This window comes from uncultured Sphingomonas sp. (assembly GCF_937871615.1).
Taxonomy (GTDB): Bacteria; Pseudomonadota; Alphaproteobacteria; order Sphingomonadales; family Sphingomonadaceae; genus Sphingomonas.
The window spans coordinates 1-55,301 of sequence record NZ_CALMPA010000038.1; the positions used below are offsets into that span (position 1 = coordinate 1).

Sequence of the window (55,301 nt, forward strand, 5' to 3'; positions counted from 1 at the left end):
GTCCGTCCAATCTCCGCCAAGCATGCTCAAGCTTCACGATTTTTGCAACAGAGCCCTACACCTATCGCTACCCGCTGCGTGAATGGGGCTGGGGCCGCGACGCCTGCAACGAACGTATCCGACAAGCCGGGTTCGAGGTGCCGGCAAGCTCGTGCTTCTTTTGCACGGGCATGCAGTGCAACGAGGTTCGCGCTCTGCCCGCATGGTGCCTGAGGCTCATCATCCTCATGGAAGCCCGCGCGAAGCCGCGGCTGAAATCCTGCGAAGGACTATGGCGCTCGACCACCAAGGGCTTGCGCGGCCGTGAGGCGCGGCCTGGATCAATGACCCGGTTCATTCGCGACGAAGGGCTGCTCCCCGCTCATGAAATCGACTGGATCGCCGGCGAGGCGAACGCAGACCTCGCCGCATTTCTCAGCCGTGCCGCCGCACTTCCCCTCGAAAGGCGCCCGACCATGCGCAGCTGGATCAACGGGTTCATCGCCCATGAGGTTCGCGCTCCCGACCCCCATCCCGAAAAGCAGGAGGATCGAAGGCAATATGATGCTGAGCCGCGCCAGCCATTCCCGATCCCACCACCCTCACAAGCGCGGGCGCACAAGACAAATCCCGATTTCTCCGCCCGCCGATCCGGTCAGGAGTGGAGGGGGAGGGGAGTGTCGGGCTGCGAAGAAGCGCCCCCGACACATGGAGACTGACCAATGGCCACACAGAAGATGAACATCGGCCCCGTGCCCTACGACGAAGCCTGCGCCCAGCTTGGCTCGACCCCCGACTTCGCCGAAGTTGCCCGCGCCGAGTGCCATGCCTATCGCGCCGCGCTTATCGCCCACTACGGCTGCCCACCCGAAGGGGCTGAACTGCGCATCATCGGGTCACCTCATGACTTCGGGACATACTACGAAGTCTACGTCGTCTACGACGCCGAGATCGACACCGCACTCGATTATGCCCTCATCGTTGAACAGGGCCTCGCCCGCTGGGAGGACGCCGGTTTTCCCGCCCCATTCACTTATGGCGCGCGCGCCAGCACCGTCGAACGCCATTTCGAGAGCCTCACGCAGCTTGTTGCCGCCGTCATCGCCGGCCTCGATGCCGCAGGTGCCGAAAAAGGCGAAGGGCGCGAACGGCTCGCCCAAACATGGCCCGATGCGGCGGCTATCGCCGCCTCGCCTGTCAACACCACTGACTGAGGTTCGAACACCACCGGGGCCGCTTCTCAATTGTCGCGTCGCGGCCCCGGCTCGGCCACGCTCCCGCGGTCCCGGATAATAGCAGCCCAGCGATCGAGCAGCAGTGCCGCTCCCATGTCATGGCGCGCGATATCCAGGCCACGGGTTTCCATTTCCAGTGCAATCGCCTTGACGCAGCGCGCGCTTTCCTCGCGGACCGCACGTTCACTGATCGCCGCCATCACCCCAATCGCATGAGCAATGGCATCGCCCGGCAACGCATTATCGGCCCTTTTTTCGTCCTTGCACGGTTCCGTATCCAGCAGCGCCAGCACCGATCTCAAATGATAGGTCGCAGCTGCATCGCTCGCGATGTCGGGCATCCCTAGCGCTTCGCGCACCAACTCCCGCGCAGCCTCGCGATCCTGTCTCATGGTCACCACCGGATCCTTTGGGATGCCCAAACATGCACAGCGTTCTACTTCCTCTATCTCAGCACCATCTCGCAAACAGCCGGTAGCGACCGTCCAACTATGGACGTCGCCAGCCCGAAACCGGACATTGGAAACCTGAAAAGAAGCAATCAGGCGCGAACACCTTTGGGCCTGGGCCTTGGACATACGTGTCCGCTGCCCGGTAACCGAAGCTGCCGGCTTGCTTCTTTTGGGAAGGTTTCCACGCCTTCACCCGCGTCTCCGCGAGCGGTTTCAAACTATGGCAAAGCCGCCCGGAATACAATCGAACATTGCACCCTCCGGTCGCCTCCGGCGGCGAGACGGGAAAAGAGCTAAGGGGGAGGTGCATCGTTGAGAGCGCTCGTCCGGCTCTTTGCCGCATCAGCCTCGTCGCCCCGCACGACAGGCTACCGGCCCCCGAATCCCGTCCCGAAACACTGGTGCAGGAGACACCACCATGGTGATTACCTTTCACTTCGGCGCAGCCGGCCACCCCGTCAGCTGGATCCTCCACGGGGTCTATGGGACTGCCTATGGCGTGGCGCTCGCCGCTGCGCGCACCTGGCACGCTCGCATGCTCGAAGAACGACAAATAAAAACGCCGCCGGGCGGACAGTTCGTCATTGCCGTCAATGGGGACTCAGTCGTCCGATCCGACCTCTTGTTTGAGGCCGATTATTTTTGCCGCCATCAGGAGCCCGACGACTGCTCGTGGCTGTGCCAGTTCCAGGGATTTCCCCTCGCAATTCCCGAACAGGCCAAGCAGGTCGTAACCGATGAACTGCGGCGACGCCTCATCGACATCGGATTCCTCATCCCTCGCGCCGAATGGGAAGCCCGATACCCCCAGCAAGCCGACCTCTCGCGCCAGTTTCGCGCCCTCATGCAGCGCGATTGCACTTCACCTTCCAACGATAGGAGTAACCTGACATGAGCCGATACGAACCCAAAGCGCATGCAGATGCCGTCCGCACGCATGGGCCGCTGACTATTGGCATTGGCTGGGACGCCCCCCTCAACACCTATTTCGCCGCAGTCCATAGAGACAACGACAATGTCGACGACGAGCATCGCGAGATTCTCTGGATCGGGACCTCTTACGGTGAGATCGCAGAGCCGGAGACTGTCATCGATGCGATCACGCACTTTGCGGATGTCGATGGCGACCTGGCAGCAACCCTTCGCGCCGACCGGCTTCGGGAAGGTCACCGTCCGCGCTCGCCCTGGATTCGCTAAGACCCCTGATCACAGGGCGCGTTCGCGCCCGCTGACAGGTGAGGGGGAGACGGGGCTGCGAGCTGCGATCATGCGGCTGCGAAGGAAACCGCGATGACCCCCACCGCTCCGAGCGAGCCTGCCTCGCAGGTCACCCTGAACCCGGAACGCCCGCGCCCGCCGACGCGTGCCGAGCGCGCCAACCCCATCCTTCTGCTCCCCGCGATGCACCAGCTCCGGGCCCTCGATCCCGACGTACAAGCGTGCTTGCGCGACCTGTTGCTCGATCTTCAGTGCGATGCCCGATTGCGGGCAAGGGCCAGCTGGGACGCGCACAAACCGCCTATGGCGGCCTACTGGGCCGCGGTGGGCGTTTATTCCGGTCATATCGCCCGCGTGCTCCGTCGAAATACGCAATCCGGTCGACGGCGCCAGCCGGATTTGTTCGGGAAGGCCGAATAACATGTCGTGCGATCAACCAGGCGCCCGCGCGACAGCGGCCCCGCGTCCACCGGAATGGGATGATCCACCCGGTTACGACCGCAAGCTTGGCCGAATGCGCACGCCGAGCGACGACTTCTACGACCACCGAATGCTTGTCCTCCAGCGCATCCGCCGATCTCTCGCCACATCGAGGAAATGATCGCTTGCGTGCGTCGGCCTCACTGGCCGACCCCGGACGATCACATCATCACCGCCAGCTCGAAAGGAACACCATGGCCGAACCCTTCGCCGCCCAGAACGCCATCAGATCGGCACCCACAATCGTCCGCATCCCGCATATTTTCCTCGATTGCGATGGCGTCCTCGCTGATTTCGACACTTACGCCCGCTCCTATTTCGGTATGCATCCGCGCGAAGTGGAGGCCGAACTGGGCTCCAGACGCTTCTGGAAGATGCTCGAAGCCAAGGGCAACTTCTATCGGGATCTGCCACTGATGCACGACGCGCGAACCCTGTTCGACGCTGTCTCGCATCTCAATCCGACCATCCTGACCGGATGCCCCCGCGGCAACTGGGCCGAAGCGCAGAAGATCGCATGGGCACAGGCCTATTTTCCCGGCGTTCCCATCATCACCTGCCGCAGTGCGGACAAGCGGGATCACGCTATGCCTGGCGATGTGCTGATCGACGACTGGCCGCAATATCGTCACCGCTGGATCGAGAAGGGCGGCGTATTCATCAGCCACTATGACGCGGAATCGTCGCTGGCGACATTGTGGGCACACTATCCCGAGCTGGTCGCATGACCTTCGAAAACATGTGCCTCGACGAGCTGCTGCTCTGCATGTCGGCCAAAGCGACCCAGTTCGAAAAACTGGCGGCTGCTAGCTATACCTCGAATCTGCTCCGACGCGCGGCGGCTCTTTTGAACATGCTCGAAAGTGAACGCGGCGCACTCGCAGCGACACTGGATGCCGCATGCCTCGCGCGCGACACCGTGGGAATTCTCGGGACCCCCGCCGAAGCGATCACCATGCTGGGCGAGGAGAACGCCGGGCTCCGAGCCGAGCTCGGCACCCTTCGAGCTATGCCATCCAGGTCCACGCCATGAACCATCAGCACCAGTTGACGCAGGAACAGCGCGATTGGCTGACCGTTCGCATCCAGCAACTTCGTTCCCGAATGCGAGCAGCCGGTCCGTTCCGTCAGGCAGGTATCCATCGAACCATTGAAGGCATGAAGCAACAGCTGCGCTCAGGGATCTGGAAGCCCCACGACCTCACCGGCGATTCCGGCATGGGCACCACGCGCTCGTCTTCCGCGCCCATCTCGAATGTAGCATGGCCCGCTCCGCCGCCGTCGCCGTTCTGCAGTCCTGCCTCGAGGATCACGCCCTCGGTTGACTCGCCCGGCGACATCGCTGACCATCCCGATCCATGAACGTCGCACCCATGATCCATCCCGAAGTCCGACAGGCGGTGGCGCGATTGTTCGACCTCGCACAAAGCGACACGGGCCAGGCACGCCGGGTCGCGGATTTTCTCATGGCATGGTGGAATGCGACGGATTTCGGTGGCTTCGACATCGCCGACCTCTTCTCTCTCGACCGTGCCGTTGCCGCCGACATGGCCACCGTCTTTGCCTTCCTCGGTAGCCACCCCGGTGCGATCTACGCTGACGCCTTCGAACTCGAAGACGCGATGAAAGCCCTCATCGCGCTCTGGCGACCCCAGATGATCACACAAGAGGGTGCCGACAGTGCCTGACCGCGGCGCAGTGGCAAACGTGGCGCTTACCGCACCGGTGCTCCGCGTGACATATTGAATTACCCTCAACCCATCGGGTCATTTCGGTAACCGAGAGACCCCCGGATCGGCGTGACGGTCGCGCGACGATCGAGCGCGCAACCATACGCTGATTCAGCCCGCCATTCCGCAATCGCACCCGTGATCGTCCCGTCCGGGCGGTTCGATGCGATCCCGCCGGTCCCGAAGGGACCGGCGGCCGCAAAATTACGGCCCGGCGCACACGAAAACACGCACGCGAAATCCGGCTTCCTCGTCTCTCATCTTACCGGAAATCGCGCCCTTCCCGGAGATCCATCCATGACCGTTCGCAAAGCCGCGCGCTGGTCAGCGCGCGAACTCGCCCTGTTGCGGGCCCACTATCTGACCGAAGGGAGCGATGTCGCCGCCCGGCTGCCTGGGCGCAGTTGCCACGCGATCCACGTGATGGCGCACAAGCTGGGGCTGGAGACCACCCACCGCAGTCCTGCGCCCACCGCCCGGCTACAGGGTGCCGCGCTCGACGAGGCGATCCGGCTGCGCGAAGTCGACAAGCTTTCTTTCGCCGCAATCGGGAGGCGCTTCGGGATATGCGAAGCGAGTGCCTGCAACGCCGTAACGATCGCCCTTTGTGTGCGACGCGGCTATCGCCCCGCCGAGCGAGACGCGCGCGGCCGCCTTACGCCCGCCGGCATCGATCGGTTGCGCTACGCGCTCAAGAAAGGCCTGAAAGGGATCGATATCCAACTGCGCCTTGGCGTTTCGGCCGCATGCGTCTCCGAGCAGCGGCGGCGCTACAGCCGCGAGCTGCTGGCCCGCGGCAAAGCTCCACTCCCGCCGCCCGGCGGCGGCGACGCCTATTCGGGCGTCAAATTGACTTCAGCGCAGCGCAAGGCGGTCGAAGCGCTGTTCATGGAGGGGTTCGGGACCACCAAGGTCTCCCAGCGGAGCGGCGTTTCCAAAACCAGCTGTATCCGGATCCGTGAGCGCCTCGTGCGACGCCTGCGCCGCAAAGGCCAGTCCCTGCCCGGATGTGACGCGGCTGGCGTTCGGCATATTCACGCGGAAAGCGCACGGTTCGTCACCGATGAACAGCGGCGATTGCTGCGCGCGATGTTGCTCGACCGCATACCCGTTCGGCGTGCCGCCCTTGATCTCGCGATCGGGGGCTCCACTGCCTATCGCATCCGCGACGAACTCGCCGCTGAACTCTCCCGCGTGGGGCAGGCGCTTCCCTCGCCCAATTTTCCCGGACGAGTTCGGTCGCACGCCGCTCCTGACCCCTTCTGGCCCCCGGCAAACCCCAAAGAGATATTTGCCTTCCGCTGTCTACTCCAGACAATGGGCTTTGCAGAGGCCAAGGACCAGTGGCGGGAGACCCGGCGCGAGGCCCGAAGGGCCGAGCGCGCCGAAAATGCCCACAGGTCGCTCAGCTTCGACGAGCAGCTTGCCCGCGTCGCCGCCGGCGAAGTTGGGATTACCAGCGCCTTCGTGCGCCACCATCTCCAACCGTTGATCACCGCCTAATAATTCACGCCTGATGCCGGGCAGCGTCCGGGCACCGCGCATAGCTTCGATTCCTATGCCGAGCAGATCGACGTAATCGACATCATTTCCCTCATCGTCGGACCAGCTCATATCGGCCTCGTTCTCGCTGATCGCGAACTGGCACTTGATGTGGGTGAAGGTGCGGAATCGTTCGGGGCAGCTTCTGGGTTGGACGGAGATAGAAAAGAAAGAGAAGGAGGGGAGGGGGCGTCACCCGATCTGCGATCGGGCCGGGCTCTATTGCGCTAGGCTCCCACGGCCGCTGCGCGGCCGCGCTCACCAAGCTCCACGGAACCTCGTCCTTCGGCCGAGTTTCCGCCCCTTGCGGGGTCACGATCCCTGACGTGGCCGGCTTCGCCGCCTGACAAGACGTCCCTGGCGGGCCAGCCTCATTTGCCAGACCGGACGGTTCGAGGACGAACCGCCCGGTATCTGCCTCGCACCAGGTCGTTCATCGCACCCTGCGCCACCCCCGCCAGTGTCCCGGCGTTGCAGACCCCCCCACCGGGGTCGGCGGCAAAGGGGAATCGGCCGCAAGCGGCCGATATTTTTGTTTGTCTGGAAGCCGCCTCAACAGAAATACCGGGCCGCAAGCGGCCCTACGGTTTCCACCGCTGCGCGGCGGAGCCTCCGTCATTTCTGTTGACCCCGGCGGAGGTGCCTGCGCCTTGGGCCACAGGCGAAGGTGGCTCCGGGTGCGATGAACGACGAAGCCCCCGCTTGTGCTCGGCAGATCAGGATGGAGTTGCCCTGACGGGCAACAATTTTTTCGTGGGCCGCTGCGCGGCCGTTGCAGGCTCAGGTTCACCAGGCACGATGAAATCTGTCAAGAAAACAATGTGTTATGCGTAGTTTGAGGTCTTTGATATAAGGGAATCACCGGACGGGGACGGTCCCCGGAAGGCTCAACCACCCGGCGCGGGAACGCCGGAACGAAATGGAGTTAAGACTATGAACCTCGGTAATCTCAAGCTGAACGCCAACGGCTTTTTCGTCGGCAAGATCGCCACCGTCTCGGTCGCCATGACCATCTGCCTGCGCCCTTGGGAAGCGCGCAAGGAGAACAGCCCCCGCTTTGAAATCCTCGGCCTCACGCCCGCCCGCACCTGGGTTCGCGTCGGGTTCCTGTTCGAGCAGTCCATGAAGGACACCGGCGAGGCTTTCTTGCAGGGTTCGATTGACGACCCGTCGATGAGCAAGCCTCTCTATATCGCTTGCTTCCGCGAGGATGACGGCAGCTACAATGTGGCGTGGAGCCGCCCGCGCCGCGCGCGCAACGATCTGGCCCCGATCGGTGACGCAGCCGATGGCCCCGCCGATGAAGGCGATGGCCTTGGCGAAAGCACCGCCCCGGCTGGTGACCTTGGCTTGCCCCCGGTCGAGCCGTCGAGCCGTCGCGGCCGCCGCGCCGAACAGGCGCAGGAACAGCAGCAGGAGGAAACCGCCAGCGCATAAGAGAAGGTTGGGCCGGGGCGCGGGAACGCTCCGGCCCGATCCGCGCCAGCCAGACGAAATGGAGTTTCAACCATGACCAACACGAACAAGGGGCGGGTTAGCAGGTTCGCCGACTTTGCGGAAGCCTATGCCGCCATGACCAGCGCGCAGGACTTTCCTGCCAGCTTCACCGAAACGATTGCCGAATCCCGGCTTTCCATCATCGACGACCCCACCCGCGACCCGATGCCCGATGCGGAACTGGCGCGCGGATGCGTCGAGGATTTGACCGCGCAAATCTTCCGCTTGCTTGCCGGAACCCGCATGGAATCTTTCGGCCAGCCCATCGCTTGGGGTATCGTCAACAGCTTGCATTATGTCGCCAAGCGCATCAAGCGGCAGGAAGACGACGCCGCCGCCGAACTTGGCGAAATGGTCCGCGTGTTCGACCCGTCCGAGGTATATCAATCCCGCATGGAAGAACTGCAACAGCGTTGCCAGTCGCTTGCCGAAGCCCGCGCCGCCGTGGAAACCATGTGCAACCACGCTGCCAACGTCTATTTTGTCGAAACCGGCAAGCCGTTCAATACCATCAAGGGCAGTCGCACCGGAACCGGCCTTACCGCTTCGCAGATCGAGGGTTTCGACTATCTGAAAGCCCGCGAAGCCGAGCACAACGCGAAGCACTATCCCGCGCGTCCTGCCGTTCTCGTTTCCGGCGGCGGCGACTGGGAAGATGCAGACATGATCTTTCGTCGGCTGGACATGGTGCGCGCGCGCATCCCGCACATGATCTTGTTCACCGGCAAACGCTTCAAGGGCGCCGAGCAGATCAGCACATGCTGGGCGCATGAACGGGGCGTTCCGATTGTCGGCTTTTCCCTCAACAAGCGCGGCAGCAACGACTACCGCGCAGCCTATCGGCGCAATGAGGTATGGAACCGGCTGGACGAAATCGTCGAAGCCATGATTTTCCAGCAATCCAAGGTGCAGGAAGATCTTGCCCGCCTGTTGCGCGCCAGAAACGTGCCGCTGCACATCTTTCGCCTTGCCGAACAGAACAACGGCACCGGCCCGACCGACCTTGCCGCGCTGCGCGCAGAGGAACAGCGCCGCGCACTGGCTTGACCCGGAAAGCCCGCGCGCACCAGCGCCGGGCCTTCCCCCCCCCCATCACTCACATAAAGCGCGCCGCCGACCAGCGCCATGCGCCGCCACGCGCGCCGCGAAGGAACCCGAACCATGTATGAACTCACTCCCGAAACCGCCGAAACGCTTAAGGAGCTTCTAGGCGACGAATGCCCCCTATTGATCGAGCAGCGCGCAGGCGAAGGCTGGACAGATAGCGACTGGCTCGCCGTCTATCGCGATCAGGGATTCGACATTTGAACTATGGGCGCGCCGCCGCGCGCGCCCGTTCCACCAAGGAGCAGCCGCCATGATCGACTTTAGCCGTCTAGGCCGCGAAACCCCCGAAGAACGCGCCGCGCGTGATGCCGAACGCCGACAGACCGAGATTGACGCCGACGCAAAGCGCCGCGCCGAATGCGTCGATTCGACCATGGCTGCGCGCCTTGCCGAAGATGTCGAATTGCGCTCGACACCGAGCGGCGATACCGTCGCGACCTTGCGTTGCATCGCGCTCAATGGCGAAGCCTTCACCGCGATCTATTGGCTTCCGCCGCACCGGGCCGACGCCGCCGACCGTATCGCCGCCACGCTTCGCGCGGGGCTTGGCGTCCGCCTTGCCGGTTACTGGAAAAGCCGCAAATGGACCGACCGCGACGGCAACCCCCGGCAGGTCCGCGAATTACAGGCGCAGTATGTCGCGCCCTATCGCGAACCGACCAAGTGAGCAGTCACCAGCGCCGCCCAGGGGCGGCGCTGGACTATCGCGCCATGCCGGAAACGTCGCGCCCAGGTGCAGGGGTTGCGGATAATTTTGCGGCCCGCTTTGCGGGCCGCGTTGGTGCGCGCGGGGGGTGTCGCTTTGCTGTCCCCGCGCTGTTGAAACGCAGGGAATCGCACACCCGATAAGTGATAGCGCACAGGAGAAGGGGCGCATGGCGGCCACGCCATGCGCCCCTTTTTTCATCCAGCATGCAGCCGATCAGGCAAGCCGCTTCATGGTTTCCGCAATGCCGAGCGTTCCGATCCTTTGCGCCAGCTTCGCAAACTCCACTTTACTCAGATCGGCCAGACCAGACGACACCAACGCACTGCCGAAGTCGCTTGCAATGCGCGTCACCATCTCTTTTTCCCGCACTTCCAGCGCCGCCCTTTCGTCGGCCAGCGCGCGCAGTTGTTCCGAAGGCTTGAGGCTCTTTCTCGCCATGTCGCATATCTCCATAGTGCAAAATGGCGTTTGCTGATTTCCCCTATAGCCGACTTCCGCCAAGACCGGAACCGCCGCCGGACGGCTACCGCGTCAAAAGCCCGACGCGGGCGCAGGAGCGCCACGCTTTCCCGCTGGGGCATCATGGCCTGACGGCCCGGAATGGCCCACCGCGAAAGCCGGAGACGCTCCTGCGAATAGATCAAGCCCACACCCCCGACGACGCGAGCGACAACATGGAGCAACTAAGCACACCGAACGCACCTAAAGGTGCATGGGGGTCAAGTAATATCAAAGCCTTAGTTGAATGTGCTCCCGTATCCCATTGAAACACAAATGCACTGCAATGGGATGTAGCCCAAGAATGGCGCTGATTTCTGCCATTTTTAAGTAACGCTTATGTAATGCAATGCAATGCGTCCGCCGGGATGCAAAACCGTTGCCCCGGGCTGAAATGTCGCATAGTATAAGGCACTTTCTCAGCCCCTGCCGGCCTCTGCGCGAAGAGGCTGTCATGAACCACAACGATCCTCAGATAACCCTCCGGCTCGATCACAGCTTGTGTGATCGGATCGACCGCCTGGCTGCACGCAACGGGCTGACCCGTTCCGCCATGATCCGACATGCGCTGCGCTTGTTCGCGACCGAAGCGGAGTCCGCCGGTGCCAGCCAAAGGCGTGTGGCGCGCACCATCGAATATGCCCAGCTGGCGCTCGACGTCATCATCCGGGACCAATACCCCGATGTGCGGGACAAGCTCCTTGCTGAGACCGACAAGCGCGTGGAGCAGTATCATGCGGCGCGCTGATATCCGCTTCAGCGGCAAGCCCGTTCACCTGCGCCATCATTCCGCGCGCGGAACCGTCCAGCGCAACAGCGGCAACTTCACGCGCGGCAGCCAGCTCCTTACCCACGAGGTGCTGATGTGGACGTCGGGAGCGAAAATCCCGTTCATCGTCTGGCTGTTCTGCTTTGCCGCCGCATACTCCTTCATCCTCGTTGTCACCCTGCGCGAACACGAGATCGAGCTCATCGGCATGAAGCTCTATTCGCTATTTTGGGACTTCATGGAATTCGATCCGATGAAGCGGGTCAACGTCACTTTACCGGACGGGTCGATCCGCGCGATCGTGATGGCGCAGGTCGCCGATGTCCCGTCCGTCATCGCCGCCTGGGCGAAGGCCATGCGCGGGCTGGTGGGCGCGATCCTCCTGTCGCTTCTCGCTACTATTCCGCTTGCGCTATGGTTCGTCGACATCTCGCGCAAGCGCGGCAAGTCGATCCTTCAGGAACGCCATGAGCGCGGCGCAATGCTGGTCGAGCGCGAAGTTCTGCATGCCGAGGTGGTTGCCCACAATCTGCGCGAGTTCGAAGCGGAAGCCGCTCAGCTATTGCCTGGATCGAGCCCCGCCCAGGTGCGCGCAATGCCGTTTGTCGCACGTAAGCGGGCGGGCATTCATCACCCCTATATCCTTGCCGGCATTCCCTATCCGCACCGCCTCGAGCAGTCGCATACGATGCTTATTGGTACTACCGGGGCGGGCAAGACGACTGAGCTCCGGAGCCTGGTCGCACAGATGCGCGCGCGCCGGGATAGCGCCGTCATCTTCGATCTCACCGGCACCTATGTCGAGAATTTCTACAACCCTGAAACCGACATCATCCTCAACCCGATGGACCAGCGCTGCCCGGCCTGGTCGATCTTCAACGACTGTTCAACCCACTCGGAATTCACAGCCGCGGCCGCCGCGTTGATCCCTTCGGACGGGGGTTCGACCGAACCCTTCTGGGCGATGGCGGCGCGCACGCTGTTCATCGAAATGTGCATCAAACTCCAGGGACGCGGGCAGACTACCAACGCGGATCTCGCCGACAATCTGATGACCGCTGACCTGAAGCGCGTGCACCGTTTTCTCGCGAACACGATCGCCGATCCGCTTACCGCGCCTGAGGCAGCGCGCATGGCGGAATCGATCCGCGCCGTGTTCAACACCAACGCGCAGGCGCTGCGTTTCCTGCCCGACGAGGGCGAGCAATTCTCCATCCGCGAGTGGATCTGCCGGCCCGAGAAGCCCGGTTCGATCCTGTTCGTGACCTCGCACTATGTCGACCTTGCGATGAACCGTGCGCTGCTCACATTGTGGATGGATATCGCCATCACCCGCATCATGACACTGCCGCGGACGCGGGGGCTGAGGACTTGGTTCATGTTCGATGAGCTGGGAGCCCTGCACCGGTTGCCGGCGATCGAGAATGGCTTGCAGACGGCGCGCGCTTTCGGCGGCGCGATGGTCCTGGGACTGCACAGTTTCGAGAAGCTGATCGATGTCTACGGCGAACAGGGCGCCAAGAATCTGGCTTCGCTCGCGCGCACCAAGCTCATTCTGGCGACCGCCGATCTCGACACGGCCGAGCAATGCGCGCGCTATATCGGCAACCGCGAAGTGCGCCAGATGGATGAGGCGTACAGCTATGGATACAACCAGACGCGTGATGCTTCCACGCTGACTCCGCGCAAGCAGGTCGAGCCGCTTGTGATCGCCGATGACATCACGAACCTTCCGTCCATGCATGGTTTCATCAAATTTCCGGACGGATTCCCGGCCGCACGGATCAAGCTTGAATGGAGGGATTACCCAACAGTCGCTCCGGGCTTTCTCATCCGCGAGAACATTGCCCCGACGCGCCGACGGCGGGGGGGTGAACTGGTCGAGGAAGAAGGTGGGGAAGGGGGCGGCCGCGATGGTGCCGCCCAGGTCATAGAAGAGGTCGATCGGTCCAATGTCGCACGTGACCTCGCCGCAGCAATCCTGTCCGTTCCCCGAGAGGAGATGGGGCGGGACGATGGGCGCGAACGAGGCGATCCGGACCTCGATCGCGCGCGGCCGGGAGGGCAGGGCGTTGCCGGGCCGAACGGTACACGCGGGCGAGGGCAGGTGCCTGGAGAGCGGGAGGGGCGCGAGGAAAACGACCAGCGGCCGCGCGATCGCGCCGAGCCGGGCAGGACGCGCGGACCGGAGATCGAGGACCAGACGCTGCGCGAATTGCGCGAAGATTACGGTCCAGACAGATCCGCCGATCACGACGATATGGACATGGGGATCTAGGCGATGCTGTCGATCGCGGCGGTGCGCTCGGCTGGCGGCGCCGCCGGCTATTTCGCCAAGGACAATTACTACACGCTGGAGGAATCCTCCGAGGCGAGCAGCTGGGCGGGAGAGGGCAGTGCCGACCTTGGTCTTGCCGGCGACGTCGGCAAGGAGGGCTTCGAAAAGATCCTCAACGGAGAGCTGCCAGATGGTGAGAAGGTCGGCCAGGTAGAGAACCGCAGGCCGGGTCTCGACATGACCTTTTCGATGCCGAAGTCAGCCTCGGTCATGGCCTATATCGCCGGCGACAAGCGTATCCTTGCGGCCCATATGGAGGCGGTCAAGGCGACGATGAGCTGGGTCGAAAAGAACCTCGCCGAGGGCCGCAAAGATATCGACGGGCGCAAGGTGCCGATCCGCACCGGCAATCTCGTCTATGCTCTATTCCAGCACGACACGAGCCGCGCGCTCGACCCGCAGGGCCATATCCATGCCGTGATCGCGAACCTCACGAAGATGCCCAATGGCAAATGGCAGGCGCTCCACAACGGCGCGCTCTGGAAGAACAACAGCGTTATCGGTTCGATCTACCACGCCTTCTTTCGCGATCGGATCGAGAAGCTGGGTTATGAGGTCACTTCGACCGGGAAGCATGGCACCTTCGAGATTGCCGGCGTCGCCAAGGAGGTGCTCGAGCTGTTCAGCCAGCGGCGCACGGTCATTCTCGGCAAGGCGCTCGAACTCGGCATCAGGACCGCCGAGGGTCTGCGGGAAATCACCAAGAACACACGCGATCCCAAGCTCAGCATGGGCGATCGCGAAGTGCTGCGCCAGGAATGGATCGACAAGGCCGCGACAGTCGGATTCGACGGCAAGGATCTGATGGCGGCGGCGATCGAGCGCATAACCCGCAATCCGGACCGCGGTATCATGGCGCGGGGCTATGAAGCGGTCAGCGAGGCCATCCGTTCCGCGCGCGGGATGGTGGCCAACTTCCTCCGCCCCAACGACCCCCTTGTCGACCGCGGCCTTGCACGGCTCACACAATCACCGGTCGAGGCCCGCGCGCAGCTCGCGGTTGCTTCGGCGGTCCGGATCCTTTCGCAGCGCGAAGCGGCCTGGGAACTCAATGTGCTGGCGAAGACTGCGCTCGACCTGCGCCTCAAGGGCGTGACGATCACCCATGTCGAGAGCCGGATCGGGAATTTGCTGGAGAAGGGCACCCTGATCCCGGGCAAGTCGCATCGTCATGACGGGATCGTCACCATGGCAACGACGCCCGAAGCAATCCGTACCGAAGAAGCGATCATCTCCGAAATGGAGAAGGGCAGGGGCATGGTCTCGCCAATTATCGACGCGGCCGATGCGCCCGCGCGCCTGCAGGCAGCCTCGAAGGTGACGCTCAATGCCGGCCAGCTCGCCGCGGGTGCGATGATCGTGTCATCGCGCGATCGTATCGTCGCTGTCCAGGGTATCGCCGGGGCCGGCAAGTCGACGATGCTGCAAGCGGTGGTCGAGGTGGCACATGCTGCGGCGAATATTGCAAAGACCGAGGGGCACAATGTCCTGGGACTGGCCTTTCAGACCAAAATGGTGCGTGATCTCCAGGAGGGGATCGGCGCTCCCAGCCAGACGATCGCTTCCTTCCTCCTGCGCCACCAGCATGTTTTGCACCGGCAGGAGGGGCCACGATATGAGGCAGCGCGCGAAGCGCTCAAGAATACCGTACTGCTTGTGGATGAGAGTTCCATGGTGTCCAGCGAGCAGACGATGAAGCTGGAGCGGATCGCCAACCTACTGGGCGTGGAGAAGCTCGCCCTGATTGGCGACCGGCAGCAAATATCCTCGATTGACGCGGGCAAGGCCTTTGCACTGGTACAGGCGGCGGGCGTGACCATCGCCCGAATGGACGAGAATCTTCGCCAACAGGGGGATATTCTGCCTGTTGTCGCAGCGCTCGCCGATCGCGGCCAATCGGGTGAGGCCATCAGGGTCCTTGGCGAAAATGTGATCGAGGATAAGGACCATATCGAGCGTGCAGCCGATATGTGGCTGGAGTTGGCGCCCGAAGAACGTGAAAGAACGGCGCTCTTTGCATCCGGCCGCGAGGCGCGAGAGCATATCAACATGCGAATCCAGGAAGGGCTGACCGCAGAGGGGACGCTTGGCAAGGACAGTCTTGCGCTCACGATATTCGAGCGCGTGAACCTCACCCGCGAAGAGCTGCGCTACAGTCAAAACTGGCGGGCGGGCCTCAAGCTCGACGTTATGTTCCGGACCGACGAACTCGGGCTCGGCAAGGGCCTTTATGACGTCGTGAAGGTTCAAAAGAACGGGAAGATCGAGCTATCCGACGGAAAACGTCGGTTCCGGATCGACCCGCAAAAGCTCTCGCCGCATGCCAGCGAGGACCGGCTCGGCCTCTCGGAACCAAAATCGATCGCGATCCATGAAGGCGAGACAATCCGCTGGACCGCGAACGACAAGGCGCGCGGGCTCGACAACAGCGCACTGGCGAAGATTATCGGAATCGGCGCGGCGGGCGTGACCATCGAGACGACGTCGCGCGAGCAGCTCACGCTGCCGCACGGCGATCCGATGCTCTCTCGCCTCGATCTTGCCTACGCGCTGAACATGCACATGGCCCAGGGCATCACCGTCGACAAGGCGATCGCGGTCATGTCGTCCTTCGAGCGGTTCCTCTCGAACCAGCGGCTGTTCAACGTCACAGTGACGCGTGTGCGCGAGGCGCTGATGCTTGTCGTCGATGACAAGGATCGTCTCATAGCTCAGATCGAGCGCACGCCGGGGAACAAGACGTCGGCCCTCGAGACGACCGGGAAGATCGATGTCGACGGGCGAAGCGAGCAATCGGCGGAGATGTTGGCGGGTATGCTGGGCGAGACGGTGGATTTCGACCCAGGCGAAATCCCGCTAGACGATCTCGCGGCGCCGATTGAGGGCTGGTCGCCAGATAATCCCAAGGGTGACAAGCCGGCGACCGAAGGGCAGGGGAAAGAGGCGAAGCCGGGGAGCGACCTTCGGGCACCCGATCCTGACCCCATCGATCTCGACAGTCTGCCGCCGCTACCCGAGCGCACCTTGGGGCTAGACCTGTGAGCGGGCGTGAGCGATCAGGCGCCAGGCGTGGCATGCATCTCCTCGGGCGCGTAAAGTGCCATATGCGACTCTCCAGACGCGCGGGAGGGGCGCTGGTCCTTGGTTTGCTACTTGGGTCCGCCATGCTCTCTGGATGCAACAATGATGCGGATGCGCAGGGAGCGAGGGGCACGCCTTGCTCACGCCCTTACGTCTATGACGGAGATTACATTCGGTGCGACGAGTTCGGGCGTTCACGGCTATACGGCATAGATGCGCCCGAAATGCCGGGGGCCTGCCGGCCCGGCCGGAACTGCGTGCCGGGCGACCCCTACGACAGCCGCGACAATCTGCGCGCGCTGGTTGCGAAGGGGAACATCATGTGCCGTCAGCTTGACACCGACCGCTACGGGCGGCCGGTCCTGCAGTGCTGGAACGAGGACGGCGATCTCGCCTGCCAACAGGTGGCGGCGGGGCAAGCTGTCCCGCGTTATGGTCGTTTGGAGTGCCCGCCGAGCTATCAATCAAGCTCGCCGGAGTAGCAGCGATGCCAGGTCGCACGTCGCAGGGCATGTATCGCTTTGCTTAAAGCTCTCCCACCCAAGCGCGTTCGGATGCCGCAAGCCATTCGACGGCCAGCTCAAAAGTTTCGGGAAGATCGTCAAGCGGTTCGGGCCACTTTATGCGTTCGCCATTGCGGTAAAGCCCGCTATGCGCTTCGCGCAAGTCCAGCAGGGCCTTGCAGACAACCTTCGTCCATTCACTATCGCGAGCAAGCTGACCTTGAGGCAGGAGCCTCAGGCGCTCCTCTAAATTCTGCACCGCTTCGGTAAAGGATCCCCCCGTCACGACAGGGAGCCAATTTGCGGAGAAGACGTAATCCATCGCTGGAAAGAGGATTTGATCCTCGCTGTCCCACGAAAGGTCGCGCACAATATCAACATGGTCCTGCCAAAATCCGAGCGCGGCCCAGACACCCTTTCCATAGTGGTCCTGCCAGCTCTGGAAGGCATAGCCTTCTTCCGTTACGAGTTTGTCGATAAGTTCAAAGGTCATAGCGCCCCCTCTTGGTGATTGACCATATCGCCGATGACGAGGCTGTCATATCCCATATTCAAGTCTATCATGCCGAGTTTCAGCGGTTTTCTTTCCGGAATGTCCTTCCGTAGATGATCGCATCATATGTTCAATTGCGCTATAGTTCGGTCCATGACCGAACTCGATCCTCATACGCTTCGCGTCGCCGCCTCGCTCGTGCGCTCGCGCATCGACAGCCTCAAGCGTGATCCGCGTATGGACGGTCTTCAGCGCCTCGGAGCGCACCGAACGCTTACCCAGCTTGCGGTCGATCTCGAGGTGTCTGCCGAACATGTCGGACCGCGCCGCCGCCGCACGACATGACGCCGACCCGCCTTTTCGGGGTGATTTCCGCGTTTAGCCTGCGTCGGCGTCGTTTGGCGGCGCAAAGGCTGGTGTGAGAACAGAGCGCTTTGCGCGAGGCGCCCGGGCTGGGCCGCGTTCCTGCGTGGGACTGCCGGCCGCTGGCCCCTTTTTCGTCCTGGCTGCAGGAGCGGACGCTACCTTCGGCTTGCGGCCGAGACCAATCTTCTTGGCGAGCGCGCGGCGCTTTTCGGCATAGTTGGGCGCTACCATCGGGTAGTCGGAGGGCAGGTTCCACTTGGTGCGATATTCGGCTGGCGTGAGCTGATAGTGCGTCATCAGGTGCCGCTTCAGCATCTTGAGCTTCTTGCCATCCTCGAGGCAGACGATGTGGTCGGGCTTCACCGAAGCCCGGATCGACACTGCAGGTTCCTGTTTCGCTTCCGGCACTGTATCGGCCTTGCCGAGACGTTTTAGCGCATCGTGCACATTCTGGATCAGCGACGGCAGATCACTCACGGCAACACTATTGTTGGTGACATGCGCGGCCACGATGTCGGCGGTCAACGTGATGAGTGTGCTGTCGCGTTCGGTTGCTTCGGTCATGCTTTGCTGGCTTTCCAGGCTAGGCAGAGAGGATCGGTGAAGCCGTGTGGCTAGCGGGAAGTGGCGTGCTTCGCAATAAGCGTCGCAACGTCCCGCTTCATGGAGAATTCTGCCTGAAGCGCCCACTTTTTGAGGCAGCAACAAATGACATCTATGTCACTTTACCACCAAAGCCCTGAGCTAAAGTGACATAGGTGGCAAAGGCGGTTCGCCGGTCTGCATGAGCAATTGGGGGATTCACAAGAGTCCCGCTTTGTGCTTGATTCGTTCCATGTTCCAGCAGGATCTCTTCGCATCGCCGGCCTCCCAGCCAACGACAAGCATGCCGGACATAGTCCGCACGATCGCGGAGCATTCCGCGCGGCCGCGCTACACCTTCATGGTGCTGGACCTTATTGCACGTGTCGCCCGGCCGAACGGGCAGGCGGGCCCTCTCGTTCGAGAAGGCGAGGCGTTGGTGCCGATCCGGGAGTGGCTGGCTGCGGCAATCGCGCCGAGCGGCGCGCGCTATCATCATCGCCGCATGACCGCGGACAAGGTACGGGCGGCGCTCGAGGCCAAAGGGGAATTGCCGGATGACCGGGACGAGGCCGAGCGTCTCGTTGACGCACAGATCGGTGAGCGCATCCGGGAAACCGGCATGACGGCGATCAGCCGCGCGGTATCGGAGCTGGTGCGGGCAGGGCTCATCAAGCGCCATTACCAGGGCTGTTGGGTCGACCACGAGAACCGCGGCGCTCAGCGTCATGCGGTCTATACGGTGACGGACCCCGTCCGCGCCGCGCTCCAACCGAGCATCGCCACCAGCGAAAATCAGCGCAAACCCTATGTGCGCGGTGCGCACGGTCAACCTCGAACGGCGGCGGCGCGGTAGGTTCTTAAATGCCCTTAGCCTTTGGGTTCGCCGGTCTCGCTGGGGCGAACGCGCCGTGAGGTCTTCGCCTTGAGAAGCTTCACCGTTCTGGAATCTCGTGTTCCGCCGAACCAGCGGTCGAGTGCTGCCGCGATCAGGGGATGAGTGCTGGCGGCTTCAAATAATGTCAGCGACGAGTGAAGCTTCATCGCGTCGACCGTGCCGAACACGGCAATCGGATCATTGGTTGCCAGGTCCTGTAAGGCTGTGACGCATTCGATATACCGTGGCCCCAGGACCGGATGATTGAAATAGGCTTGTGCCTCATCCAACGATTGAAGCGCGAACTGCCGTGAAGTCGAGCTTTGCCCCAGGCCCGAGAGCTGCGGGAAAATCCACCACATCCAATGGGTGACCTTCTTGCCACGGCGGATTTCGGAAAGTGCCGGCGCATAAGTGAGCGTCTGCATCTCGACGAAACGTTCGGACACGTGATTGGCGGTCATAAAGGCTCCAGCGACACCTGGGCCGCGAGCGTATCGACTAGCACCTTGATGACGAAATTAGAGAATTCGCCGTTCATGGCTGGGCCACTTCGCCGGAGGGCGGAGGCAGTCTGTCCAGCTTGGCAAGGAAGAAGCGTTCGCTCCAGAGATCGACCGATTTGAGTTCGGCCGGGCGCAGGAAACGGCGCACATCGTCGGCAGCACCCTTCCAGTCGATCTTCGCGATCGTGTTCCCCAGCGCTTCGTTCAGCCACGCCATGTCGACGGCGATGCGATCATCGCCCGCCCAGGGGCCGGCTTGGATGAGCGCCGTGCGCAGAAGCGGCAGATTGGGCGCTACTCCTTTGGCGACATACCAGGAGAAATCGAACCAGTCCCTGCCCTTGAGAAAGCCCCGACAAAGGAGGGCATGAATCTTGAGCGCGAAGTTGGATGCCAGATCCTGGTGGCGAACCTCATGGTCTGCCGGGAAGTCGAGGAAGGTCGACGCCTCAGTGGAGCCCGCAGGCGGGTTGACGTCGATCTCAAGCTTGATCCGGATCGTCTTTGGCTTGCCCGTTCCGGCGAAAGACAAGTCGAGCTGGCTCGCGATGGAATCGTTCTTGATCAGCGCCTGGCGGATAGTCTTGTCCATCTTCGCCTTGGGCAGCGCATCGAGCTTCAGCCCGAACTGGCCGAACACCTCGATCAGCGTCTTGAGATAGGGCGTCCAGTCGAAATCCGGGTCGGGTTCCCGCAGCAGGAAGTCGAGATCCTCGGAGAAGCGCGGCAGGCCGTGGAGGATGCGCAAGGAGGTGCCGCCCTGGAAGAGCGCGACGTCGAAGAAGTCGCTGCGCCAGAGGGCATAGAGCGCGATTTCCTGGAGGATTTCCTTGACCGCGTTCTCTTCCTCGAGCGCGTTGGCGGCATCGTAGCGGCGCAGTCTCTCCTGGATGATGTCAATCATATGCTGACGGTCCATTCCTGGCCGTCAGCACGGCGCTTTCGAGCGAGGCGAGGAAGGTGCTCACCGCCTTGTGCTTGTAGACCGGTTTCAGCTTGGCGAAGTCCTTTCGCCGGAGCCCGAGGAGCATGTCTTCGTCGACCCGCATGCCATCGGTCAGCCACTCGATTCCCGTCCACTGTTCCTTCCGCAGGGCGACCAGATCCAACAGGGCCCTTAGCGGCTGCGCGACGAAAGCGGTGAGCTTGCCCACTTGCACCCGATCGACGCCGGTCAGAAAATGATAATCCGCGATTGCGAGCGGATGAAAACTGAAGGGTCCGAAATCGGGCGTTTCAAAGCGGAGTGTCTTGCGGCCGGGCGACACGCTCGCGGTCACGAAGACCGCCTCGGGGATCCAGCCATGATGGGCGAGCGCGCTTTCGAACGAGACATAGCTGCCCGGTACGAGAGCTTGCGCAACGGGGAAGGGATGGATGGCCTCGCTGCGATAGCGCTTGCCCAGCAGATAGGTGCCGCGCTTCACGCGAAGCAGGGAGCCATCCTTGAGCGCGCGGTTGACGAGGCCGTAGCGCCGCGCGTCACCGCCACCCAGCAGATTGCCGAGCTGGCGCTCGCTGAGGATATGATCGGCCAGACCCGCTGCTGTGACCTGTTGTGCCAAGGATGACATGAAATTCCTGATACTTCCAATTTATGAAAGTTTCCAGAATTTTCTTGTCCTGGATATCGTAGAGCAAGAGGGGCAACCGCAGGTAAGGCATATATCGCCGAGCCTGATCGATTCAGGTGGCTAGCGTGTAGCCCGACAAGCGCGAGAACTCCCTCGCAGTCGCTTGGACTTTCGTGGCATCAATGCCCATCACTTCGACGAACTGCCGTTGCAGATCGGGGCTGACTTCCAAGAAGAAGGAGAACACGGGCGCGTTGAAGTCGCTGGCGCTCTTGGGGTCGGCGATCAGCGCGGCGAGTTGACGCGCGGAGAGGTTCGCTCCGTAAGGAGCGTTCACCGTCGCCAACACCAAGCTTGCCGCCTTTGCCATCTCAAACCTGTACCATGATCCTGTCAGTCACACCGCGTATATAGCCGTGGGCATTATCAAACTAGCATTACAGTTGCATTTTTGATTGAACTCTGGATCAAAAGGTCTCCATGGTTTGGAGGCTGTGGATGACGGGTGCATCGATCGAAACGACGCTGGAACTGTGAGGTCCTCGCTGCGGGACGTAAAGAGCCGCATGCGCGGATTGTTCACGCAGTAGCGAGTTGCGGTGTCGGCGAATCTGTTTCTGGACGGTTTGTTGAGCGATGAGCGCCGCAAGACAGGCTGACCTCGATCGCAAGGTGGAGGCTGACGGCCATCACCTCGTGCCACTCACCTCCCAAGCCGTTGCGGTGCTCAGGGTGCTATGGCCGCTCACCGGCAACGGCGAGTTGCTGTTCCCTAGCAATCGCCACACGCATCGGTCGATGAGCGAGAACGCGGTCGGCTACCTTCTCAACCGTGCCGGCTATCATGGTCATCACGTGCCGCGCGGCTTACGTGCCGCTTTCTCGACCATCATGAACGAGTGGGCCGAGCGGCAAGGCAAAAGTCATGACCGCAAAATCATCCACTTGATGCTAGCCCACGTTCCGAAAGAGAAGGTCGAGAGTGCTTACAGCCGCGCCGCCTACATGCCACGCCGGCGGGAGCTAGCGAAGGTGTGGGCCGACATGTTGAGCGATAGCTTGCCCGATCCGGGCGCCCTTATCCAGCGGCCCGTGAAGGCGATCGGGTCGCAATCGCGCCGGTCGATCGCGTCGCTCGTTGACGGCGACTTCCGATTCCCGGCTCGTCGCCCCGTCGCCTAACGACGTGGCGCGGCGTCGCCCGGTTGTCACCCGCCAGAAACCGCATGACCCTTGCCGGGTTCTGCTGGCCAGAAACACATTTGGGGCTGAGAATAGGGGAAAGCGTGCCGCGCCGGCTCTGCTGATTAGATAGATTTGCGTTGCTGGAACCCGGATTGGGATCATCTCGCGACAGGCGCGCCGCACCTCGGGAACGCCCTCGCAGACGACGGAGCCCAGAACAGCACCTGCAGGGTTGCAGATCATATTCGCCGGCGCGCATCATGTCGCCATGGCCCCGAAACGAGACGTGGAAGCTTTATACGATAATCCCCATCTGTCTGGCACGTTTGACGGCTTGCGCGCGACGGCTCACACCGATCTTTCCATAGATTCGATTGAGGTACCATTTCACAGATCCCTCTGTGAGCCCGACGGCATCAGCTATCTCACGATTAAGTTGACCGTTGCCGACGCGTCGCAAGATATCGACCTCACGTTCGGTAAGCGCGTCGAGCGCAGAAATCAGGTCGCTTTCGCCGAAGAACCGGTCGGTCTTGGCGGCGTTGGATGGCAAATTGCCTTGTTCGCCGTTCCACCGCTGGACCAGCATCGCTAGATAGCCGTCGAGACTCGACCCCTCCTCTCCCGTGGCGCCGTCGACGCCGCGCCCCGCGAGGAGCGACATGACGACTTCGCCGCCGTCGAGAAAGCTGCGTACGAGTCCGGCGTCGCGACCGTGCAGCGCCGCCCCGAGCAGCGTGCGACGCGCCTGGCTGCGGTCGCCGTTCAATGCCTCCAAAGTCGCCGCGCGTACGCTCCATCGCACTGCCGCGGTTCGCCAGCCGCCTTTCAAGTAGAGATCCGCCCAGCGGCTGGCGACTACTGCGGCGTTGGCGAACTCGCCTCGCGCTTGCGCAAGCCGGACCGCCAGCAGCGCTCTTGCCTCATCCAGCAGCGATTTCTGAGCGGCGGGGAAATGGTCCTTCAACTCGGTCGAGACGTCACCTCGGCGAACGAAACGACCGATGCGATCCAGCCTGCCTTCGAGTAGGTAATGCCGAGCCGCTTCGGCAGCGACAGAGAGGCGGAGCCGTTCGAAACCATGCGCCGACGCGAGCGCCGCTGCATCGGCGAGGAGGTGTTCCACGATCTGCGTTTCTTTGCCGATCTGACGCAGGCGAACGGCAACCATCAGGCTCGCCACGCGCTGGTCGACATAGCCTAGCCCACGGCCGAGCTCCTCGTAGGTAGCGATAAGCCGCGCGGCCTCGGTACGGTCGTCCCTCTCGTAATGGACTTCCGCCATGAGCAAGCCTGGGATCGCCGCGAGCTCCGAGGTCTCACCCGCCAATCGCTGGGCCGAAGCCATGGCGAGTTCGAGCGCCGGCAATGCGCGCGACAGGTCCCCGCGGCGAAGGAGCGCCAGTCCGACCACCGAATGGTGCCAGATCCGAACGAAGATGCTGCCGGTCCTGCGGTAGTGCTGCTGCGCTTGTGCGTCGAGATCGTCGATCTCGCATCGGGCCGGCCGCTGCAGGCCGTGATACAGATGCGACGTGTAGACTGTGCCGAGAATGTAGTGATCGGAGATGGGTTCCGCCGTTTCGAGCTGAGCAAGCAGTTCTCTCGTCTCGGTCATCCGGTCGGTGAACAGCGCGAGCATCATTTCGCGATGGATTTGCAGGAATTGCAGCGATGCGCGATCGGTGCGATCGTCGACGCCGGCCTCGTCGAGTTGCCTCAGGCGGTCTCGGCTGGCGGCCAGGACGTCTTCCGCCTCCGAGAAGCGCCAACTGATGATCAAGAGCCAGGCCTGCGTGAAAAGGATGTGGGGGAACTTGTTGAGCGCCGCGGCGGGTAGTTGTTCGGCGAGTCCGACGAACGATCGTAGCTCTCCGCTGTAGAACATCGATTGGCAACGGCGATCGAGGATCAGCGCTGCGAGGTAGGGGTCGTTCGCGAGCATCGCATGTTCGAACGCTTCGGGGAGCAGGTCGTTGTCAGCGAACCAGCGTGCGGCTTCTCCGCACCGCCGCGCCATGCCGCCGGGCTCACGCGCCTCGAGTCGACGCTTCAGAAAGTCGCTGAACAGATGGTGATAGCGATACCACTGCCCGTCCTCGTCGAGCGCGACCAGAAACAACCCCGCCGATTCGATTTCGGCGAGAAGGCCGGCAGCGTCCTTGTTACCCGTCACTGCGTTCGCCAACGACGCGCAGACACGACCCAGACACGCCGTCGAAAGAAGAAATTCCTGCACCTCTGGTGAGCGATTGTTGAAAACCTCTTCGGCGAAGAAGGCGGCATATTTTCGCCGGCTTCCCTTCTCCGGTTCCAGCAACGGCACGTCGTCGCCGTCGGCGATGGCGAGGCTGAGAAGCCGCAGGCCGGTCGCCCAGCCTTCTGTCGACGCGTTGATCCGGGCGATGTCGTCCCGCGAGAGATGAGTCTGGCCGGCCTGCTGAAGAAACGCTTCGGTCTCCTCGTCGGCGAACCGCAGGTCGTGTTCGTAGAGCTCGACCAGCTCGCCTCGCGACCGCAGCCGCGCCAGCGGCAGGTCGTGCACCTCGCGCGACCCCATGATGATGTGAGCGTTGCCGGGAAGGTCGCGCAATAACGCGACGAGCGCGCTCTTCGCCTCCGACCGCAATAGAAAATGGAGATCGTCCAAGAAGATGAAGACGTCGCTGTCGATCGTCGCGATGGCGTCGCTGATCGCCGCGACCAGCACGTTGTTGGCCGCGAATCCTTCGGCCGACAGCAAGACCTTGATCTCCTCGATCGTGACGTCGGCCGCTTCCAGCGCTTTCGCCAATGCCTCGAACAGATCGCGCGAATCTCCGATCGTCGCGTCGATCGGGACCCATAAAGCTATTCCCCGTTCCTTGCTCAGCCGCCGATACCACTCGGCGAGCAAGGTGGTTTTCCCATAGCCGGCGGCGGCTTGCACTAGCGTGACCTTGGCGTCCCGGATCGCCGACTCACGATCGAGCAGCCGCTCGCGCTGTACGAGGAGCGCGGAACTCGCCGGCGGCCGATACCTAACGCGGGCGGTACGCATCACGCATTTCCGGAAAAAACGTCCTTACCAACCTTCGTTAGGTGACCGGGGTGCCACGCGGTCGTTAGCCTGTCAATTGCATGAAGTTCCTGACCGGTCGCTGACCTCATCAGGGAGAGTCGCGCAACGCAGCCAGACGCCAAGATCTGGCCAGGAGGGGATAGACAATGGCTGACCAGATCACGGATACCGTTTGCCCGCGCCGCCGTCTTCGCATCGGCGGTCTGCACCAGCTGCTGCTCTGCAGCGCCATGGCGATCTTCCCGGCTTCGGGCGCTTTCGCGCAGGCGACACCGGGGCCGGACGCCCCCGCGCCGCAGACTGGCACTACGGCAGCCCCCCAGACGAGCGAGGCCGACGAGGATTCGCTGACAGGCGACATCATCGTCACCGCGAACCGGCGCAACGAGAGCGCGCAAAGGACCGCGCTTTCCATCACGGCGTTCAATGGTGACCAGTTGACGCGTCTGGGAGTGACGAACGCGAGCGACATCGCGAAGATCACGCCGGCGGTCAGCATATATCAGATCCATCCGTCGGTCACGAATATCAACATCCGTGGCGTGTCGCAAAACTACTTTGCCGACCATCTGGAGGCGCCGATCGCCGTCTATGTCGACGATGCCTATATCGGCTCGACGAGCGCGATCGGCGTGCGCAGCTATGACCTCGAGCGCGTCGAAGTGCTTCGCGGACCGCAGGGCACCCTGTTCGGACGCAACGCGACCGGCGGCCTCATCCAATACGTGTCCAAGGGCCCGACCGAAACGCTGAGCGCCTACTTCCAGGTCACCGGCGGCGGCTATGAATATGGCAACGGCTTCGTGCAGACCGAAGGTGCGATCGGCGGCCCGATTGCTAACGGCGTTCGCGCGCGCTTCTCGTTCGCCACCAACAACGACGAGGGCCCCTGGCACAACGGCGTCGGGGCCAATCCGGGTAACACCAACGAATATGCGGCGCGTCTCCAGTTCGAATTCGACCTGGGCCCGAAGACGACGCTGAAACTGATCGGCTCCACCGACCTCAACCGCGACTCGCGTGGCGCCGCCTACACGACGCAGGCGGCGGGTGTCGGGCCGAACCAGCTTGGCTTCCCGCTCGCCCCCAATCAGATCGGCACGTACGTGAATCTGGCGGCGTTGCCGACGCTCGCCTTCATCAATTCGCCCTGCGCAGGTTGTGATCTGACCGGCTACCGCCAGGGATCGAACCCGTTCCGCATCAATTTGAGCAATCCCGGCGAGTTCGATCGCAGCATCTACTCGATCACCGGCAAACTCACCCATGATTTCGATGGCGTGACCCTGACTGGGGTCAGCAACTACCAGAACATCAAGAAGATATTCTCGCTCGACAGCGACGGTGGTCCGTCCCATCTGTTCGATTACGGCACCGAGATGAAATATGATCAGTTTTCGCAGGAGCTGCGGCTAAACGGCAGCTCGTCAAAGCTGAAGTGGGTGACAGGTGCCTACTATCTCGACATGAATGGTCGCTACGGCGTCGATGGACTGTTCGACCTCGGTCCCTATATCGGGCTCACCTGCACCGCTCCGGCCTGCACCGCCGGCTCGCCGGTTACGGATGCCTTCCGCGCCGACTACACGCTCAAGGTCCATAGCTGGTCGGTGTTCGGGCAAGCGGACTATTACGTCACGCCCGAATTCTACGTCACCGCGGGGCTCCGCTACACGCACGATCGCAAAAAATTCGACTATCGCTGGCGCGACCAACTCGGCTTCCAGACGGTGCTGACGGGCGGACCGGCGAACGTCGTCTACAATCCATCGACTGACCCGACCGCGGACCGATCCTTCAACAACGTGTCGGCCAAGGCGCAGTTGAACTACGCGCCCGACGCAAACACGCTTTTCTACGCCGGCTATACCCGAGGGCATAAGGGCGGCAACTGGTCGGGTCCGATCTTCCCGCCGATCGATGTCTCCTCGCTTCCACACAGGCAGGAGGTTCTGACCTCCTACGAAGCGGGCGCAAAGATCAGGTTCCTCGACGGCCGCGCGACGCTGAACGGATCGGTGTTCTACTACGACTATAAGGACTATCAGGCGTTCGCGATCGTCAATCTCGTTCAAAAGATCTTTAACGTCGACGCGACCAACTATGGCGGCGAGGTCGAATTCAAGGTCAATCCGACCCGCGGCCTCGACCTGGCGGTGTCGGCCGCCGTCAGCCACAGCAAGGTGAAGGACGTCCCACTACCCGACGGCGCGTTGGCGGATCGCGAATTGCCCAACGCCCCAGGACTCTCGCTGACCGGGTTCGCGCGGTACTCCTTCGACGCGCTCGGCGGTAAGCTCGCCGGCCAGGCGAACGTCAACTATGTCGGATCGCATTATCTGACTGCACTCAATGAACCGACCAACTTCCAGAAGGCGTATACGACGGTCGACTTGCGGGTGGACTACACCTTCCCGGGCGATCGTTGGAACGTCGCCGCCTTCGTGCGCAACGTGAACAACGAGAAGTACCGCATCTGGGGTCTCGACGTGTCGGCGTTGAGCTACGCGGCGAGCATCTACGGCCAGCCTCGCACCTTCGGCGTGACGCTCGGCTGGAAGTATTGAACCACCCGATGTCTCCCTTTTATTTCGCAAGAGATCCACGACATGGCAACGCAACCATCCGGCTCACCCCCGACGACTGACATCGACCTGTTCGCGGACGAAACCCTGCTCGACCCGTACGAGTCTTATCGAACCTGGCGAGACGCCGGTCCTGCTGTATGGTCGACCAGACACGAGGTCTGGATCCTGTCTCGGTTCGACGACGTCAAGCGCGCGTTGGCCGACAACGAGACCTACATTTCGGGCAAGGGCGTCGGCCTGTACGGACCTGCCAATGAGGCGCTTGAGGGTACGGTGATCGCCAGCGATCCGCCCGAACATGGCGCTCTCCGTCGCGTGCTGGCCGATCGCATGTCGCCCCGCGGGATCCGTGCTCTGCAGCCCGAGGTCGAAGCGGCGGCGAACTCCCTCGTTGACAGCATCGTCGCGAAGGGGTCCTTCGACGCGATGCCCGACCTGGCTCGGAAGTTTCCGCTGATGGTGATGGCCGACCTCATCGGGCTGCCCGGAGACGATCATGGCAGCTTGCTCGGCTGGGCCGATGCCGGCTTCAACACGTTCGGCCCGGCGAACGATCGTGCAGTCTCTTCGATGCCGATCGTCGGCGAGATGTTCGGCTACATCGCGAGCCTCGACGCCGACCCGTCGAAGTTGCGCGAAGGCAGCATGGGGCGCGAGATCTACGAGGCGTCCGAGCGCGGCGAACTTAAGTTCGAGCAGTGCGGGCGTCTCATGGCGGCCTATCTGATGGCGGGACTCGACACCACCATCTCTTCGATCGCCAACGCCGTCTGGCTGTTCGGACGGAATCCCGAGCAGTGGACGATCGCAAGGAGCGACCCCGCGCGCATACCGCACGTCTACAACGAGATCCTGCGCATCGAGTCGCCAGTCCAAACGTTCCGACGGACGCTGACGAAGGACGTCCAATTGGGCGATGCGCTGATGCGCGAGGGCGACGCCGTCCTGCTGCTCTACGGTTCGGCCAACCGGGACGAACGCCATTGGCAAGATCCGGACAAGTTCGACGTGCGACGTCGCTCCGCCGATCACCTCGCGCTCGGTTTCGGGATCCACAATTGCGCGGGGCAGGGCGTCGCCCGTCTCGAGGCGCACTCGCTGCTCGCGGCGCTGGCGCGCAAGGTCGAGCGGTTCGAGGTCGGGACGCCGAAGCGCCACCTGAACAATCTGATCCGCAACTTCGACAGTCTGCCCGTGACGCTGGTGCCGGCAGCGGAGATGGAAAATGCCTGAGAAGCCCCGTGTTCTCCTGATCGTCACGCAGGATACCAAGAAGATCGAAGGCGCGTTCCTTCGCGACTGCCTGGAGGAAGCCGGCTGCGAGGTCATCCACCTCGATCCCAGCGTCCGCCAGACGGTCGGCGGCGCCGAAATCGGACCTGACGAAGTCGCCGCGGCCGCCGGGAAGTCGATCGAGGAGATCCGGGCGATCGGTCACGAGGGCAAGATCCAATTGGAGATGATCGCCGGCGCGACCAAGCTGGCGCTTGCCCGCCATGAGCAGACTCCCTTGTCGGGGATCATCTCGATCGGCGGGTCTATGGGCACGACCCTGGGTACCGCGGTGATGCGCGCGTTCCCCTACGGCATGCCGAAGGTGATGATCTCGACCCTGGCCTCCGGGTTCACGGTGCCGTTCGTGGGCATCAAGGACATCGTGATGCACAATTCGGTGTGCGACATATCCGGCATCAACAGCATCACCCGCGACGTGTACCGCAACGGCGCGTTCGCCGTGGCCGGCATGGCGCGGCATTACGCGCCCGGCGTCGCCGAGAACAAGCCGCTCGTCCTCGTGAGTACGCTCGGCACGACCGAGAAGGGGATGCGCCGCCTGCGCGAAAGTCTCGAAGCCGACGGCTACGAGGTGATGGTGTTCCATACCACCGGCATGGGCGGCCAGACGCTCGACGCGATCGCCTCCGAGCGGGATGTCGCCGCCATCGTCGACATGTCGCTGGTCGAAGTGAACGACCTTTTGCACCAGGGAATCTGCAGCGCGGGGCCCGACCGCTCGAAAGCGGGGCCCAAACGCGGAATTCCCGTCGTCTTCGCCCCCGGCAACATCGATTTCTATATCATGCCGTCACCGATGGCGGTCGGCGACGATCCCTTCGATGGCCGCCGGTTCCACATCCACAACGCTGCGCTCACGGCCGTCAGAACGGGTGAAAAGGACTTGGAGATGCTCGCCGATCACATGGCCGAGCTGGTGCGCGGCGCGAAGGGACCGGTACGCTTCTACGTTCCGCTTCATGGCTTCTCTAGCCACGACAGCGAGGAAGGGAAACTGCACGATCCGTCGCTGCCGCCCAAGTTCGCGGAGTATGTCGAGAAGGTCATGCCCGACAACGTCGATGTCCGCACGTTCGACGCTCATATCAACGATGCGGCCTTCGGTGACGCGCTGGCCGACGCCGTGCGCGAGATGGTTGCCAATAAGATCGAAGCATGAGCACCGAGCCCATTCTTACCCCCGAAGATGTCGCCGACATCGTCGCCATTCTCGATGGCACGTCGTACGAGCGTATCGACATCACCACGAGCCGGTTCACCCTGCGCGTCGCGCGGTCGGGTGACGGCTGGACGCAGGACTGGTCCTGGAAGCAGGATGAGGATGCCCAGGCAGCATCGGCAGGCCCGATCGAGCCGCTGTCGTCGGGCAGTGCGACCGGGGTGCCCGATGACGGCACTGTCGCCGTGCGATCTCCCTTGCCCGGCGTGTTCTATCGTTCGCCTCAGCCTGGTGCGGCGCCGTTCGTCGACGTCGGCGACACCGTCGCACCGGACACGGTCGTCGGCATTATCGAAACGATGAAGCTCATGAACCCCGTCCACGCCGGCATCGCCGGCACGGTGGCCTCCTGGTCGGTCGACAATGCCGAGCAGGTCGATAAGGACGGAGTCATTCTGCGCGTCACGCCGGTGCCGGCGTGATCAAGCGGCTCTTCATCGCCAATCGCGGCGAAATCGCGCTGCGCATCATACGAACGGCGCGTCGGATGGGGATCACCACGATCCTCGGCGTATCGGAAGCGGATCGCCAGTCGATGCCGGCGCGCGCCGCCGACGAGACTGTCCTGGTCGGGCCGGCCCGGTCGAGTGACAGCTATCTCTCGATCGAGCGCGTGGTCGCGGCGGCCCGGGCGGCTCGCGCCGACGCCGTGCATCCGGGCTATGGCTTCCTGTCCGAAAATGCTGCGTTCGCCGAAGCGCTTGCCGAAGCCGGGATAATCTTCGTCGGACCCGAGCTGGCCAGCCTGCGTGCGATGGGTGACAAGCTGATGGCACGGAAGGTCGGGATCGAGGCCGGCCTGCCGGTGGTCCCGGGCGGCGAGGCGGCCGACAAGGACGCCGCACGCGCCCGTGCCGGAGAAACCGGCTACCCGCTGTTGCTCAAAGCCGTTTCCGGCGGCGGCGGGCGAGGGATGAAGCGCGTGGACGCGCCCGAGCAGCTGGATTCGCAAATCGACATGGCGATGGCCGAGGCGCTCGCCGCGTTCGGCGATGCTCGCGTCTATGTCGAGCGCTACATCGCACGCGGCCGACACGTAGAGGTCCAGGTGCTCGGCGACGGCGTCGATGCGATCCACCTCGGCACCCGCGACTGCTCGATTCAGCGACGCTTCCAGAAGCTCGTCGAGGAAGCGCCGGCGCCGGGCATCCCGCGCGAGAAGCACGAAGCCCTGATGGAGGCCGCGGTCCGGCTCACGCGCCATCTTGGCTATCGCGGCGCCGGGACGGTCGAGTTTCTCGTCGATGCCGAGACGTTCGACTTCTTCTTTCTCGAGATGAACGCGCGCATTCAGGTCGAGCATCCGGTCACGGAAGCGATCACCGGCGTGGATTTGATCGAGCAACAATTGTTGGTCGCGGACGGCCAGCGGCTCGGCCTCGCCCAGGACGACGTTTCGATCACCGGTCACGCCATCGAGACGCGTATCAACGCGGAAGAATGGACGGCCGACTTCCGGCCGTCGCCCGGAACGGTGCAGCGGGCGGCGTGGCCTGCCGGCGCCGGCATCCGAGTCGATAGCCACATCGCGAGCGGCGACGAAGTCCCGCCGTTCTACGACTCGCTGATCGGTAAGCTGATCGTCCTTGGAACCGACCGCGCTGAAGCGGTCGAACGCCTCGACGGTGCGCTTCGGGCCATGCAGATCGAAGGGGTCGCGACCACCGTCGACCTTCACGGCCGGATCGTAGCCGATCCCCGCTTCCGCGCGGGCGGCGTCGACACGCGCTTTTTCGAAGGACTGGCACATGGCTGAAATCGGCCTCGTCGACGTCTCCATGCGAGACGGGAATCAAAGCTGTGGGGCGCGACCGGTCTGCGGTCCGCGCAGATGCTGGAGATCGCGGGGAAGCTCGACCGAGCCGGCTTCCGCGCGATCGACTTCACGTCTTCGAGCCACATGGCGGTGGCGGTTCGCTACTTTCGGGACAATCCATGGGAGCGTATCCGGCGGATGCGCGCCGCGATGCCGCGAACGCCGCTGCAATTCATCACGACTGGCCTGCGCTTCATCGCCTGGCAGCAGGCCGATCCCGACTTCATGCGGATCGTCTACCGGCGCTTGCAGGCTAACGGCATCCGTCGGTTCGTGATGCTGGACCCGATGCATGACGTCGCCGCCGTTTTGGAGGCAGCACGCATCGTCAAGGAAGAGGGCGATGCGGAGGTGATGGCCGCTCTCACCTTCACACTGTCCGACGTTCACGACGATGCGTTCTACGCCAACTTCGCCGCGCAGCTGGCGGGCAGCCCTGACATCGATCTGTTCTACATCAAGGATCCGGGGGGCTTGCTGTCCCCGGAGCGCGCGAAGACGCTGGCACCTGCGATCAAGGCGTCGATCGGCGACAAGGCGCTCGAGATCCATCCGCATTGCACGATCGGCTTCGGCCCCGTCGCGGCATTGTCCGCGGTCGAGACCGGCGCGGTCTCCGCCGTGCACGTCGGGATCGGCCCGCTCGGCGACGGCAGCTCGCTGCCCGAAGCCGGTCGCATGCTCGCGAACCTCGCGGAGGCCGGTCATCCGGTACCGGTCGACGCCGGGCTGCTCTCCGAGATCAGCGACTATTGGTGGCGGCTCGCGCGGGCGGAGAAGCTGGAACCTGGCACCCCGCAGAGCTACGATGCGAGTTTTCTGCGGCACCAGATCGCCGGCGGCGTGATGACGACGACCAAGCGCCAGTTGCAGGAACTCAACCTGCTGCACCGTCTGCCTGAAGTCATCGCCGAAACCGAGCGGGTGCGATCCGAGCTCGGCCAGCCGATCATGGTGACGCCGTTCCCGCAGATGGTCATGAGCCAGGCTCTGTTCAACGTCATCGGCACGGGCCGGTATGCCCAAGTGTCCGATCAAGTGCTCCGCTACGTGATGGGGAAATTCGGTCGGCCGACGCGGCCGGTCGATCCCGTGGTCGAAGCCGCGATCCTCAACCGCAACCGGGCTGCGGAAATCGCCGCGGAGCCGGATTTTCCGACACTCGCCGATCTGCGCCGCCGCTTCGGCGCGTCCATGGACGACGAGGAATTCCTGCTGCGTGCGGTGATGCCCGGCGAGCAGGTCGATGCGATGCTCGCGGCGGGGCCCAGCTTGGCGCGGTACAATCCGGGGGCCGTCCCCATGCTTGAGTTGCTGCGCGCGCTCGCCGCCCGCCCGGCCGCCAGAGACATCGTCGTCGAGCGCCCGGGGTTGCGTTTGGCGCTTCACGCGGGAGACGCAATTGCCTGAGCTCTCTCCCTTGTTGGCGGACAGGATCGCCGCGGCGTCGGCGTTCGTCTTCGACATGGACGGCACGCTGGTGCTCGGCGACGCCGCGAGCGGCGGGCATCAGTCCTTGCCTGGTGCCGCTGCGCTGCTGTCCGAGTTGAGGGTGCGCGGCACGCCGTTTCGTGTTTTCACCAACGGCACGGCAAAGCCACCCGAAGTCTACGCATCGAGCCTGCGCCACGCCGGGCTCGACGTCGCCGACCACGAGATGATGACGCCGTCCACGGCCGCCGCAGCCTGGTTCGTGGCCAAGGGGATAAAGCGCGTCCGCGTCCTCGGCCTCGCGGGCGTTCAGGCGCCGTTGATCGAGGCGGGCCTCGACGTGATCGGTCCTTCGGAAAAGGCGGAAGGGGTCGAGGCGGTCTACACCGGCTGGTTTCGCGAATTCACGTTCCCGGACCTCGAAGCGGCATACAAGGACGTGTGGGCGGGCGCGATGTTGACGACCGCGTCGAACGTACCGTTCTTTGCGACAGCGGGTGGTCGCGCGATCGGCGCGAGTTATGCGATCAACGCGATGATCCGCGCAATGACGGGCAAGCGCGCCAAGGTCCTCGGGAAGCCGTCGCGCGAGGCCCTTCGCAGCGCACTGACGCTTATGAAATTGCCGGTCTCCGCCGAGGCGTCGACGGTGATCGTCGGCGACGATCCCGCGCTCGAAATGCGCATGGCGCGCTCGGCTGGGGCGATCGGTGTGGCTGTCACGACCGGGCTGTGCAGCCGCGACGACTTCATGGCGCGCGGTTCGCCGGAGCGGGCTGACGCGATCCTGCCGGGACTGCAACCGATCCTGGAGGCCCTGAACTGATGTACGTCAACCGCCGGCGGGTCACCATCGAATGGGGCGACTGCGATCCCGCCGGGATCGTTTTCTATCCGCGCTACTTCGCCATGTTCGACGCGTCCACCGCGCATCTCTTTGCAGCGGTGCTCGGAATGCACAAACGCGAAATGATCGCCAAGTTCGAGATGATCGGCTTCCCAATGGTCGACACGGCAGCTCGCTTCTTCGTCCCGAGCAAGTTCGGCGACGAAGTGACGATCGAGACCCAGGCGACGGACCTCGGCCGTAGCAGCTTCGGCATTTCACACCGCGTGTTCCGCACAGGTGGCGTGCTGGCGATCGAGGCGACCGAGAAGCGGGTCTGGGCCGGTGTTCATCCCGAAGATCCGCATCGCATCACTGGTATTCCCATTCCCGAAATCGTTCGCGCGGCGCTCGAAAGCGGGCCGCTCGAGCGTCAACCCTGACTGGAGTAGACATGTCGAAGGTAATGATCACGGTGGCGCCGACCGGCGGCATGGCGTCCAAGGCGCAGAACCCGAACCTGCCCACGCAACCGGGCGAGATCGCCGAGTCGGTGTACAAGAGCTTCAAGGCGGGCGCGTGCATCGCGGCCCTGCACGCGCGTCGGCCCGATGACGGCGCGACGTGCAACGCCGACATCTACCGCGACATCAACGAGCGCATTCGAGCCAAATGCGACATCGTCATCAACAACTCGACCGGCGGCGGCTCCAGCGGCGACATGCTCATCGAGCGCCAGGACGGCCTTTACGAGTCCAGCTTCGAGGAACGATTGAAGGGTTGCGAGGCCGGTGCCGAAATGGCCACATTCGACGGCATGACGTTCGTGGATGTGCACGGCGGGAAGGAAATTCTCGTTATCACGCCGCCTAGCCGTTGCGAGACGCTCGTCAAGCGCATGACCGATCGTGGCATAAAACCGGAGTGGGAAGTCTTCGCGCCGAACCACATCCTGCAGGACGTCACCCGCCTGATCCAGAAAGGCTATGACAAGCCGCCTTACTACATCAACATGGTCCTCGGCGCCGACAAGGGCTTCCAGGGCGCGATGCCTTACAGTCACGACGTGCTGACCGCGATGGTCGCGGCGCTTCCGCCGCAATCGATCTTCTGCGTATCGGCGATCGGGCCGGCGCAATTGCCCGCGACCACGCAGGCGATGCTGTTGGGCGGTCATGTCCGCGTAGGCCTCGAGGACAACAACTATTTCAGCAAGGGCGTGCTCGCGACCAACGAGATGCTCGTCGAGCGCACGGTGGGCATCGCCAAGGCGCTAGGACTGCAGCCGACGTCCCCCGCCGAAGCGCGCGACATTCTAGGACTCGCCCAGCGGTGAGAGCATCACGATCAACCGGCGAGGCTTCGATGACTGATTTGTCGGCGATGTTCCGTCTTACCGGCCGTACGGCGATCGTCACCGGCGCCGCTGGCGGGCTGGGGCGCGCGATCGCGGTCGGGCTCGCGGAAGCGGGCGCCGACGTCGCGGTTATGGACATCGACGCGGCGGGATTGGGAGCGACGGCCGCCGCGATCCGAACCGGCGGACGGCAGTCCATTGAGATCGTCGTCGATGTCGGCGACGAGGCGGCGGTCGAAGCAGCCTTCGCCGAGTTCGACCGCGGATTCGAGCGGCTCGACATCCTGGTTAACAATGCGGGGATCGCGGACACCGTGCCCGCGCCCCTTCACGATTGCCCCACCGATGTCTGGCATAAGGTGACCGCAGTGAACCTGCACGGTGTCTTCCATTGCGCACGCGCAGGACTGAACCGCATGTTGCCACGCCACAGCGGGAAAGTCGTCAATGTCGCTTCGATGTGGGGTCTGGCGGGAAGTTCGAGCGTCGCGCCGCTACCGGCCTATGCTGCGACCAAGGGAGCTGTCGTCAATCTGACGCGCGAACTAGCGCTCGAATATGCGCCACACGGCATCACCGTGAACGCGATCTGTCCCGGCTTCTTCCGCACGGCATTGGGTCCCTATGACGATCCAGATTTTCTCGCCGCGACGCAGGGTTTCACGCCGGCAGGGCGGATCGCCGAGGCCGACGAGATCAAGGGCACCGCGGTGTATCTCGCCTCGCGGGCGTCGGATTTCGTGACCGGTGCGACCTTGGTCGTCGACGGGGGATGCATGGCGAAATGACCGGTGCGTCGACGGATTGGTCGCTCGAGGCGATCCGCGGGCTTTTCGAGCTTCCGTTTCTCGACCTGGTGGCTCGTGCGCACGACGTGCATGGCCGACATCATGCGGCGAACGAAGTCCAGCTATCGACCCTGCTGTCGATCAAGACCGGGGGATGCGTTGAGGATTGCGGCTATTGCAGCCAATCGATCAAGGCGAAGTCGGGGCTGAAGGCCGAGAGGCTGGCGAGCGCCGACGCCGTAGTCGCCGCTGCTCGCGCGGCCAAGGCGGCCGGTTCGACGCGGTTTTGCATGGGCGCGGCCTGGCGGAGTCCGAAGGAACGCGACATGCCCGCGCTGCTTGCCATGGTGGCGGAGGTCAAGGCGCTGGGCCTGGAGACCTGCATGACCTTGGGCATGCTCGATGACGGACAGGCGGAGCGCTTTGCAGGCGCGGGCCTGGATTTCTACAACCACAACATCGACACCAGCCCCGCATATTACGATCGCGTCATCACGACGCGGACCTTCCAGGATCGGCTCGAGACGCTCGAGCGCGTTCGCGCCGCCGGCATCGCCGTCTGTTGCGGAGGCATTCTCGGCATGGGGGAGAGCCGGGAAGACCGCGTGGCATTCATCCACGCGCTCGTCTCCTTGCCCGAACCACCGCAGAGCGTTCCGCTGAACGCGCTCGTTCCCATCGCGGGGACGGCGTTGGGTGACCGGCTATCGACTTCGCAGCAGGTGCGGATCGACGACATCGAGTTCGTCCGCACCGTCGCCGTCGCCCGCATCGCGATGCCGAGGTCGATGGTCCGGCTGTCGGCAGGTCGCGAAAGCATGTCGGATGCCACGCAGGCGCTCTGCTTCTTGGCCGGCGCCAATTCGATCTTCACCGGCGATCGGCTGCTCACCACGAGCAACGCCGGAGCCGGCGCCGATGCGGACCTGTTCCGAAAACTGGGACTGACGCCGTCATCGCTGCCAGAAAGCGCCGCCGGTCGCGAGGCCGGTCGTCTCGATTATGAAATGGAGAGAATTTGATGAAGTCGCGTGCAGCCGTCGCGTTCGAAGCCAAGAGGCCGCTGGAGATCGTCGAGGTTGATCTCGAGGGACCGAAGGCGGGCGAGGTGCTCGTCGAGATCATGGCGACGGGGATCTGCCACACCGACGCCTATACCCTCGATGGCTTTGACAGCGAAGGACTGTTTCCCTCGATTCTCGGTCATGAAGGCGCGGGCGTCGTGCGCGAGGTGGGGGCGGGCGTCACCAGCGTGTCCCCGGGCGACCATGTCATCCCGCTCTACACACCGGAATGCCGCCGGTGCAAATCGTGCCTGTCGGGCAAGACGAACCTGTGCACGGCGATCCGTGCCACGCAGGGGAAGGGGCTGATGCCCGACGGGACGAGCCGGTTCAGCTACAAGGGCCAGCCGATCTTCCACTACATGGGCTGCTCGACCTTCTCGAACTTCACTGTCCTGCCCGAAATCGCCGTCGCCAAGATCCGCCAGGACGCGCCGTTCCAGACCAGCTGCTACGTCGGCTGCGGCGTCACGACCGGCGTCGGTGCGGTGACCAATACCGCCAAGGTCCAGGCGGGCGACAATGTCGTGGTGTTCGGGCTCGGCGGGATCGGGCTCAACGTCATCCAGGGCGCGAGGATGGTCGGCGCGGGCAAGATCATCGGCGTCGATATCAATCCCGATCGCGAGGAATGGGGCCGCAAGTTCGGTATGACCGACTTCCTCAACTCCAAGGGCCTGAGCCGCGAAGAGACGATCGCAAAGCTCCTCGAACTGACCGACGGCGGCGCCGATTACACCTTCGACGCCACGGGTAATACCGAAGTGATGCGGACCGCGCTGGAGGCATGTCATCGCGGCTGGGGCACCAGCATCATCATCGGCGTCGCCGAAGCCGGCAAGGAGATCGCGACGCGGCCATTCCAGCTCGTCACCGGGCGCAACTGGCGCGGCACTGCGTTCGGCGGGGCGAAGGGCAGGACCGACGTGCCCAAGATCGTCGACTGGTACATGCAGGGGAAGATCGCGATCGACCCGATGATCACGCACGTCCTCGGCCTTGAAGAAATCAACAGGGGATTCGACTTGATGCACGCAGGGCAGAGCATTCGTAGCGTGGTGGTCTACTGACATGGCCAGCTTCTTCGTCACGACGCGCGAGCGCGAAGTCATCGAGGTGGAGGGGATCGACGGACTGTCGGTCATGGAGCTCATCCGGGACGCCGGAATCGACGAACTGCTCGCCCAGTGCGGCGGTTGCCTGTCGTGCGCCACCTGCCACGTTCAGGTCGATCCGGCCGATAGCGACCGTCTGCCGCCGATGAAGCCGGATGAAGACTATCTGCTCGACAGTTCGGATCATCGCGTCGCGACATCGCGATTGTCCTGCCAGCTGCCTTTTTCCAGCGAGCTCGACGGTCTGCGCGTCACGATCGCCCCCGAGGGCTGACGGGTACCACGGTATTCGAACGCGTGGCTAAGTCCGCGCGGTCGACAGGAGACTGAGTGTGGCGGTCATTTCAGGGGATGGGATCTTCACTCGCGCGATGCTCCGGGCCAGGGACCTTGATGCCTCGGCGAGGTTCTACGATGCCGCATTGTCTCCCCTCGGGTGGAAGATCCTCGGCCCGTTCGACGACGAGAGGATGCCTTGGGACAGGAACAAGCCCGCGTTCCCGGTCGTGCGGCCCGGTACCGGCGAGGCGTCGTCAAGCGGCGTGACGATCGGGTTCGCGGCGGAAGCGACCCGGGGCGTCGACGCCTTTCAAGCGGCGGGGCTCGCGGCCGGCGGCACCGACGAGGGCGCGCCAGGACAACGCAGGCATCTGCCCGGGGCCCATGCGGCCTATCTTCGGGACCCAGGCGGCAACAGAGTGTGCGGCTATGCCTTCGGCGACGGCAACTGACCGGTGGAGGAGGTCAGCACCAACCTGGCCTTTGGCGGCGTCCAGGGCGTCTATCGCCACCCCTCCTCGGCGACCGGCACCGACATGACCTTTTCGGTGTTCGTTCCCGCCCATCCGGCGGGACAGACACTGCCGGTGGTATGGTTTCTGTCGGGCCTCACCTGTACGCACGCCAACGTGACCGAGAAGGGCGAGTACCGCAGGGCGTGCGCGGAGCTCGGCCTCATCTTCGTGGCACCCGATACCAGTCCGCGCGGCCAGAATGTCCCCGACGATCCTCTCGGCAGCTACGATTTCGGCCTGGGTGCCGGTTATTACGTCGACGCGACCGAACCCCCGTTTTCGGCGAACTATCGGATGAGATCCTATTTCGAGGAACTCTCCACGCTCGTGTTCGACCGGTTTCCCGGCGATCCGTCGCGCCAGGCGATCATGGGCCATTCGATGGGCGGCCACGGTGCGCTGACCATAGGTTTGTCCGAGCCGGGCCGCTTTCAATCGGTGAGCGCCTTCGCACCCATCGTGGCGCCGACCCAGGTGCCGTGGGGAATCAAGGCGCTCCGCGGTTATCTCGGGCACGACCGCGCCACCTGGCGATCACACGATGCCGTCGCCCTGATCGAGGACGGCGCGCGCGTGCCCGTCATCCTCGTCGATCAGGGAACGGATGATCAGTTCCTGACCGAGCAGCTGCGGCCCGATCTCCTCGAGAATGCGTGTCGCGAGGCCGGTATTCCGCTGACGCTTCGGCGCCAGGCCGGATACGATCACAGCTATTACTTCATCTCGAGCTTCATGGCGGATCATCTGCGTTGGCACGCCGCGCGACTTGGAGGCGCGGCACGATGATGCGGAGCGACCCTCGCCACTTCGACGTGGTGATCGTCGGCGCGGGACATGCCGGTTCCCAGCTCGCCATCGCGCTTCGCCAGCGCAAGTTCCAAGGGTCGATCGCGTTGCTGGGCGACGAGGGCGATCCGCCTTATGAACGACCGCCGCTTTCGAAGGAATATCTGTCGGGCGAGAAGACGTTCGATCGACTGTTGATCCGGCCGCTTGAATTCTGGGCTGTCCGCGACGTCACGCTCCTGCTGTCACGGCGGGCTGACGCGGTGGATCCCGCCGCTCGGACGCTGCAGGTTTCCGATGGCACGACGATTTCCTACGGCAAGCTCGTCTGGGCGACCGGTGGGCAGCCGCGTCGATTGACGTGTTCCGGGCACGACCTGCGTGGTGTTCACGCCGTCCGCTCTCGCGCCGACGTCGACCGCCTGATCGCCGAACTGCCGTCGGTGACTCGCGTGATCGTGATCGGTGGCGGCTATATCGGCCTTGAAGCCGCGGCGGTGCTCACCAAGCTTGGCAAACCCGTCACCGTGCTCGAGGCGCAGGACCGCGTTCTCGCGCGCGTCGCTGGCGAGGAACTGTCGCGGTTCTACGAGGAGGAGCACCGGTCGCACGGCGTCGATCTGCGTACAGGCGTGTCGATCGAATGCATCGACGAAGAAGCGGGTGCCGCGTGCGGTGTCCGGTTGGCAGACGGTTCGACGATCGCCGGCGAGATGGTCATCGTCGGAATCGGCATCGTTCCGGCGGTCGCACCATTGGTCACCGCAGGGGCGAGAAGCGCAAACGGGGTCTGGGTCGACGAGTTCTGCCGCACCAGTCTCGATGACGTCTATGCCTTGGGCGACTGTGCGGCGCATGCCAACCGGTATGCAGACGGAGCGGTGATCCGGCTGGAATCGGTTCAGAACGCGAACGACCAGGCGGCGACGGTGGCCAAGGCGCTGATGGGCGAGTTCGAAGCCTATGACGCGGTGCCCTGGTTCTGGTCCAATCAGTATGATCTGAAGCTCCAGACCATCGGGCTTTCCACTGGTTTCGATGCCACCGTCGTCCGTGGCGACCGGGCGGCACGCAGCTTCTCGATCGTCTATCTGCGCGCCAGCCGCGTGATCGCGCTCGACTGCGTCAATTCGACCAAGGACTACGTGCAAGGGCGGGCGCTCGTCGCCACAGGTGCGGTACTGAGCCCGACCCGATTGGCCGACGCAAGCGTACCGCTCAAGGAGATGGTCCCCGCAGCGTAGCCCGTCGGGGGAAACGTCCCCGCGCGCCGGTTCTTCTTGCTGTACCTACACACTCACCGCTTGTTCGAAATCTTGCCAGTCCCATCGCATCCCGACACACGATCCTATGACCGAAACAGCTCCAGTACCCACTTCGAACGGCTCCGAAGAGGCTGTTTCCCGAGCGCTCGAGGATAACCTCGAGCGGTTGTCCCGAGCAAATCGGCGCCGTCGCCTGATACTGCAGCGAGGCTCCGCTTTTTCGTCGAATGACTATATCGGTTTGAGCCGCACGCCCCGTCTGGCGCGAGCGGTCGTCGAGACGATCGGGCGCGGGGTCGGGGTCGGCTTGGGCGGCTCGCGCCTGTTGCGCGGCAGCGACCCGGAGCATGAAGCGCTCGAGCACGAGGCTGCGGCGTGGTTCGGCAGCGAGACGGCGTTGTATTTCGCGACGGGCTATGCCGCAAACGCCGCTCTGTTCGCGACGTTGCCCCAGCGCGGCGATCTGATCGTTTACGATGTCCTCATCCACGCGAGCGCGCATGAAGGCGTGAAACTCAGCCGTGCCGACGCCTTGGCGGCTGGCCACAACGATGCCGGCTGTATCGACGACGCGATTGTGCAGTGGCGCGCGGGCGGCGTGTCGGGCGGCCGTGGATCGCCGTCGAAAGCCTTTACAGCATGGATGGCGACGAGGCGCCGCTTCACGACCTCGCCGATATCGCCGCGCGACATGACGGCGTTCTGATGATCGACGAAGCGCATGCGACCGGCGTCTTCGATCGCATCGCCGGGCGCGAAACGCCATGGCGCGTCATTCCGGCAGAGTTCGGGGTCGATGGCTTCTTCGGCCGCCATGAGCATCACTATGTCTATTGGCGGGTCTTGTCCGATGGTTCGGTTGGCATCGTGACGGTGCTGCACGAGCGCATGCATCAGATGGACCGGTTTCGCGAAGATATCGCGCCCTGAGCGCAGCAAGATCGGGAAAGCCGCAAAACCGCCCTCCCCGCGCCATTTTCGCACTTACCATAATCAAACATTATGGTAAGTATATGGTTGCGAAAGCGGCAGGGAAGGGCAAATTCACCGATGATGACGAGCCAGGATAAACCATGCGGCACAGATGTGCCGCGCTTTGTGCCGCACCCTGACAAAGCCTGGGGGTACGCTGGCCGCTAATGGCTGAGGAACCCGCGGAACTCTCCAAGGGAGAGATTATCGTCGTAAGAACGCAGGATGCGGCGCTCCCGACGCGTTCGCGCAAAGCGGAGGCGGAACCGGTCGATGCACGGCTGCTGCGCGCGATCGGCAGCATCGTTCCGCCCGACCTGCCGCCGATCAGCCAGCTCGGGCTCGAAACCGCGCTGGCGGCCATGGCTGATGCATCGAAAGCGGCGATAGCCTCCGATCTCGACTGCTGGCGCGACTGGTGCGGCGAGGAAGGCCGCACGCCATTGCCCGCCGATCCCGAAGATATGGTGCGCTATGTGAACGCGCTCGACATCAGGGGCAAAAAGCCCGCAACGCTGGCGCGGCGGATCGCGAGCCTTGGCTCGGTCCACCGGCTGATGGGTTTGGCCTCGCCCGCCGCGCCGACCGATGCCCCGATGGTCCGCGATGCACTGAAGGCCGTCCGCCGGCGTAGAGGTGCGCTCCAGCGACAGGCGACCCCTCTGCGGCTGGGCAAGGCGCTTGATCCCCATGCCGCAAAGGGCTTCACCCTGACCGCCATGCTCGACGCTTGTGGCGGCGACCTTCAGGGCCTGCGGGACGCTGCCCTGCTATCGCTTGGCTATGATGCGGGCTTGCGTGTCAGCGAACTCACTGTGGTGGAAGGATTGCATATCGATCCGCAGGAGGATGGTTCGGCGACGCTGTTCATCCCCTTCTCCAAGACCGACCAGGAGCAGGAAGGCGCCTGGGCATGGCTGTCGGCTGAGACGATGCGGCGGGTTGGCGCGTGGCTCGAAGCAAGCGGCATCAAAGAAGGCCCTCTGTTCCGCAGGGTCGGCGTCGACCGGCGGCGCGCGCGGGAAGCCGAACCGGAAACCGCCCTGGCGCGAACGACCTATTCCATTGGAACGGCGCCCCTGACGCGGCAGGGTGTCAACGGCATCTATCGCCGCGTGGCTTATGCAGCTTATGAGCAGGGACTGGTGACATTGCCCGCAGGCAAGTTAACCGACGCGGTGAAGGCCTTGTCCACCCATTCGCTGCGCGTCGGCTTGACCCAGGATCTTTTTGCGGCGGGTGAGGACGGCGCTGGCATTGCCCAAGCGCTGCGCTGGAGCTCGCCGACCACCGCGCTGCGCTACGGCCGAAAGCTCGCGGTGCGCAGCAATGTCGCAGCGCGGGTGCTCTCGAGGGTTCGCAGATGACGCTAATTTCCGCGGCCCACTCAGACTTCGAGATTCCGCTTCTCGTAGACGGTCGATATGACCCGGCCATCCCAGACATAGCAGAGGTGGCGTTCCTGGCGGCAATTGGACAGAAGCCGGGGGCGGAATACCGCCACGCATTCCCCGCTTTCGTCACGCACGCTCCCGTAGAGGATACCATCCGAGCCAGCGCCGCGCAGGTCACGGGCGAGCGCCTGCGACATCGCATAGTTCGCCGGATCATAAAGATCGGGATGGCTTTCGCGCATCGCGCGAATGTCATGTATGTCGGCGGTCAGGTCGACCGCATAGACCCGCATGTCCAGTTCCTGCGCCGGTTCTTCGGTAGCCATGAGAAAGCGCGTGCGATGCCAGGCCGTTTCGGCAATCGCGGTTTCCAGGGCCAAGCTTGCATAGAAGACACCGTAAGATCCGTCGGTGAAGCGATCGCCAAGCGGATTGAGGTGGGTGAAAGCAGCCATGATCGGCGACGTGCCAGGACCAGACACCCTGTCCTCGATCGGAACGAGCGCAAGGTCGCCGGCCTCCTCGCGCAGCCGATCGTTGGTCATCGCCTCGATCTGGAAGACCGCGTCGAGGTCGGCCGGGTCGGCGACGGCCTCGAACAAGGCGATAGGCGGAAAACGGCTGGGCACGATCCGGTAGCAGGGATGCCACCGGACGGCTGCGACAGGAATATCCACCCCTAGCCGCGCTGCGCGTCGATATATTGGCGCACCACATAGAGATCGGCGACATTGCCCGACGTCATGCGCTGGAGCGCGGAACCGCCGCCGAACAGGGCTGCCATGTTCGGCTTGCGGACCCACTCATCCGCCGTCTTGGGCAAGAGAATATGCAGGCCTTTGTAGATTCCGAGGATGTAGGAGATGCGTTCTAGTGCATCCTTGGGGATCGCGGCGACCGCCCCGCGCTTCCAAGCCTGCAACGTCGAACGGCTGTCGAGCCCGAGCAGGCTCATCTGCTCAGGCTCCTTGAGGCCCCAGGCCTCCGCGATACGGAAGAACGTCCGGAGCGCCGGCCCCGTGAGATCCTTGCGGCCTTTCGCCGTGTCATGCGATGCGCTCGCCATGAGAACCTGATCTCCTTTCGACAGGAGATATGTTCAATATCTGAGCAAAAATCAAGATAAGAACGAAATCTGAACATTTCTCCCTTTTGCGCCCTCTTGAGGGTGCGTATAGCGTCTGAGCGATCAGCCATTAGGACGGTGGCGACGCGCGAAGCCTCGCAATCCCAGAGCCGGCCGCTTTGACTTTCGCCTCAAGATCGGCCAATTTGGCATATAATCGCGCCAAGACCCTATCATGAGGAAGGATGTACCGCGCGAGCCAGCCGCGCCGTTCGATCTCGCTGATGCGGTCGCGAAGGCGTGCTATTGTCCCTGCCACCGCATCCCGCTCCATCACCAAGGTGTCGATCTTGCGCTGCCACGCTTTCGACCGCGCCCTCGCGCGACGCACTTCATCGCGCTCGGCCTTTTCCGCCCGACGCCGGGCTTTGGTCGCAGCTTCTTGCTCAATCCGCTCTCTTCTGAGGCGCTCTATCTCGGCCCGTCGGGCTAATGTCTCACTCGAATAGCGCGCAAAGGCCGGACTGCCGATTGGCCCGACACATCGAACGAACCAGCTCAGCCTGCGCCGTGCCTTATGCTCGATCTGCCCAACGCGTTGTGCGGAAAGACCCATGGCTTCGCCGATCTGGCGAAACGTCTTGAGATGTTCCCTCCCAAGCCCATAGCGATAGCGAACAACCTCCTCCTCCTGCGCAGACAAGAGGGAAAGCACCGTATTGACGGTCGTGTCGTCACTTGCTTGGCTCGCAGCCTTCATTGCTTCGACGGCTTGCCGCGCTCCCTCGGCAGCATCCTCGAGAATGCCCATCGGCTCTGTCCTGCCTCATCCCGCGCTAGAACCAGCCGTCGCGCCGGCCCTCGCCATTGTCGCGCAGGCTGCGACCGTCGAGCGCGGACCGGCGGATGTTGAGCTCGACCTCACTGCCCCTACGGGCGATCTGGACATCGCGCGGATCGAGATTGTTGCGGCGGGCATAGTCATCCGCTGCCTTCTCGCTGCCGAACTTGCCGGCCTGTTCGAATTCCCACGCTATCTTCGTCTCCTTCGCTTTCTGAGGGGCGCGCGCTAGCGGCCAAGGCGAGGCCGAGCTGTCACAAAGTCACCTTTCAACGCTTGCTCAGCTCGGCAGCGCAGCACGAGGTAGAGTGTGCCGGCATCCCGCTCGGCATCGATCGGATCGCGCGTCAATGCGGCGCGCAGCGCGGCCTTGAGCCAGAAGCTAGTCGCAGGATCGCCCAGCAGCTTCTCGATTTCTGATCTCTTCTGTTTAGTCACTTTTCCTCCGATGCGGATTATTCGTTGCGAGCCAGTTCCAATGTTTGAGATTGCTGTCGTTCGTGCTATGTTCAATCTCGGAGGTAGGTTCGATGAGCCGGTTCGACTGGGGCACGTATAACGCGACAAAAGACAGCGCTGGCGGTCCCGTGTATTCGTGGGAAACGGACTGGGATGAAGTCGTGCCCGGAGTAAATGCGGACGAGACTTTCGCGGCTCCGCAGTCGTCATGGCAGCTCGCCCTCGCAATTGCGTTTGTGGTAGCGCTCGTGGCGTTTTTCGGATTTCTCTCAAGCGTCATGTAGGATGCGTCATTCGCGTAACTTTGGATCGTTGAAGAAGCCGACGTTGTGACTGTCCGACACTTCCGACCTCGCACGTGATCCCCCTTGCCTGTTGACAGCTCTTCCCGTCTGCGCAGCAGCGCGACCTTCATCGATTTCCTTTCGACCCTCATTGATGATCGCGGCAGCCGCGCCGGGATCGTTTCCGCCTCCCGGGCCCGAGGGTCGCCGGCCACCTCCTGAAGGTGTGTAGTGACCACGGACGTCGCTCTCGGATGCGACATCGGGACGCTGAACAGACACGAGATTCGGTTCATGAAGCTCCGATCGGATTTCATTGCGGATGGTATCGAGACGATCATCCATCCACCTTTCGATCATCGCGCTGCGCGTGGCGCGATCATGCGCCGACAAGTCAGTGGCCCAGAGGTCGGGGACATTGATTGCTGGGTTACGCGCCTGCTCCGCGCGATACCATTGGGCCAGATCCTGGCTCAGGTTTTCGCTGAGATTGAGCCCATGGGATTCCGCATAGCTGGCGTCGCGCGACAGGGATTGCGCGATCTCGTCGAGTTTCTCGGCCGATCGTTGGTAAGATTGAGCAAGAGCAAGGCTTTCTTCGGAAATCCTCGCGCTGGAGTCCGTAATGGACGACCGGCTGAAACTGCCCGAACGATCATAGGTGCCGGCGGACTCACTGGCGCTGGAGCCGCTCGCATGATCGTCGCGGAAGCTGCTCGACGCTGCGCTGCGATCCTCGCTTGAAATATTGCGATTAGTCGAGTGGCTGAGGTCGGATTGTTGCATGCCACGTCCACCAACGCTCGCACCCAGCGAGCCAGACAGCGGACTACCGCCACCGGCGCGCCCGCGACCGCCCGTTCCGGCGCCGACAGAGCCTTCGACGGATTGTTGCACTATGGCTTGGCGCCCGCGGTTGTCCGTGACCGAGAAGCGGTCGGTGTCGGCATTTGATTGCTCGATCCCTTCGGACGTATTGGCGGTTCGGCGATCGAAGCGATCGACCGACGTGGCCGATTGGGAGCCACTGGCGCTTTCGACGCCTGACGTCGTTTCGCTGGAGCGCGTGTGAACCGACGCGTCCCGATCGGTGGCAGTAAGGAGAGTGCTTGCCGTGTTGCGGTAGGATTCCGCCTGCCGTCTTGCCTCGGAGGCAACTTCGCGCATCTCGGCGACACTGTTCGTCGACATGGTCGGCGTGAACGCAAGCCGCGAGATTGCCCCCGTCGTGTCGATGACTTCCTGGCCGTTGCCATAGCTCGAGATGATCGCCCCGTTGTCGGCGCGGTAATCCAATCTCGGAATGCCGGCCATGTAGCTCGGCGCCGTCGACCATTGATCCGACTGGCGCATATTGGCCGAACTGTTGGCGTAACTGACATTTCCGTAGGAGTAGTTTCCCGTCGTCTGCTCGAGCGCCGCCGCTTCGGCGGCATTCTGTGCGGGGGCCAGCATCGCCATCGAATGGCTCGCGATCCCCATCGCGCCGCGAGCCATCCCCGCTGCGAGGAATGGCACGCTCATCAGGAGGAAGCCCGCGATCGTCGCGGTTTCCTCATTGACCGCGCCGATTCCCGCATAGGTCGAGAGCGTCACGCCGCTGGGTGCCATTGCCGCGGCCGAGCCGGTTGCCCGGCTCATGATGATCATGTGCAGCACGACGTAGAGCGGACCCCAGGCGGCCAGGTAAAAGAATCCTGCCGTGTAGCCCTTGAGCGTCGGTACGCCGGTTCGCGGCATGAGGAACAGCGGAAAGATGACCGGGAACATCGCGAAAAAGACGACGGTCAGCACGACGTTGAGAATAGGAACCCAGCTCATTGCCTGCTGCGCGATCGAGCCGTACGTATTGCGCGCCTGGATATCGGCCCGTGTCATAGCGAATGTGTCGATCGCCGCCGCGCCGGTACTCCCGGACATCGAATTGCGCGCCTGCATGAAAGCGTTGATCGCGGTGCTTTGCCGCAGGATGCTCACATGGCCGCCCGCGGTTCCGGTGAAGGCCTGGGTGATCACCGGCACGTCGTCGCGCAGCTTCTGGGCGGCCAGTGCATTGCTGAGCCTGGGATAGAGTTCCTTACCCCAGATCAGCAGGTTGGCCTCGATCATCGGCGTCCACTGCCCATCGAGCGCCGAATAGGCATCGTTGCATGTCCGGATATGACTTTCGACGCCGCCACCCGAAACGCGCGTAATCCAGATCTGCGAGCGCGCCGGTGAACCGGGACCAATCGCGGCCCACAGATCCGGAGAGTTGGCGAGGTCCGTCATCGACTTGAAGCCGAGCATCACGTCATAGAAGACGCATGCCTTGAAATGCTCCTCAAGGTTGGTCGAAAACTCGGCATCGCGGATACGCAGGTTGCGCGTCGCATCGAACAGCCGCGCGCCATAGACCATGCCGTTGGTGGTATAATTAAGCGATGTCGGCATGACGAACACCGTCTCGGCGGTGCGGGTCAGATAGTCGCCTACCTGGCTTGTGAAGCTGGCGATCACCCCAAGTCCGATTGGAACATTGTCGATCGTCGCCGGTGCCAGCGAAGGATTGAGGCGGTCCGTAACCTTGATGTCCACGGTGGGCACCATCAGGCACATGTAGATCGCGGTCGCCTGCAGGAACCAGTTCAGCCAGGCACGCCAGTCGAGGTTGAACGCCACCACGAGGAGCGAATAGATGAGGCCCATCACCATGACGACGCGCAGCATCGACCGGTAGCCCCCTCCTCCAGCCCAGGCCGCAACCGCGTTGAACGTGTTGACGAAGTATTCGCCGCCGCCGATCGTGAAGACTTCGAGCATGGCCGGCCTTCCCTTCCTTGCTATTGCAAGCCTTGGGCGCTGAGTCCGCGGGAGAAGTTGAGCGCGGCCGACATCCCCGGCGTCATCGTGTTCTGAAGCGTCGATTCCAGCATGATCGAGCGATCGATGATCTGCATCGTCACTTGCAGCTTTTGATCGAGCCGCACGCCGCGCTGCTGAAATTTCTGCCGCGTGGCCGCAATCTGCTGGCGCCACTGCGCCGCGGTTTCCTGGTCGAAGGTCTGATAGTGGATCTTCGCCTGCTCGACGCGATCAAGCATGTTGTCGATCATGGCATTGAGGATATCGACCGAGACAATCTCGGCGAGCGTCTGGATCTCGCCGTCGGTCAGCGTGTAGCGTGCAGCCGACTGCACCGCGAGGATCTTGAAGAGCGGGATGCTCGACATATTGAGCAATTGCTTTTCGGCCGCGTCGATCGCCACATCCGTGCGGATCTTCGTCGCGATATCCTTGATCATGGCGGCGATGCGCGGGCGCAATGCCGCGCTTTCAGGAATCGAGAGGGTCTGGGTCGAGATGTTGAGACATAGCGTCTCTTCATCGCAGCGCAGGATGTTGACCGTCGCGCCGCCTGACGTGCCGTCCAGCAACGCGGTCACGACCGCTTCCTCAGCTGGCCCGACCATCGTCACCTGGCCCCCGACACTTGGATCGGTCGAAGGTCGCGTCACGACGGTCCCTACCAGCGTCATGATGTATTCGCTGAATTCCTTGTCGAACGCGCCGAACTTTTGCGATTTGCGGAGCGCCTCCCAGGTATAGTTGTGCGGCTCGCCGACGAGTTGGTCCTTCATTGCCGGATCGCTGTTGGCCGCGATCGTCGAATCTCGCCGATTGCCGTTGTTGCAGTTCTGCCGGGCCGCCGCCCAATCAGAGAATATGCCCTGGCTGTTCCCGACCGCCTCGCAGATCGTGGCGCGGGTCGTGTCCATTTGCGGCCAAATACCGCCGACCAGCGCCTGCGCCGTCTCGCAGCTCGAAATATTCATCTGGTTCAGGAGCTGTGCCTTTTGCGCGAACTCGTCCATCACCTTGCCGATCTCGGGGCTGATGGAATCGATCGCCAGCTTGAAGGCAAAACCCAATGCATTGTTGGCGGTCGCCTTCAGCATGGCGACGATCTCGGACGTGTTGATGAAGGAGAAACTGCCCGAGAAGAGATCGATGCCGCCGCAGCCCGCGCGGGCCGATGGCAGCTGCAGATTGAACGGCGAAACGGACTTCTGGGGAAAGCGCGTCCACAGATTGCCAAGCGAATAGTAGCCCGCCGACTGGCCTTCGAAGGCACTGGGCCCGGTGACGTTGGCCGCGCCGCCAGCGTCGTTGAAGAACGCGTTCATCTCGCTTGCCACACCGGCATGTGCCGACGGCACTGCGAGATGGAGCGACGCAAGAAGGGCCGCCGCGGACGCCGCAGACCGGAACCGGGAGCGAAGAGAATGGCTCATCAGAAATCACTCCCCACAGTCATGTTGGTAAGCGTGAAGATGCGGTCCATGATCTCGTCGGCCGAGAGGATGCCGTAGCCTACCGGTATCGTCCGCTTCGTCACCGTGTCGAACAGGACGAGCGCCGGGGTTTCCTTGCCGGGGATGCCCATGCGCTCTCGTTGGCCACTGTCGACGAGATAGTTGGGAAAATCCTTCGATGGGCCACCGTCCATCGACACAGCCATCACCGTCAGACGGTGGCTGTCCGCCACCGACCGCAGAATGGGTCCAGCGACATCGCAGGCGGCGCAGCTCTGTGCGTAAAAATAGAACAGGCCATAACGCTCACCGAGGCGGGTCAGAACCGCGTCGCGGTCCGCCTTGCGGTTATCGATCCATGTCCGTTTGCCCAATGTCGAGACCGGGCGTTGCAAAGTGTAGTCCATGTCCGGATGCTGCCAGATCGCCCGCTGCCAGACGTCGGAGAAGGTCGAGGCGCGGTCCAGCTGCTCGCGCTGGAAGCGGACATAGGCCACAACATTCTCCTCGCTTGGATCGAGGATCGCGCGTGCCTTCAGCTCATCAAGCGTGGACCTGACAGCAGCAAGCTGTTCGGCCGCCGGCACCGGCGGGGACACCGGCTTGTCCTTCGGTGCTCGCCGAGCAGGATCACAATAGAACCATGTGCCGAGGCGCCGTTCACCGCAATAGAAGGGGTCGCCGGCAGATTGTTCCCCGCCTTCCTCGCCAGCAATAGCCGCTGGGCCGGACGTGAACGCCGTAACGGCAATCGCCAAAGCAGTCAGCAGGGCAGGAACGGGGCGGTGCGATGCTCCCATCTCGCGGGCAACGGAGTGCCGACGCCAGAAGACGCCGGGGATACAAAGCGGCGAAGTGCGGCGCGGATCAGCCGCCGCCAGGAGCGGATCGGGCATAATATTCCTCTATCTTCTTCTGGATGTCGGACATGGTCTGGACTTCATCAGGCAGCTTCGCGGCGTCGATGAACTCGGCGTAGACCTCGGTGAAATCCATCTTCGACAGGTCGAGGCTCGCGAACTCGTGGATGCTGAATCCGCGGCATTGCTCGTTCTTGGGTTTGCCCCAGGGCTTGCCGAGCTGGATGCGGCCCTGCTCCTGCAGGATGCGTGAGAGCTTGCTCTCGAAGCAGCAATAGGCCGTCCGCCTGGTTTTGCAGATGCCGAGAAAGCTACTCGAGCAATAGGTTCCGACCCTGTAGCAGAAACCCATGCGATCCTTGATGTCGAGCATCTTCTCCTGGGTGGAGCAGGCGAACAGAGTGAGGAATGGCGTCGCAAGCGCCGCTATGGCAGCCGGTCCGCCGGCGAGCGCAGCCGCTCCGGCACCGACAGTGAGCAAGCCCGACACTTTGCCGGCGCAGCAGTTGATGAGGCCGAACACCGGCTTGTGGCAGGTCTCGCGCTCGCCGCTGAACACCGTCAATTCGTCGGGATTGAACTCCTCGCCCGCCTGGCCGATCGCGTGCAGCGCAACCAGTGCATCCTTGAGTTCTGTCGAAGCCTCCCGTTCGATCGTCTCGCATTCGCCGTTGAGGCAGTAGACGTCGTTTCCGCAGATATATTGCTGTTCGTCGGAAGCTCCGCCGGACCCTGGCGTGGGACACCTGTAGATCCGCTCGCGCACTTCGCAGCCGGGCGAGGCTTCATCGTCGTCAAGACATTCTTCGCGGACGAACGTGCATTGGGGGTTCGCCTCGAGGGACGGACAATCGTTGCCGGCGGAGAGTGTATGGCACAGATAGGTCCGGTTCCACGCCCAGCAGGGCTGTGTAACGGCCACGCCGTCCACGATCCGCGTGACGGGATCGCTTGATGTGCAAACCTCCTCTTGCTGGACACACATCCTGTCGCCGGCGAATGCGGCGCAGGCCGCCTCATTGCGCGTTGCTCTGACATTGGTCGCTTCCGCGTCCTTCGACAGCCAATATTCGCCCGTCGCGATGACGATGCCGGGATGATAGTAGCCGGGCGTGATGCCTTGCGCCGGGCCGCTGCATTTTAGCTCATAGGCGGTGTGGCCGAGCGACGGGCAAGAGGTTGCGGCAGTAAATCCGAAGGGGCCGAAATTGCTGCAATAATCGATTGCACGTGTTTCCTGACAGATACCGTTTGCCACCTCATCGTCGAACGCCGCCCGGGCAGGATAGACACCGCCGTCCGTGGGCATCGTGCTCATGCGTCCGGCCCAATAGGTATAGGTTTCACGCTTTTCGACCGAAACGCTAAGCGGGATCGTGCAGGATCGGACATGCTCGGTGAGCTTGCTGCCAACATTGCAGCTGGTCTCGTACCAGCCCTGCGGTTTCTCCCCAGGTGGAAGCGGGACGCAACTGCCCTGCCCGCCGCTGATATCCTCGCCTTCGAGATATGCCTGCGGATCCTCCTCGATGGCTCGACCGCGCGCGATATCGGCCTTGATTTCGGCTGCATCGAACTTTGGGCGGACGCGATCACCTTCGATGATCGTCCGATAGCCCTCATGCGAGCCGGTCTGCGACGATGCGTCTGACACCATCCGGTCGGGATCATCGAAATAGGAGGATTGAGGCAGCGTGGTGCCCTGATAGCCCGGCACCTCTAGTGCCTGGCCATCCGAGTCCGGAATAAGCGTGCCGTCCTGGCGGAAGGCTTCGGCCATCGCCTTGCCCTCAGCTCTTGCATCCGCGGTCGTTTCCTGCGCCAGCGCAGGCGCCGCGGCCGCGAACGCGGCGAAGGCCAGCAAGACGCGACGCAGGCTCATTGCCGCTTCCGGAGATTGGCGAGCGCCACGCCGGCGACCGTCGCGCCGGGGCCACGACCATCGGCAAAGGATGTCAGCGCATGTTCGACAGTGACATTGCCAGTGAGGCGATCATTGGGCGGGACCACCGTCTTGCAGCGAAAGCCTTCGCACAGGTCGAAATCGGACCCGACGGCGATGTAAGTCGGGACGGCCTGGACTTCGAATGCCCGGAATAGACGAGGGTCGATCCCTATGCTGGCATAGTCGGCCTCGTCCTTGACCAGTCGCGCGATCGCGGACTGGAACGCTTTCATGGAGTTGTCCGGGAAACCGCGAAACACGACAACGCCGCCCGCGCGCGAGACGTCGGCAATCATTCGCTTCAGGGACTCCTCCGGCATGGACAGGCTGGCGAAGGCGATGAACTGCGGGGCTTGTCCACGCGGCGCATCGATATTTCCGACCGCGCCGGCGACCAGTTCGTCGAAGTCGACGACGCCCTTGGGACCGACGGGCAGGTCCGCGGGCGAAAGGCGTCTCAGGTTTTCCCTGCCGCCATCGGCCGTCGCCGTGGCCTCCTCGCGCAGGGCATCCCCGCGATCCTTGACATGCGCGACGAACGTCTCGGCGTCCTCTGCCATCGCCGCGGCGCGGGCCTTGATTGCCTGAACGTCGATTTCGTCGGTGGTCTGCGCAAGCAGCGCGGAGACACCAACAACCCCTGTAAGCGCGACACATGTGATGAGAATCCTGCGCACGGCCCCCTCCCCCTACAGCACACAGCAGTTGCGCTTGCGCCAGACCAGGTAGCCCATGTCCTCGCCGGCGGCCGGATAGGCGCGGCCGGCGTCGGGCGGCATGGTCGACGCGCCGATCGGCGAACAGGCATAGCGCCCCGACACCGTCGTGATCGGGTTGGTCATCTGGAAGCGATACTGCTGCTTGCGCATGATCGGCATGAGGTACTTCTTGCAAAGGCCCTTCGAGCCCATCGTCCCCCAGGCCAGCCCCATCCGGTGCATCTTGTACGCGAAGCGCGAGAGGGCGAGCCGCGAGGACTGCACATGGCCGATATGCGAAGGGATGTTGCCGTTAAGCGGGTACATCGTCCCCTGACAGCCCGCGCACCAGAACAGCGA

General features: G+C 63.1%; 57 protein-coding genes and 4 pseudogenes (1 of these 61 running past the window's edge). 41 read left to right on the plus strand and 20 right to left on the minus strand.

What is annotated here, in order from left to right; translation table 11 throughout:
* Positions 1 to 698: pseudogene (locus Q0316_RS09225) on the plus strand (hypothetical protein); the annotation flags it as partial.
* A 3-nt stretch (positions 699 to 701) separates the two neighbouring features.
* Positions 702 to 1,193 (plus strand): hypothetical protein, encoded by a 492-nt coding sequence (locus Q0316_RS09230; RefSeq protein ID WP_022684092.1) that lies wholly within the window; start codon positions 702 to 704, stop codon positions 1,191 to 1,193.
* Between the two features lie 26 nt (positions 1,194 to 1,219).
* Here Q0316_RS09230 and Q0316_RS09235 read toward each other — a convergent pair whose 3' ends face one another.
* Positions 1,220 to 1,612 (minus strand): hypothetical protein, encoded by a 393-nt coding sequence (locus Q0316_RS09235; RefSeq protein WP_298671620.1) that lies wholly within the window; start codon positions 1,610 to 1,612, stop codon positions 1,220 to 1,222.
* A 472-nt stretch (positions 1,613 to 2,084) separates the two neighbouring features.
* On the opposite strand from Q0316_RS09235, the gene Q0316_RS09240 reads away from it, so the two are divergent.
* The 12 genes from Q0316_RS09240 to Q0316_RS09295 all read left to right on the plus strand — a co-directional run bounded on the left by Q0316_RS09240 (position 2,085) and on the right by Q0316_RS09295 (position 9,907).
* On the plus strand, positions 2,085 to 2,561 hold the full coding sequence (locus Q0316_RS09240) for a hypothetical protein (protein WP_022684090.1): 477 nt from the start codon (positions 2,085 to 2,087) through the stop codon (positions 2,559 to 2,561).
* Entirely contained in the window at positions 2,558 to 2,863 is a 306-nt protein-coding gene (locus Q0316_RS09245) for a hypothetical protein (protein ID WP_022684089.1), read from the plus strand. Before Q0316_RS09240 ends, Q0316_RS09245 begins: the two co-directional genes overlap by 4 nt.
* 93 nt (positions 2,864 to 2,956) lie before the next feature.
* A complete protein-coding gene (locus tag Q0316_RS09250; RefSeq protein ID WP_022684088.1) occupies positions 2,957 to 3,304 on the plus strand; it encodes a hypothetical protein in 348 nt (115 codons plus the stop codon).
* A gap of 59 nt (positions 3,305 to 3,363) precedes the next feature.
* Positions 3,364 to 4,092, plus strand: a complete 729-nt coding sequence (locus Q0316_RS09255) for a hypothetical protein (protein ID WP_298671622.1) — start codon at positions 3,364 to 3,366, stop codon at positions 4,090 to 4,092.
* The gene (locus Q0316_RS09260; protein ID WP_022684086.1) at positions 4,089 to 4,397 is read left to right on the plus strand and encodes a hypothetical protein; all 309 of its coding nucleotides are present in this window, start codon (positions 4,089 to 4,091) and stop codon (positions 4,395 to 4,397) included. Before Q0316_RS09255 ends, Q0316_RS09260 begins: the two co-directional genes overlap by 4 nt.
* On the plus strand, positions 4,394 to 4,726 hold the full coding sequence (locus Q0316_RS09265; protein WP_147367368.1) for a hypothetical protein: 333 nt from the start codon (positions 4,394 to 4,396) through the stop codon (positions 4,724 to 4,726). The genes Q0316_RS09260 and Q0316_RS09265 overlap by 4 nt, the downstream gene beginning before the upstream one ends.
* The gene (locus Q0316_RS09270) at positions 4,723 to 5,052 is read left to right on the plus strand and encodes a hypothetical protein (protein ID WP_028056205.1); all 330 of its coding nucleotides are present in this window, start codon (positions 4,723 to 4,725) and stop codon (positions 5,050 to 5,052) included. The genes Q0316_RS09265 and Q0316_RS09270 overlap by 4 nt, the downstream gene beginning before the upstream one ends.
* A gap of 339 nt (positions 5,053 to 5,391) precedes the next feature.
* On the plus strand, positions 5,392 to 6,597 hold the full coding sequence (locus tag Q0316_RS09275; protein WP_119593040.1) for a hypothetical protein: 1,206 nt from the start codon (positions 5,392 to 5,394) through the stop codon (positions 6,595 to 6,597).
* A gap of 972 nt (positions 6,598 to 7,569) precedes the next feature.
* On the plus strand, positions 7,570 to 8,073 hold the full coding sequence (locus tag Q0316_RS09280) for a DUF736 domain-containing protein (RefSeq protein ID WP_022684082.1): 504 nt from the start codon (positions 7,570 to 7,572) through the stop codon (positions 8,071 to 8,073).
* Positions 8,074 to 8,145: 72 nt separating this feature from the next.
* The gene (locus Q0316_RS09285) at positions 8,146 to 9,180 is read left to right on the plus strand and encodes a DUF2493 domain-containing protein (RefSeq protein WP_022684081.1); all 1,035 of its coding nucleotides are present in this window, start codon (positions 8,146 to 8,148) and stop codon (positions 9,178 to 9,180) included.
* Positions 9,181 to 9,294: 114 nt separating this feature from the next.
* Positions 9,295 to 9,441 (plus strand): hypothetical protein, encoded by a 147-nt coding sequence (locus Q0316_RS09290; RefSeq protein WP_022684080.1) that lies wholly within the window; start codon positions 9,295 to 9,297, stop codon positions 9,439 to 9,441.
* Positions 9,442 to 9,490: 49 nt separating this feature from the next.
* Positions 9,491 to 9,907, plus strand: a complete 417-nt coding sequence (locus Q0316_RS09295) for a single-stranded DNA-binding protein (RefSeq protein WP_022684079.1) — start codon at positions 9,491 to 9,493, stop codon at positions 9,905 to 9,907.
* Between the two features lie 255 nt (positions 9,908 to 10,162).
* On the opposite strand, the gene Q0316_RS09300 is transcribed toward Q0316_RS09295, so the two are convergent.
* Positions 10,163 to 10,387, minus strand: a complete 225-nt coding sequence (locus tag Q0316_RS09300; protein WP_028056203.1) for a DUF6437 family protein — start codon at positions 10,385 to 10,387, stop codon at positions 10,163 to 10,165.
* 514 nt (positions 10,388 to 10,901) lie between these two features.
* Here Q0316_RS09300 and Q0316_RS09305 point away from each other — a divergent pair.
* Genes Q0316_RS09305 through mobF form a run of 3 tightly spaced genes read left to right on the plus strand, consistent with a single transcriptional unit; the run spans position 10,902 to position 16,596 of the window.
* Complete coding sequence (locus Q0316_RS09305) at positions 10,902 to 11,195, plus strand: CopG family transcriptional regulator (RefSeq protein WP_022684077.1); 294 nt, start codon at positions 10,902 to 10,904, stop codon at positions 11,193 to 11,195.
* Positions 11,182 to 13,494 (plus strand): type IV secretion system DNA-binding domain-containing protein, encoded by a 2,313-nt coding sequence (locus tag Q0316_RS09310; protein WP_022684076.1) that lies wholly within the window; start codon positions 11,182 to 11,184, stop codon positions 13,492 to 13,494. The genes Q0316_RS09305 and Q0316_RS09310 overlap by 14 nt, the downstream gene beginning before the upstream one ends.
* 3 nt (positions 13,495 to 13,497) lie before the next feature.
* Positions 13,498 to 16,596: a MobF family relaxase gene (mobF, locus tag Q0316_RS09315; protein WP_022684075.1), complete on the plus strand. Its 3,099-nt coding sequence runs from the start codon at positions 13,498 to 13,500 to the stop codon at positions 16,594 to 16,596.
* A 564-nt stretch (positions 16,597 to 17,160) separates the two neighbouring features.
* Here mobF and Q0316_RS09320 read toward each other — a convergent pair.
* Positions 17,161 to 17,631 carry a hypothetical protein gene (locus Q0316_RS09320; RefSeq protein WP_022684073.1) on the minus strand — a complete coding sequence of 157 codons (471 nt, stop codon included), beginning with the start codon at positions 17,629 to 17,631 and terminating at the stop codon, positions 17,161 to 17,163.
* A gap of 153 nt (positions 17,632 to 17,784) precedes the next feature.
* Between Q0316_RS09320 and Q0316_RS09325 the strand changes: the two genes are divergently transcribed.
* Positions 17,785 to 17,976 carry a hypothetical protein gene (locus Q0316_RS09325; RefSeq protein ID WP_028056202.1) on the plus strand — a complete coding sequence of 64 codons (192 nt, stop codon included), beginning with the start codon at positions 17,785 to 17,787 and terminating at the stop codon, positions 17,974 to 17,976.
* A 33-nt stretch (positions 17,977 to 18,009) separates the two neighbouring features.
* Here the strand turns inward: Q0316_RS09325 and Q0316_RS09330 are convergent, their stop codons facing one another.
* Entirely contained in the window at positions 18,010 to 18,561 is a 552-nt protein-coding gene (locus Q0316_RS09330) for a MucR family transcriptional regulator (protein ID WP_037504814.1), read from the minus strand.
* 271 nt (positions 18,562 to 18,832) lie between these two features.
* Here Q0316_RS09330 and Q0316_RS09335 point away from each other — a divergent pair, with 271 nt between their 5' ends.
* Positions 18,833 to 19,435, plus strand: coding sequence for a hypothetical protein (locus tag Q0316_RS09335; protein ID WP_028056201.1), 603 nt, complete (start codon positions 18,833 to 18,835; stop codon positions 19,433 to 19,435).
* A gap of 14 nt (positions 19,436 to 19,449) precedes the next feature.
* Here the strand turns inward: Q0316_RS09335 and Q0316_RS09340 are convergent, their stop codons facing one another.
* The 4 genes from Q0316_RS09340 to Q0316_RS09355 all read right to left on the minus strand — a co-directional run bounded on the left by Q0316_RS09340 (position 19,450) and on the right by Q0316_RS09355 (position 21,906).
* Positions 19,450 to 19,920: a DUF1810 domain-containing protein gene (locus tag Q0316_RS09340; protein WP_022684068.1), complete on the minus strand. Its 471-nt coding sequence runs from the start codon at positions 19,918 to 19,920 to the stop codon at positions 19,450 to 19,452.
* Between the two features lie 73 nt (positions 19,921 to 19,993).
* Positions 19,994 to 20,866, minus strand: coding sequence for a nucleotidyl transferase AbiEii/AbiGii toxin family protein (locus Q0316_RS09345; RefSeq protein ID WP_022684067.1), 873 nt, complete (start codon positions 20,864 to 20,866; stop codon positions 19,994 to 19,996).
* Complete coding sequence (locus tag Q0316_RS09350; protein WP_022684066.1) at positions 20,859 to 21,536, minus strand: hypothetical protein; 678 nt, start codon at positions 21,534 to 21,536, stop codon at positions 20,859 to 20,861. The genes Q0316_RS09345 and Q0316_RS09350 overlap by 8 nt, the downstream gene beginning before the upstream one ends.
* A gap of 112 nt (positions 21,537 to 21,648) precedes the next feature.
* Positions 21,649 to 21,906 (minus strand): hypothetical protein, encoded by a 258-nt coding sequence (locus Q0316_RS09355; RefSeq protein ID WP_028056200.1) that lies wholly within the window; start codon positions 21,904 to 21,906, stop codon positions 21,649 to 21,651.
* A gap of 110 nt (positions 21,907 to 22,016) precedes the next feature.
* On the opposite strand from Q0316_RS09355, the pseudogene Q0316_RS09360 reads away from it, so the two are divergent.
* Together Q0316_RS09360 and Q0316_RS09365 are read left to right on the plus strand one after the other, a co-directional pair.
* Positions 22,017 to 22,192: pseudogene (locus Q0316_RS09360) on the plus strand (IS701 family transposase); the annotation flags it as partial.
* Positions 22,173 to 22,718 (plus strand): hypothetical protein, encoded by a 546-nt coding sequence (locus Q0316_RS09365; RefSeq protein ID WP_028056199.1) that lies wholly within the window; start codon positions 22,173 to 22,175, stop codon positions 22,716 to 22,718. The pseudogene Q0316_RS09360 and the gene Q0316_RS09365, both read left to right, overlap by 20 nt.
* 298 nt (positions 22,719 to 23,016) lie before the next feature.
* Here the strand turns inward: Q0316_RS09365 and Q0316_RS09370 are convergent, their stop codons facing one another.
* On the minus strand, positions 23,017 to 25,761 hold the full coding sequence (locus tag Q0316_RS09370; RefSeq protein WP_022684065.1) for a LuxR C-terminal-related transcriptional regulator: 2,745 nt from the start codon (positions 25,759 to 25,761) through the stop codon (positions 23,017 to 23,019).
* 167 nt (positions 25,762 to 25,928) lie between these two features.
* On the opposite strand from Q0316_RS09370, the gene Q0316_RS09375 reads away from it, so the two are divergent.
* The 19 genes and pseudogenes from Q0316_RS09375 to Q0316_RS09465 all read left to right on the plus strand — a co-directional run bounded on the left by Q0316_RS09375 (position 25,929) and on the right by Q0316_RS09465 (position 44,466).
* The gene (locus Q0316_RS09375; RefSeq protein WP_022684064.1) at positions 25,929 to 28,349 is read left to right on the plus strand and encodes a TonB-dependent receptor; all 2,421 of its coding nucleotides are present in this window, start codon (positions 25,929 to 25,931) and stop codon (positions 28,347 to 28,349) included.
* 42 nt (positions 28,350 to 28,391) lie between these two features.
* Positions 28,392 to 29,603 (plus strand): cytochrome P450, encoded by a 1,212-nt coding sequence (locus Q0316_RS09380; RefSeq protein WP_022684063.1) that lies wholly within the window; start codon positions 28,392 to 28,394, stop codon positions 29,601 to 29,603.
* Entirely contained in the window at positions 29,596 to 30,825 is a 1,230-nt protein-coding gene (locus tag Q0316_RS09385; RefSeq protein ID WP_022684062.1) for a Tm-1-like ATP-binding domain-containing protein, read from the plus strand. The genes Q0316_RS09380 and Q0316_RS09385 overlap by 8 nt, the downstream gene beginning before the upstream one ends.
* Positions 30,822 to 31,307: a biotin/lipoyl-containing protein gene (locus Q0316_RS09390; RefSeq protein ID WP_022684061.1), complete on the plus strand. Its 486-nt coding sequence runs from the start codon at positions 30,822 to 30,824 to the stop codon at positions 31,305 to 31,307. The genes Q0316_RS09385 and Q0316_RS09390 overlap by 4 nt, the downstream gene beginning before the upstream one ends.
* Positions 31,304 to 32,641 carry a biotin carboxylase N-terminal domain-containing protein gene (locus tag Q0316_RS09395; RefSeq protein ID WP_022684060.1) on the plus strand — a complete coding sequence of 446 codons (1,338 nt, stop codon included), beginning with the start codon at positions 31,304 to 31,306 and terminating at the stop codon, positions 32,639 to 32,641. The genes Q0316_RS09390 and Q0316_RS09395 overlap by 4 nt, the downstream gene beginning before the upstream one ends.
* A gap of 75 nt (positions 32,642 to 32,716) precedes the next feature.
* Positions 32,717 to 34,111: a biotin carboxyl carrier protein gene (locus Q0316_RS09400; protein ID WP_238564978.1), complete on the plus strand. Its 1,395-nt coding sequence runs from the start codon at positions 32,717 to 32,719 to the stop codon at positions 34,109 to 34,111.
* Positions 34,112 to 34,124: 13 nt separating this feature from the next.
* Positions 34,125 to 34,958: an HAD hydrolase-like protein gene (locus Q0316_RS09405; RefSeq protein ID WP_245978680.1), complete on the plus strand. Its 834-nt coding sequence runs from the start codon at positions 34,125 to 34,127 to the stop codon at positions 34,956 to 34,958.
* Positions 34,958 to 35,401, plus strand: a complete 444-nt coding sequence (locus tag Q0316_RS09410) for a thioesterase family protein (RefSeq protein ID WP_022684058.1) — start codon at positions 34,958 to 34,960, stop codon at positions 35,399 to 35,401. Before Q0316_RS09405 ends, Q0316_RS09410 begins: the two co-directional genes overlap by 1 nt.
* An 11-nt stretch (positions 35,402 to 35,412) precedes the next feature.
* Positions 35,413 to 36,294, plus strand: a complete 882-nt coding sequence (locus tag Q0316_RS09415) for a 3-keto-5-aminohexanoate cleavage protein (RefSeq protein ID WP_022684057.1) — start codon at positions 35,413 to 35,415, stop codon at positions 36,292 to 36,294.
* Positions 36,295 to 36,341: 47 nt separating this feature from the next.
* Complete coding sequence (locus Q0316_RS09420; RefSeq protein ID WP_037504822.1) at positions 36,342 to 37,103, plus strand: glucose 1-dehydrogenase; 762 nt, start codon at positions 36,342 to 36,344, stop codon at positions 37,101 to 37,103.
* Positions 37,088 to 38,125, plus strand: a complete 1,038-nt coding sequence (bioB, locus tag Q0316_RS09425; protein WP_298671658.1) for a biotin synthase BioB — start codon at positions 37,088 to 37,090, stop codon at positions 38,123 to 38,125. The genes Q0316_RS09420 and bioB overlap by 16 nt, the downstream gene beginning before the upstream one ends.
* Entirely contained in the window at positions 38,125 to 39,237 is a 1,113-nt protein-coding gene (locus Q0316_RS09430; RefSeq protein ID WP_022684054.1) for an S-(hydroxymethyl)glutathione dehydrogenase/class III alcohol dehydrogenase, read from the plus strand. Before bioB ends, Q0316_RS09430 begins: the two co-directional genes overlap by 1 nt.
* 1 nt (position 39,238) lies before the next feature.
* A complete protein-coding gene (locus Q0316_RS09435; protein ID WP_022684053.1) occupies positions 39,239 to 39,556 on the plus strand; it encodes a 2Fe-2S iron-sulfur cluster-binding protein in 318 nt (105 codons plus the stop codon).
* 52 nt (positions 39,557 to 39,608) lie between these two features.
* The gene (locus Q0316_RS09440) at positions 39,609 to 40,013 is read left to right on the plus strand and encodes a VOC family protein (protein ID WP_028056197.1); all 405 of its coding nucleotides are present in this window, start codon (positions 39,609 to 39,611) and stop codon (positions 40,011 to 40,013) included.
* A gap of 3 nt (positions 40,014 to 40,016) precedes the next feature.
* On the plus strand, positions 40,017 to 40,862 hold the full coding sequence (fghA, locus tag Q0316_RS09445) for an S-formylglutathione hydrolase (RefSeq protein ID WP_022684051.1): 846 nt from the start codon (positions 40,017 to 40,019) through the stop codon (positions 40,860 to 40,862).
* Entirely contained in the window at positions 40,859 to 42,106 is a 1,248-nt protein-coding gene (locus Q0316_RS09450; RefSeq protein ID WP_022684050.1) for an FAD/NAD(P)-binding oxidoreductase, read from the plus strand. Before fghA ends, Q0316_RS09450 begins: the two co-directional genes overlap by 4 nt.
* A 187-nt stretch (positions 42,107 to 42,293) precedes the next feature.
* Positions 42,294 to 42,865: pseudogene (locus Q0316_RS09455) on the plus strand (aminotransferase class I/II-fold pyridoxal phosphate-dependent enzyme); the annotation flags it as partial.
* Positions 42,863 to 43,057: pseudogene (locus tag Q0316_RS09460) on the plus strand (type II toxin-antitoxin system RelE/ParE family toxin); the annotation flags it as partial. The pseudogenes Q0316_RS09455 and Q0316_RS09460, both read left to right, overlap by 3 nt.
* 209 nt (positions 43,058 to 43,266) lie before the next feature.
* A complete protein-coding gene (locus Q0316_RS09465; protein ID WP_022684049.1) occupies positions 43,267 to 44,466 on the plus strand; it encodes a tyrosine-type recombinase/integrase in 1,200 nt (399 codons plus the stop codon).
* A gap of 20 nt (positions 44,467 to 44,486) precedes the next feature.
* On the opposite strand, the gene Q0316_RS09470 is transcribed toward Q0316_RS09465, so the two are convergent.
* The 5 genes from Q0316_RS09470 to Q0316_RS09490 form a co-directional block, all read right to left on the minus strand.
* Positions 44,487 to 45,170, minus strand: coding sequence for an RES family NAD+ phosphorylase (locus Q0316_RS09470; RefSeq protein ID WP_022684048.1), 684 nt, complete (start codon positions 45,168 to 45,170; stop codon positions 44,487 to 44,489).
* Positions 45,171 to 45,172: 2 nt separating this feature from the next.
* Positions 45,173 to 45,559: an antitoxin Xre-like helix-turn-helix domain-containing protein gene (locus Q0316_RS09475; protein ID WP_022684047.1), complete on the minus strand. Its 387-nt coding sequence runs from the start codon at positions 45,557 to 45,559 to the stop codon at positions 45,173 to 45,175.
* Between the two features lie 130 nt (positions 45,560 to 45,689).
* The gene (locus tag Q0316_RS09480) at positions 45,690 to 46,370 is read right to left on the minus strand and encodes a sigma factor-like helix-turn-helix DNA-binding protein (protein ID WP_081643371.1); all 681 of its coding nucleotides are present in this window, start codon (positions 46,368 to 46,370) and stop codon (positions 45,690 to 45,692) included.
* Between the two features lie 25 nt (positions 46,371 to 46,395).
* A complete protein-coding gene (locus Q0316_RS09485; protein ID WP_081643373.1) occupies positions 46,396 to 46,596 on the minus strand; it encodes a hypothetical protein in 201 nt (66 codons plus the stop codon).
* Positions 46,597 to 46,628: 32 nt separating this feature from the next.
* Positions 46,629 to 46,838, minus strand: coding sequence for a hypothetical protein (locus Q0316_RS09490; protein ID WP_022684044.1), 210 nt, complete (start codon positions 46,836 to 46,838; stop codon positions 46,629 to 46,631).
* 92 nt (positions 46,839 to 46,930) lie between these two features.
* Here Q0316_RS09490 and Q0316_RS09495 point away from each other — a divergent pair, with 92 nt between their 5' ends.
* Complete coding sequence (locus Q0316_RS09495; RefSeq protein WP_022684043.1) at positions 46,931 to 47,143, plus strand: hypothetical protein; 213 nt, start codon at positions 46,931 to 46,933, stop codon at positions 47,141 to 47,143.
* Between the two features lie 6 nt (positions 47,144 to 47,149).
* Here the strand turns inward: Q0316_RS09495 and Q0316_RS09500 are convergent, their stop codons facing one another.
* The 6 genes in view from Q0316_RS09500 to traU are tightly spaced (at most 20 nt apart) and all read right to left on the minus strand, a layout consistent with a single transcriptional unit that may run on beyond the window.
* Positions 47,150 to 49,945: a conjugal transfer protein TraG N-terminal domain-containing protein gene (locus Q0316_RS09500; protein ID WP_022684042.1), complete on the minus strand. Its 2,796-nt coding sequence runs from the start codon at positions 49,943 to 49,945 to the stop codon at positions 47,150 to 47,152.
* A gap of 20 nt (positions 49,946 to 49,965) precedes the next feature.
* Entirely contained in the window at positions 49,966 to 51,417 is a 1,452-nt protein-coding gene (locus tag Q0316_RS09505; RefSeq protein WP_022684041.1) for a conjugal transfer protein TraH, read from the minus strand.
* Positions 51,417 to 52,334, minus strand: a complete 918-nt coding sequence (locus Q0316_RS09510; protein ID WP_022684040.1) for a conjugal transfer protein TraF — start codon at positions 52,332 to 52,334, stop codon at positions 51,417 to 51,419. Before Q0316_RS09510 ends, Q0316_RS09505 begins: the two co-directional genes overlap by 1 nt.
* On the minus strand, positions 52,306 to 54,180 hold the full coding sequence (locus tag Q0316_RS09515) for a conjugal transfer protein TraN (RefSeq protein WP_022684039.1): 1,875 nt from the start codon (positions 54,178 to 54,180) through the stop codon (positions 52,306 to 52,308). Before Q0316_RS09515 ends, Q0316_RS09510 begins: the two co-directional genes overlap by 29 nt.
* On the minus strand, positions 54,177 to 54,920 hold the full coding sequence (gene trbC / locus Q0316_RS09520; RefSeq protein WP_022684038.1) for a type-F conjugative transfer system pilin assembly protein TrbC: 744 nt from the start codon (positions 54,918 to 54,920) through the stop codon (positions 54,177 to 54,179). Before trbC ends, Q0316_RS09515 begins: the two co-directional genes overlap by 4 nt.
* Before the next feature lie 12 nt (positions 54,921 to 54,932).
* Positions 54,933 to 55,301: the final stretch of a conjugal transfer pilus assembly protein TraU gene (traU, locus tag Q0316_RS09525; protein WP_238564980.1), read on the minus strand. Its footprint extends 618 nt past the window's final position; the window shows 369 of its 987 coding nt (coding positions 619–987); its start codon lies off the right edge, out of view; the stop codon is at positions 54,933 to 54,935.

Coding starts and splice junctions, on each gene's coding strand:
- Q0316_RS09230 (WP_022684092.1), top strand. CDS start 702: ATGGCCACACAGAAGATGAACATCGGCCCCGTGCCCTACGACGAAGCC.
- Q0316_RS09240 (WP_022684090.1), top strand. CDS start 2,085: ATGGTGATTACCTTTCACTTCGGCGCAGCCGGCCACCCCGTCAGCTGG.
- Q0316_RS09245 (WP_022684089.1), top strand. CDS start 2,558: ATGAGCCGATACGAACCCAAAGCGCATGCAGATGCCGTCCGCACGCAT.
- Q0316_RS09250 (WP_022684088.1), top strand. CDS start 2,957: ATGACCCCCACCGCTCCGAGCGAGCCTGCCTCGCAGGTCACCCTGAAC.
- Q0316_RS09255 (WP_298671622.1), top strand. CDS start 3,364: ATGATCCACCCGGTTACGACCGCAAGCTTGGCCGAATGCGCACGCCGA.
- Q0316_RS09260 (WP_022684086.1), top strand. CDS start 4,089: ATGACCTTCGAAAACATGTGCCTCGACGAGCTGCTGCTCTGCATGTCG.
- Q0316_RS09265 (WP_147367368.1), top strand. CDS start 4,394: ATGAACCATCAGCACCAGTTGACGCAGGAACAGCGCGATTGGCTGACC.
- Q0316_RS09270 (WP_028056205.1), top strand. CDS start 4,723: ATGAACGTCGCACCCATGATCCATCCCGAAGTCCGACAGGCGGTGGCG.
- Q0316_RS09275 (WP_119593040.1), top strand. CDS start 5,392: ATGACCGTTCGCAAAGCCGCGCGCTGGTCAGCGCGCGAACTCGCCCTG.
- Q0316_RS09280 (WP_022684082.1), top strand. CDS start 7,570: ATGAACCTCGGTAATCTCAAGCTGAACGCCAACGGCTTTTTCGTCGGC.
- Q0316_RS09285 (WP_022684081.1), top strand. CDS start 8,146: ATGACCAACACGAACAAGGGGCGGGTTAGCAGGTTCGCCGACTTTGCG.
- Q0316_RS09290 (WP_022684080.1), top strand. CDS start 9,295: ATGTATGAACTCACTCCCGAAACCGCCGAAACGCTTAAGGAGCTTCTA.
- Q0316_RS09295 (WP_022684079.1), top strand. CDS start 9,491: ATGATCGACTTTAGCCGTCTAGGCCGCGAAACCCCCGAAGAACGCGCC.
- Q0316_RS09300 (WP_028056203.1), bottom strand. CDS start 10,387: ATGGCGAGAAAGAGCCTCAAGCCTTCGGAACAACTGCGCGCGCTGGCC.
- Q0316_RS09305 (WP_022684077.1), top strand. CDS start 10,902: ATGAACCACAACGATCCTCAGATAACCCTCCGGCTCGATCACAGCTTG.
- Q0316_RS09310 (WP_022684076.1), top strand. CDS start 11,182: ATGCGGCGCGCTGATATCCGCTTCAGCGGCAAGCCCGTTCACCTGCGC.
- mobF (WP_022684075.1), top strand. CDS start 13,498: ATGCTGTCGATCGCGGCGGTGCGCTCGGCTGGCGGCGCCGCCGGCTAT.
- Q0316_RS09320 (WP_022684073.1), bottom strand. CDS start 17,631: ATGACCTTTGAACTTATCGACAAACTCGTAACGGAAGAAGGCTATGCC.
- Q0316_RS09325 (WP_028056202.1), top strand. CDS start 17,785: ATGACCGAACTCGATCCTCATACGCTTCGCGTCGCCGCCTCGCTCGTG.
- Q0316_RS09330 (WP_037504814.1), bottom strand. CDS start 18,561: ATGACCGAAGCAACCGAACGCGACAGCACACTCATCACGTTGACCGCC.
- Q0316_RS09335 (WP_028056201.1), top strand. CDS start 18,833: ATGTTCCAGCAGGATCTCTTCGCATCGCCGGCCTCCCAGCCAACGACA.
- Q0316_RS09340 (WP_022684068.1), bottom strand. CDS start 19,920: ATGACCGCCAATCACGTGTCCGAACGTTTCGTCGAGATGCAGACGCTC.
- Q0316_RS09345 (WP_022684067.1), bottom strand. CDS start 20,866: ATGATTGACATCATCCAGGAGAGACTGCGCCGCTACGATGCCGCCAAC.
- Q0316_RS09350 (WP_022684066.1), bottom strand. CDS start 21,536: ATGTCATCCTTGGCACAACAGGTCACAGCAGCGGGTCTGGCCGATCAT.
- Q0316_RS09355 (WP_028056200.1), bottom strand. CDS start 21,906: ATGGCAAAGGCGGCAAGCTTGGTGTTGGCGACGGTGAACGCTCCTTAC.
- Q0316_RS09365 (WP_028056199.1), top strand. CDS start 22,173: ATGAGCGCCGCAAGACAGGCTGACCTCGATCGCAAGGTGGAGGCTGAC.
- Q0316_RS09370 (WP_022684065.1), bottom strand. CDS start 25,761: ATGCGTACCGCCCGCGTTAGGTATCGGCCGCCGGCGAGTTCCGCGCTC.
- Q0316_RS09375 (WP_022684064.1), top strand. CDS start 25,929: ATGGCTGACCAGATCACGGATACCGTTTGCCCGCGCCGCCGTCTTCGC.
- Q0316_RS09380 (WP_022684063.1), top strand. CDS start 28,392: ATGGCAACGCAACCATCCGGCTCACCCCCGACGACTGACATCGACCTG.
- Q0316_RS09385 (WP_022684062.1), top strand. CDS start 29,596: ATGCCTGAGAAGCCCCGTGTTCTCCTGATCGTCACGCAGGATACCAAG.
- Q0316_RS09390 (WP_022684061.1), top strand. CDS start 30,822: ATGAGCACCGAGCCCATTCTTACCCCCGAAGATGTCGCCGACATCGTC.
- Q0316_RS09400 (WP_238564978.1), top strand. CDS start 32,717: ATGCTGGAGATCGCGGGGAAGCTCGACCGAGCCGGCTTCCGCGCGATC.
- Q0316_RS09410 (WP_022684058.1), top strand. CDS start 34,958: ATGTACGTCAACCGCCGGCGGGTCACCATCGAATGGGGCGACTGCGAT.
- Q0316_RS09415 (WP_022684057.1), top strand. CDS start 35,413: ATGTCGAAGGTAATGATCACGGTGGCGCCGACCGGCGGCATGGCGTCC.
- Q0316_RS09420 (WP_037504822.1), top strand. CDS start 36,342: ATGTTCCGTCTTACCGGCCGTACGGCGATCGTCACCGGCGCCGCTGGC.
- bioB (WP_298671658.1), top strand. CDS start 37,088: ATGCATGGCGAAATGACCGGTGCGTCGACGGATTGGTCGCTCGAGGCG.
- Q0316_RS09430 (WP_022684054.1), top strand. CDS start 38,125: ATGAAGTCGCGTGCAGCCGTCGCGTTCGAAGCCAAGAGGCCGCTGGAG.
- Q0316_RS09435 (WP_022684053.1), top strand. CDS start 39,239: ATGGCCAGCTTCTTCGTCACGACGCGCGAGCGCGAAGTCATCGAGGTG.
- Q0316_RS09450 (WP_022684050.1), top strand. CDS start 40,859: ATGATGCGGAGCGACCCTCGCCACTTCGACGTGGTGATCGTCGGCGCG.
- Q0316_RS09465 (WP_022684049.1), top strand. CDS start 43,267: ATGGCTGAGGAACCCGCGGAACTCTCCAAGGGAGAGATTATCGTCGTA.
- Q0316_RS09475 (WP_022684047.1), bottom strand. CDS start 45,559: ATGGCGAGCGCATCGCATGACACGGCGAAAGGCCGCAAGGATCTCACG.
- Q0316_RS09480 (WP_081643371.1), bottom strand. CDS start 46,370: ATGGGCATTCTCGAGGATGCTGCCGAGGGAGCGCGGCAAGCCGTCGAA.
- Q0316_RS09495 (WP_022684043.1), top strand. CDS start 46,931: ATGAGCCGGTTCGACTGGGGCACGTATAACGCGACAAAAGACAGCGCT.
- Q0316_RS09500 (WP_022684042.1), bottom strand. CDS start 49,945: ATGCTCGAAGTCTTCACGATCGGCGGCGGCGAATACTTCGTCAACACG.
- Q0316_RS09505 (WP_022684041.1), bottom strand. CDS start 51,417: ATGAGCCATTCTCTTCGCTCCCGGTTCCGGTCTGCGGCGTCCGCGGCG.
- Q0316_RS09510 (WP_022684040.1), bottom strand. CDS start 52,334: ATGCCCGATCCGCTCCTGGCGGCGGCTGATCCGCGCCGCACTTCGCCG.
- Q0316_RS09515 (WP_022684039.1), bottom strand. CDS start 54,180: ATGAGCCTGCGTCGCGTCTTGCTGGCCTTCGCCGCGTTCGCGGCCGCG.